Annotated in this window: 44 protein-coding genes and 4 pseudogenes (2 of these 48 only partly in view); 24 read left to right on the top strand and 24 right to left on the bottom strand. The window is 65.9% G+C overall.

The genetic code is table 11. The features are described 5' to 3' along the window. From ACXAD2_RS03865 to ACXAD2_RS03835, 7 genes are all read left to right on the top strand, one after another. Window positions 1-518, top strand: partial view of a sulfotransferase family protein gene (locus tag ACXAD2_RS03865; protein WP_475167090.1) — the final stretch only. Its footprint begins 535 nt before the window's first position; the window shows 518 of its 1053 coding nt (coding positions 536-1053); its start codon lies off the left edge, out of view; the stop codon is at window positions 516-518. Then, entirely contained in the window at window positions 515-1303 is a 789-nt protein-coding gene (locus ACXAD2_RS03860; RefSeq protein WP_475167086.1) for an acyltransferase, read from the top strand. Before ACXAD2_RS03865 ends, ACXAD2_RS03860 begins: the two co-directional genes overlap by 4 nt. Window positions 1304-1340: 37 nt before the next feature. Continuing rightward, window positions 1341-2939: a GMC oxidoreductase gene (locus tag ACXAD2_RS03855; RefSeq protein WP_475167082.1), complete on the top strand. Its 1599-nt coding sequence runs from the start codon at window positions 1341-1343 to the stop codon at window positions 2937-2939. 917 nt (window positions 2940-3856) lie between these two features. Then, a complete protein-coding gene (locus ACXAD2_RS03850) occupies window positions 3857-10207 on the top strand; it encodes a family 16 glycosylhydrolase (protein ID WP_475167078.1) in 6351 nt (2116 codons plus the stop codon). Between the two features lie 25 nt (window positions 10208-10232). Then, on the top strand, window positions 10233-11255 hold the full coding sequence (locus ACXAD2_RS03845) for an NAD-dependent epimerase/dehydratase family protein (protein WP_475167075.1): 1023 nt from the start codon (window positions 10233-10235) through the stop codon (window positions 11253-11255). After that, window positions 11252-12016 (top strand): class I SAM-dependent methyltransferase, encoded by a 765-nt coding sequence (locus tag ACXAD2_RS03840; RefSeq protein ID WP_475167072.1) that lies wholly within the window; start codon window positions 11252-11254, stop codon window positions 12014-12016. Before ACXAD2_RS03845 ends, ACXAD2_RS03840 begins: the two co-directional genes overlap by 4 nt. Continuing rightward, a complete protein-coding gene (locus tag ACXAD2_RS03835; protein WP_475167067.1) occupies window positions 12013-13758 on the top strand; it encodes a hypothetical protein in 1746 nt (581 codons plus the stop codon). Before ACXAD2_RS03840 ends, ACXAD2_RS03835 begins: the two co-directional genes overlap by 4 nt. 165 nt (window positions 13759-13923) lie before the next feature. Here the strand turns inward: ACXAD2_RS03835 and istB are convergent. The 10 genes and pseudogenes from istB to ACXAD2_RS03785 form a co-directional block, all read right to left on the bottom strand. Next, window positions 13924-14802: pseudogene (gene istB, locus ACXAD2_RS03830) on the bottom strand (IS21-like element helper ATPase IstB). After that, window positions 14792-15094: pseudogene (locus ACXAD2_RS03825) on the bottom strand (IS21 family transposase); the annotation flags it as partial. The pseudogenes ACXAD2_RS03825 and istB, both read right to left, overlap by 11 nt. A gap of 481 nt (window positions 15095-15575) precedes the next feature. Continuing rightward, a pseudogene (locus ACXAD2_RS03820) lies at window positions 15576-16642 on the bottom strand (IS110 family RNA-guided transposase). A 323-nt stretch (window positions 16643-16965) separates the two neighbouring features. Beyond that, window positions 16966-17992, bottom strand: a pseudogene (locus tag ACXAD2_RS03815) (IS110 family RNA-guided transposase). After that, window positions 17964-18788 (bottom strand): glycosyltransferase family 2 protein, encoded by an 825-nt coding sequence (locus tag ACXAD2_RS03810; protein ID WP_475167064.1) that lies wholly within the window; start codon window positions 18786-18788, stop codon window positions 17964-17966. The pseudogene ACXAD2_RS03815 and the gene ACXAD2_RS03810 overlap by 29 nt, the downstream one beginning before the upstream one ends. Then, window positions 18722-19471 (bottom strand): SDR family oxidoreductase, encoded by a 750-nt coding sequence (locus ACXAD2_RS03805; RefSeq protein WP_475167060.1) that lies wholly within the window; start codon window positions 19469-19471, stop codon window positions 18722-18724. Before ACXAD2_RS03805 ends, ACXAD2_RS03810 begins: the two co-directional genes overlap by 67 nt. Beyond that, entirely contained in the window at window positions 19468-20799 is a 1332-nt protein-coding gene (locus ACXAD2_RS03800; RefSeq protein ID WP_475167055.1) for an FAD-binding oxidoreductase, read from the bottom strand. The genes ACXAD2_RS03805 and ACXAD2_RS03800 overlap by 4 nt, the downstream gene beginning before the upstream one ends. Further along, complete coding sequence (locus ACXAD2_RS03795) at window positions 20799-21221, bottom strand: GtrA family protein (RefSeq protein ID WP_475167054.1); 423 nt, start codon at window positions 21219-21221, stop codon at window positions 20799-20801. The genes ACXAD2_RS03800 and ACXAD2_RS03795 overlap by 1 nt, the downstream gene beginning before the upstream one ends. Then, a complete protein-coding gene (locus ACXAD2_RS03790; RefSeq protein WP_475167125.1) occupies window positions 21218-22627 on the bottom strand; it encodes a UbiA family prenyltransferase in 1410 nt (469 codons plus the stop codon). Before ACXAD2_RS03790 ends, ACXAD2_RS03795 begins: the two co-directional genes overlap by 4 nt. 265 nt (window positions 22628-22892) lie before the next feature. Beyond that, the gene (locus ACXAD2_RS03785) at window positions 22893-23900 is read right to left on the bottom strand and encodes a LacI family DNA-binding transcriptional regulator (RefSeq protein WP_475167051.1); all 1008 of its coding nucleotides are present in this window, start codon (window positions 23898-23900) and stop codon (window positions 22893-22895) included. A 133-nt stretch (window positions 23901-24033) separates the two neighbouring features. Between ACXAD2_RS03785 and ACXAD2_RS03780 the strand changes: the two genes are divergently transcribed. The 7 genes from ACXAD2_RS03780 to ACXAD2_RS03750 all read left to right on the top strand — a co-directional run bounded on the left by ACXAD2_RS03780 (window position 24034) and on the right by ACXAD2_RS03750 (window position 33435). Continuing rightward, on the top strand, window positions 24034-25116 hold the full coding sequence (locus ACXAD2_RS03780) for an ABC transporter ATP-binding protein (RefSeq protein ID WP_475167050.1): 1083 nt from the start codon (window positions 24034-24036) through the stop codon (window positions 25114-25116). Between the two features lie 3 nt (window positions 25117-25119). Further along, window positions 25120-27204: a hydantoinase/oxoprolinase family protein gene (locus ACXAD2_RS03775; RefSeq protein WP_475167047.1), complete on the top strand. Its 2085-nt coding sequence runs from the start codon at window positions 25120-25122 to the stop codon at window positions 27202-27204. Then, window positions 27201-29192, top strand: a complete 1992-nt coding sequence (locus ACXAD2_RS03770) for a hydantoinase B/oxoprolinase family protein (RefSeq protein ID WP_475167045.1) — start codon at window positions 27201-27203, stop codon at window positions 29190-29192. The genes ACXAD2_RS03775 and ACXAD2_RS03770 overlap by 4 nt, the downstream gene beginning before the upstream one ends. 41 nt (window positions 29193-29233) lie before the next feature. Further along, on the top strand, window positions 29234-30274 hold the full coding sequence (locus ACXAD2_RS03765; RefSeq protein ID WP_226628211.1) for an ABC transporter substrate-binding protein: 1041 nt from the start codon (window positions 29234-29236) through the stop codon (window positions 30272-30274). 61 nt (window positions 30275-30335) lie between these two features. Beyond that, complete coding sequence (locus tag ACXAD2_RS03760) at window positions 30336-31178, top strand: ABC transporter permease (protein WP_224905577.1); 843 nt, start codon at window positions 30336-30338, stop codon at window positions 31176-31178. A gap of 1 nt (window position 31179) precedes the next feature. Next, the gene (locus ACXAD2_RS03755; protein WP_224905575.1) at window positions 31180-31971 is read left to right on the top strand and encodes an ABC transporter permease; all 792 of its coding nucleotides are present in this window, start codon (window positions 31180-31182) and stop codon (window positions 31969-31971) included. 48 nt (window positions 31972-32019) lie between these two features. Then, complete coding sequence (locus ACXAD2_RS03750) at window positions 32020-33435, top strand: NAD(P)-binding domain-containing protein (RefSeq protein WP_475167038.1); 1416 nt, start codon at window positions 32020-32022, stop codon at window positions 33433-33435. A gap of 84 nt (window positions 33436-33519) precedes the next feature. Here the strand turns inward: ACXAD2_RS03750 and ACXAD2_RS03745 are convergent, their stop codons facing one another. Then, a complete protein-coding gene (locus tag ACXAD2_RS03745; RefSeq protein WP_475167035.1) occupies window positions 33520-35625 on the bottom strand; it encodes a TonB-dependent siderophore receptor in 2106 nt (701 codons plus the stop codon). A gap of 132 nt (window positions 35626-35757) precedes the next feature. On the opposite strand from ACXAD2_RS03745, the gene ACXAD2_RS03740 reads away from it, so the two are divergent. Continuing rightward, window positions 35758-36714 (top strand): helix-turn-helix transcriptional regulator, encoded by a 957-nt coding sequence (locus tag ACXAD2_RS03740; protein WP_475167032.1) that lies wholly within the window; start codon window positions 35758-35760, stop codon window positions 36712-36714. 148 nt (window positions 36715-36862) lie between these two features. Beyond that, window positions 36863-37378, top strand: a complete 516-nt coding sequence (locus tag ACXAD2_RS03735; RefSeq protein WP_475167029.1) for a cell wall hydrolase — start codon at window positions 36863-36865, stop codon at window positions 37376-37378. Between the two features lie 254 nt (window positions 37379-37632). On the opposite strand, the gene ACXAD2_RS03730 is transcribed toward ACXAD2_RS03735, so the two are convergent. Next, window positions 37633-38433 carry a class I SAM-dependent methyltransferase gene (locus ACXAD2_RS03730; protein WP_475167028.1) on the bottom strand — a complete coding sequence of 267 codons (801 nt, stop codon included), beginning with the start codon at window positions 38431-38433 and terminating at the stop codon, window positions 37633-37635. Between the two features lie 151 nt (window positions 38434-38584). On the opposite strand from ACXAD2_RS03730, the gene ACXAD2_RS03725 reads away from it, so the two are divergent. Beyond that, window positions 38585-38956, top strand: coding sequence for a hypothetical protein (locus ACXAD2_RS03725; protein WP_475167025.1), 372 nt, complete (start codon window positions 38585-38587; stop codon window positions 38954-38956). A 191-nt stretch (window positions 38957-39147) separates the two neighbouring features. Next, a complete protein-coding gene (locus ACXAD2_RS03720) occupies window positions 39148-41208 on the top strand; it encodes an ATP-dependent helicase (RefSeq protein ID WP_475167023.1) in 2061 nt (686 codons plus the stop codon). Window positions 41209-41215: 7 nt separating this feature from the next. On the opposite strand, the gene ACXAD2_RS03715 is transcribed toward ACXAD2_RS03720, so the two are convergent. Genes ACXAD2_RS03715 through ACXAD2_RS03695 form a run of 5 tightly spaced genes read right to left on the bottom strand, consistent with a single transcriptional unit; the run spans window position 41216 to window position 44682 of the window. After that, window positions 41216-42178 (bottom strand): ThiF family adenylyltransferase, encoded by a 963-nt coding sequence (locus ACXAD2_RS03715; protein ID WP_475167021.1) that lies wholly within the window; start codon window positions 42176-42178, stop codon window positions 41216-41218. Next, window positions 42175-42783, bottom strand: coding sequence for a thiamine phosphate synthase (locus ACXAD2_RS03710; RefSeq protein WP_475167123.1), 609 nt, complete (start codon window positions 42781-42783; stop codon window positions 42175-42177). Before ACXAD2_RS03710 ends, ACXAD2_RS03715 begins: the two co-directional genes overlap by 4 nt. Continuing rightward, window positions 42783-43541, bottom strand: coding sequence for a thiazole synthase (locus ACXAD2_RS03705; RefSeq protein ID WP_475167019.1), 759 nt, complete (start codon window positions 43539-43541; stop codon window positions 42783-42785). The genes ACXAD2_RS03710 and ACXAD2_RS03705 overlap by 1 nt, the downstream gene beginning before the upstream one ends. Window positions 43542-43544: 3 nt before the next feature. Further along, window positions 43545-43742, bottom strand: coding sequence for a sulfur carrier protein ThiS (thiS, locus tag ACXAD2_RS03700; protein ID WP_475167017.1), 198 nt, complete (start codon window positions 43740-43742; stop codon window positions 43545-43547). Continuing rightward, window positions 43732-44682, bottom strand: a complete 951-nt coding sequence (locus tag ACXAD2_RS03695; protein ID WP_475167015.1) for an FAD-dependent oxidoreductase — start codon at window positions 44680-44682, stop codon at window positions 43732-43734. Before ACXAD2_RS03695 ends, thiS begins: the two co-directional genes overlap by 11 nt. A gap of 457 nt (window positions 44683-45139) precedes the next feature. On the opposite strand from ACXAD2_RS03695, the gene nadA reads away from it, so the two are divergent. The 6 genes from nadA (at window position 45140) to ACXAD2_RS03665 (ending at window position 51923) form a co-directional block, all read left to right on the top strand. Then, window positions 45140-46192 (top strand): quinolinate synthase NadA, encoded by a 1053-nt coding sequence (nadA, locus tag ACXAD2_RS03690; RefSeq protein WP_164182901.1) that lies wholly within the window; start codon window positions 45140-45142, stop codon window positions 46190-46192. Window positions 46193-46196: 4 nt separating this feature from the next. Further along, on the top strand, window positions 46197-47759 hold the full coding sequence (locus ACXAD2_RS03685; protein ID WP_475167011.1) for an L-aspartate oxidase: 1563 nt from the start codon (window positions 46197-46199) through the stop codon (window positions 47757-47759). Next, window positions 47759-48607, top strand: coding sequence for a carboxylating nicotinate-nucleotide diphosphorylase (nadC, locus tag ACXAD2_RS03680; protein ID WP_475167008.1), 849 nt, complete (start codon window positions 47759-47761; stop codon window positions 48605-48607). The genes ACXAD2_RS03685 and nadC overlap by 1 nt, the downstream gene beginning before the upstream one ends. A 323-nt stretch (window positions 48608-48930) precedes the next feature. Continuing rightward, entirely contained in the window at window positions 48931-49914 is a 984-nt protein-coding gene (locus ACXAD2_RS03675; protein WP_066111634.1) for a TRAP transporter substrate-binding protein, read from the top strand. Between the two features lie 79 nt (window positions 49915-49993). Further along, a complete protein-coding gene (locus ACXAD2_RS03670) occupies window positions 49994-50575 on the top strand; it encodes a TRAP transporter small permease subunit (protein WP_475167007.1) in 582 nt (193 codons plus the stop codon). Window positions 50576-50624: 49 nt separating this feature from the next. After that, window positions 50625-51923 (top strand): TRAP transporter large permease, encoded by a 1299-nt coding sequence (locus ACXAD2_RS03665; RefSeq protein WP_475167004.1) that lies wholly within the window; start codon window positions 50625-50627, stop codon window positions 51921-51923. 90 nt (window positions 51924-52013) lie between these two features. On the opposite strand, the gene ACXAD2_RS03660 is transcribed toward ACXAD2_RS03665, so the two are convergent. The 7 genes in view from ACXAD2_RS03660 to ACXAD2_RS03630 are tightly spaced (at most 25 nt apart) and all read right to left on the bottom strand, a layout consistent with a single transcriptional unit that may run on beyond the window. Then, window positions 52014-52427, bottom strand: a complete 414-nt coding sequence (locus ACXAD2_RS03660) for a VOC family protein (protein WP_475167001.1) — start codon at window positions 52425-52427, stop codon at window positions 52014-52016. A 25-nt stretch (window positions 52428-52452) separates the two neighbouring features. Next, window positions 52453-53631, bottom strand: coding sequence for a M24 family metallopeptidase (locus ACXAD2_RS03655; RefSeq protein WP_475166997.1), 1179 nt, complete (start codon window positions 53629-53631; stop codon window positions 52453-52455). Window positions 53632-53638: 7 nt separating this feature from the next. Further along, window positions 53639-54274: a GntR family transcriptional regulator gene (locus ACXAD2_RS03650; protein ID WP_164185474.1), complete on the bottom strand. Its 636-nt coding sequence runs from the start codon at window positions 54272-54274 to the stop codon at window positions 53639-53641. Beyond that, window positions 54271-55545 carry a hydantoinase/carbamoylase family amidase gene (locus ACXAD2_RS03645; protein WP_475166994.1) on the bottom strand — a complete coding sequence of 425 codons (1275 nt, stop codon included), beginning with the start codon at window positions 55543-55545 and terminating at the stop codon, window positions 54271-54273. The genes ACXAD2_RS03650 and ACXAD2_RS03645 overlap by 4 nt, the downstream gene beginning before the upstream one ends. Then, the gene (locus tag ACXAD2_RS03640) at window positions 55542-56504 is read right to left on the bottom strand and encodes an NAD(P)-dependent oxidoreductase (protein ID WP_475166993.1); all 963 of its coding nucleotides are present in this window, start codon (window positions 56502-56504) and stop codon (window positions 55542-55544) included. Before ACXAD2_RS03640 ends, ACXAD2_RS03645 begins: the two co-directional genes overlap by 4 nt. Then, on the bottom strand, window positions 56501-57166 hold the full coding sequence (locus ACXAD2_RS03635) for a GntR family transcriptional regulator (RefSeq protein ID WP_475166989.1): 666 nt from the start codon (window positions 57164-57166) through the stop codon (window positions 56501-56503). The genes ACXAD2_RS03640 and ACXAD2_RS03635 overlap by 4 nt, the downstream gene beginning before the upstream one ends. Further along, window positions 57163-57671, bottom strand: partial view of a 5-oxoprolinase subunit C family protein gene (locus ACXAD2_RS03630; protein ID WP_475166987.1) — the 3' portion only. Its footprint extends 556 nt past the window's final position; only the last 509 of its 1065 coding nucleotides appear in the window; the start codon falls outside the window, past its right edge; its stop codon occupies window positions 57163-57165. Before ACXAD2_RS03630 ends, ACXAD2_RS03635 begins: the two co-directional genes overlap by 4 nt.

Genomic DNA, 57671 nt, shown 5'->3' with positions numbered 1-57671 from the left:
CCTTCGCCAAGGCGTGGGTCCGTTATTCGCAGGCGTGCTTCGAAGTAAAGGAAAATTTCAGCTCCGATCGCGTATTCGAGCTGAAATATGAAACTCTGGTCAGTCGCCCCGAAGAGACGCTTTGCACTCTGATGATGTTCCTCGGCGAAGCCTATGACCCTTCACAGCTGCACTTTCACGAAGCCTCATCTCCCTGGAAAACCGACAGTCGCAATCGCGAAAAGCTTCGAACGCCGATCTCCCCGCTGAGTGTTGGTCGTTGGGAACAGGGACTGCACGCGCGAGAGGTCCGACTTATCGAGGCCATAGCAGGCTCGATCATGCAAGAGAAAGGCTACGCGCTTTCGACCCCCGGAGACGGGGCAAGCTCGGGCGCCATGGCTTTCGCAAGATGGATCGCGGTCCCGGCAAAACGGCTCTCGGGCGCGGCACGAAATGCCCGAGGCTTCGTGTACCTTGGCCGGGATATCGCGTGGCGGCTCCGCGCCGTCGGCGGCAGGAAGGTGCTCCGCGCATGAACATGAAACATGACACTGCCGAGCGTCCCACTGGTTTTGAGCAAAGCGCTTCTGTTGAAAAGGACCGGGTGATCGAGGCACTCTCCAAAGAAAGCTCTGCGCTGCGGAAGTATCAAAGGTTCTTTGTCGGCACGTCTGGGATTGGGCCCTTGCTTCGCTATGAGGCCGCAATGTGGCTCGCGATCGGGATGCCCGGAGCTCTCGGATACGCAGCACGCAAATGGTCTCTCCCTCCGCTCTTTGCCGAGGTCGGAAAGGGCGTGATCTTTGGCCGAAACCTGATCCTCAGATGCCCTAACCGGATCGTTCTGCACAACAACGTGGCGATTGACGATAATTGCACCCTCGATGCGCGCGGATCCTCGGGACCCGGTGGCCTGACAATCGGAGAAGGCACGTTGATCGCCCGCGACGTGGTCATGGTCGTCAAGCAGAACCAACTGAGCTTAGGCCGGCACTGCTCGATCGGCAGCCAGACCACGTTCTCAGCGGTGTCTGGTATCGAGATCGGCGACCACGCGATCATCGCAGGGCAATGCTATTTCGGCGGGGGCCGTTACAGGACTAGGCTGGGGTCCGAACCGATGGTCCGTCAGGGCCTCGTGACCAGAGGCCCGGTGCGGTTGGGCTCCGACGTATGGGTTGGCGCAGGCGTACGCGTTCTCGACGGTGTCAGGGTTGGAAGCGGCGCAATTCTTGGTGCTGGAAGCGTTGTCACATCAGACGTTCCGGAAAACGCAATCATGGGCGGAATTCCCGCACGGCAGATCGGGGAAAGATATTGAGCGGCCGCGTACGCAATTGAGATATAGGTAAAATTTAATGATCTTTCAGTCTGGAAATCTCTCAAGCGCTGCTAAATTGGACGCCGATGTGTGCATCGTCGGTGGTGGCGCCGCGGGCATTTCTATCGCTCTCAAGATGTCAGGCAATGGCGCAAAAATCTTGGTGCTTGAAAGTGGCTTCGACGGTTACGATGAACGTGCGCAATCGCTGTACGCAGGTAAAAATATCGGGCACCCTGCCGATCCCCTAAACGAGGCCCGGTTGCGAATGCTCGGCGGCTCGACCAATCATTGGTCGGGAAATTGCATGCCGCTAGACCCAATCGATTTTGAGGCTCGTCCGGGAATTCCGCATTCCGGATGGCCAATCAGCCGCAGCGATCTGGACCTGTACTATCCCGCCGCCCAAGAGTTGGTCGAAACACCCAGCGATAGCCTTTACGATACTTCCGAACATTTCTCGAAGATTGCCGACCACCCGATCGCTTTCGATGAAAGCAAGCTGACCAGTTATCTCTACGCTTTGAGCCCGCCTACACAGTTCGGCTACGTCTATGAAGACAGATTGAAGCAAGCTTCGGACATTTCTTTAGTGCTCAACGCCACCGTGCTCGAAATCCTGACCGATGATACGGCCTCGCAGGTCACCGGCCTTAGGGTAGCTGGCATAGATGGCCCGGCCTTCGAGGTTCAAGCAAAGCTCTTTGTGCTGGCACAGGGCGCCGCCGAAACGGCACGCCTCTTGCTGCTCTCCGACAATGTCGAAACCCGAGGCCTGGGGAATAGCAACGATCTTGTCGGTCGCTATTTCATGGATCACGTATCGTTCCGCCCTGCACTTCAGGCGATGGTGGCAAGGGACAACAGCCAATTCAGAATCTACACAGAAGAGCATCCGGTCGGTGAGCACTACATGCGCTGCGCGATCAGAGCGAGCGAAGACCTTCTCAGGGCTGAGCAACTTCCGAATTTCAGATTTATCTTTTTCCACGAAGAGACCGGTTCGCCAGGTCAGAGGTCGGCTACGACCATCAAGCGCGCTCTCGAGAAGGGAGATGCACCCGATAATCTGCGATGGCACCTCGCAAACGTCTTGTCCGACTTGGACGGATTGACCAACGAAGTCTACCGAACCCTTCTCCGCAGTGAGGAAGACCTCATTCGACGCGACTGGATAGAGCCATGGCTCTCGGTTGAAAGCTTGCCAAACCCTGACAGCAGGGTTCTGCTGACCGCAGACCGGGACGATATTTTCGGCCAAAGACGTATCGCGCTAGACTGGCGGTTGACCAGCGCGGATCTTGAGGCAAATCGGCGGGCGACCGAGGTGCTAGCCGCCGAACTCGCGCGCCTCGGATACGGTCGCGCTTGGTCAGTGCTTTTCCGCGAAGACTACGACTGGCCCAAGCCAACGACCTACGGCAAACACCATACCGGAACGACGCGGATGTCAGAGGACCCAAAGCATGGCGTTGTAGACGAGAACTGCCGGGTCCACGGCATTTCGAACCTTTTCGTTGCGGGAAGCGCAGTATTCCCGACGCAAGGCCACGCGACACCTACGCTGACCATCGTCGCGCTGGCAATCCGACTTGCCGATCACTTGAAGGCGCGACTTGCAGAGGGGCTGCCATAAGTCAATCTGACCGATTTGAAGCCCATGGCGAAGCATCGATCACCACGGACCGAAGAACCATGCTGGTTATGGCTCTTGCGGGATGTGCATTGGGTACATGCCCGTCGACCAGCATTGCCTCGCAGCATGCGGCAGCAGCAAGTTCCCCGGCCCTTGCGCTTTCACAATTGCTGCCGGGTCCGAGCGCAAGGGCCATCGGCCGAAAAGTGCTGGAATCCCTTCAGTCACTCACTTCACTCGACGACTTCCAACAGAGGCTCTCCGCTCGAGCGCAATCTACACCAGCAACTGGGAATGCCGATCTCTTGAAACAGATCTCCAACCTCGTTTTGGAGGACCTCCGGCAAGAGAAGATGCATTATGTGGACGGATGGATGCTGACTGAAACAGAAGCCCTCACGTGTGCGATCATTGCGCTGAGCGAAGCGAGGCGAGACAGAGATACTCTATATTTATAAAGGAGAAGGAATGCCTTCTGCTCTCATCAAGATATTTGTCGCTGCTGTGCTCATTTTGGGCGCCCGCACCTATTTTCCGGCAAGTTTCTATACCATCACTGGATTCACCCTTTTATCCCTACTCTCAATACTTCTATTTGGACGAAAGCGCGCCACCAATACCCCCTCTAAAAACACAACTACCGAAGCAGTGAAGCACGGACGAACAGGTGACTAGATTCACTCACCATATCTCCCTGATCCGTATGGCGACAACATTGCAGACGGCAGACTATCAACCGACGCACAGCCTCACAGAATTTTCTAAACCCGGCCTTAAAATATTCTAGACACTCAAGCTAGACAGCGCACTAGACGCTCTGACTTTTATATTGTTTCACATTTTTAACTCCATAGGCCATACGAAACATCTTGCACATCCCCTCCGTTCTTCTCATGAAATTTCCCAACGGAGCAAACATGCCAAAATACAATGCATTTAATACCGATTTTTCCGATTTGAGCTCAGAAGACTGGCTTATATCAAATTACGCCAACTCTCAGGATTGGATGGATACCGCATTTTCTCCTGACTATATATACCTGTCCGATGGAGTCCTGTTCGCACTTCTTGACGGCACGGACACGAACGGCAAAGATTATACGGGAGGCGAAGTCCGAACGCAGGAGCGATATTTCTACGGCCTCTATGAAGTGACGATGCAGGCCTCGCCGGACGATGGGACCCTCAGCAGTTTCTTCACCTATACCGGCGCGCCGCACGGGACGGCGAGAAGCGAGATCGATTTCGAATTCCTTGGGGCTGACACGACAAGGGTGCTCCTGTCGTACTACACTCCTGATGGCGACGAGAACGTGATCGTCGACCTTGGCTTTGACGCCGCCGAAGGGTTCCACCAATACTCCTTCGATTGGCAACCGGATTCCATAACCTGGTATGCCGACGGCGTCGAACTGTGGTCCGTCACAACATCCGATATCGGCTTCCCTTCCGAGCCCTCCTATATCTATTTGAACATTTGGACTGGAGCCAACAGCTTCACCGGAACGCCATCACATGGTGTCTCCACTACCGCGTCCTATTCGGACCTAAGCTACACGCCTCGCACAGCGCCGGTCGCGGTCGAGGACGAGCTTCGCGTCAGCCGCAACGGCGCAGCTGAGATCGATGTAGTCTCAAATGACGGCATCATGGGCAACGTGCTCCTCGCCGAGACGGTGAGCATTGTCCGCCCCCCGGAGCATGGCATGGTTAGCGTCGACCCCACGAGTGGACGCATCACCTACACTCCGGACAGTGGGTACAGCGGTTTTGACACATTTAGCTACACTGTCTCGAGCGAAACGGAGACATCGAACGAGGGCAATGTTACGGTCGTCGTCGGGATCCCGGTCTATGAAGATTTTGCCGACGGGGCTGGCAGCTTCACCTATGTCGATGATGCGTTCCGCGGCACGGACCAGCCGGATTATGCGAGTGGCGCGGCGGAGAGCGGTCTGCTCCGCATCACCCTCGGCGGGCAATCTCTGCGCGCCGCCGTATCCGATATCTCCGGCGGCTGGAGCCAGGGCTTCGACAGCCTCGCCGGGCAGGCCGGCACGCTCACGCTGCGCTACCGCCTGGCGCTGAGCGCCGATCTCGACGCCGGGGAATACGCGGAGGTCCTGGTGCTGATCGACGACACCGAATACGTCATCGACCTGCTGGAGGCCACCGACGACGACGATGAGACCCTCGACACCGGCTTTGTCGAGGTCGTCCTCGAACTCGGCGAGCTCGGCGCAGGCGGCCACAACATTGCCCTCGGCGGCTACCTCAACCAGCGCTCCCGCCCGAATGAGGTCGCGACCATCGAGTTCGACAGCGTGCAACTCACGCTCTCGGACCCCTCCCCCGCCGATGATGACGGAAATCTCGCGCTCAGCGCCCCCGACCTCATCATCGATGCCAACGAAGCCGGCAACGTCATCTTCGTCATCTCCGGGCTCGACGCGGACGCAACCGCCGAGGTCATCGTGTCCGACGGCGACAACACAGCCTCGGGAACTTCAGGCTCGGACGGCGAGATCGTTCTCGACCTGTCGACGCTCGCGGAGGGCACGCTTACCACCAGCGTCACCGCGACCGATGGCGAGGGCAACACCGCCACCGCCCAGGGGCCCGAGATGCTGCGCGTTCCCGCAACCGGTGACGACGACGGGGATCTCGCAGTCAGCATCGCGCAGACCGGAATCACCGCCGCCACCTACGATGCCGTCGCCTTCACCATCACCGGTATCGATTCCGACGCCACCGCCGAAATCATCGTCTCCGACGGCAGCGATACCGTCGCCGGCACGCTCGCCGCCGATGGTCAGATCACCCTCGACCTGTCAACGCTTGCCGACGGCACTCTCACCGTGACCGTCACCGCAACCGACGAGGCCGGCGCCACAGCAACCGTTCAGGGCCCGGAACTGACACTCGACAGTTCCCCCGCGCCCATAGCCCCGCTGGAGTGGGACTTCACCGACGGGGCTGGCAGCTTCACCTATGTCGATGATGCGTTCCGCGGCACGGACCAGCCGGATTATGCGAGCGGCGCGGCGGAGAGCGGTCTGCTCCGCGTCACCCTCGGCGGGCAATCTCTGCGCGCCGCCGTATCCGATATCTCCGGCGGCTGGAGCCAGGGCTTCGACAGCCTCGCCGGGCAGGCCGGCACGCTCACGCTGCGCTACCGCCTGACGCTGAGCGCCGATCTCGACGCCGGGGAATACGCGGAGGTCCTGGTGCTGATCGACGACACCGAATACGTCATCGACCTGCTGGAGGCCACCGACGACGACGATGAGACCCTCGACACCGGCTTTGTCGAGGTCGTCCTCGAACTCGGCGAGCTCGGCGCAGGCGGCCACAACATTGTCCTCGGCGGCTACCTCAACCAGCGCTCCCGCCCGAATGAGGTCGCGACCATCGAGTTCGACAGCGTGCAACTCACGCTCTCGGACCCCTCCCCCGCCGATGATGACGGAAATCTCGCGCTCAGCGCCCCCGACCTCATCATCGATGCCAACGAAGCCGGCAACGTCATCTTCGTCATCTCCGGGCTCGACGCGGACGCAACCGCCGAGGTCATCGTGTCCGACGGCGACAACACTGCCTCGGGAACTTCAGGCTCGGACGGCGAGATCGTTCTCGACCTGTCGACGCTCGCGGAGGGCACGCTTACCACCAGCGTCACCGCGACCGATGGCGAGGGCAACACCGCCACCGCCCAGGGGCCCGAGATCCTGCGCGTTCCCGCAACCGGTGACGACGACGGGGATCTCGCGGTCAGCATCGCGCAGACCGAAATCACCGCTGCCACCTCCGATGCCGTCGCCTTCACCATCACCGGCATCGATTCCGACGCCACCGCCGAAATCATCGTCTCCGACGGCAGCGATACCGTCGCCGGCACGCTCGCCGCCGATGGTCAGATCACCCTCGACCTGTCACTGCTTGCCGACGGCACTCTCAACGTGACCGTCACCGCAACCGACGAGGCCGGCGCCACAGCAACCGTTCAGGGCCCGGAACTGACACTCGACAGTTCCCCCGCGCCCATAGCCCCGCTGGAGTGGGACTTCACCGACGGGGCTGGCAGCTTCACCTATGTCGATGATGCGTTCCGCGGCACGGACCAGCCGGATTACGCGAGCGGCGTGGCGGAGAGCGGTCTGCTCCGCGTCACCCTCGGCGGGCAATCTCTGCGCGCCGCCGTATCCGATATCTCCGGCGGCTGGAGCCAGGGCTTCGACAGCCTCGCCGGGCAGGCCGCCACGCTCACGCTGCGCTACCGCCTGGCGCTGAGCGCCGATCTCGACGCCGGGGAATACGCGGAGGTCCTGGTGCTGATCGACGGCACCGAATACGTCATCGACCTGCTGGAGGCCACCGACGACGACGATGAGACCCTCGACACCGGCTTTGTCGAGGTCGTCCTCGAACTCGGCGAGCTCGGCGCAGGCGGCCACAACATTGTCCTCGGCGGCTACCTCAACCAGCGCTCCCGCCCGAATGAGGTCGCGACCATCGAGTTCGACAGCGTGCAACTCACGCTCTCGGACCCCTCCCCCGCCGATGATGACGGAAATCTCGCGCTCAGCGCCCCCGACCTCATCATCGATGCCAACGAAGCCGGCAACGTCATCTTCGTCATCTCCGGGCTCGACGCGGACGCAACCGCCGAGGTCATCGTGTCCGACGGCGACAACACAGCCTCGGGAACTTCAGGCTCGGACGGCGAGATCGTTCTCGACCTGTCGACGCTCGCGGAGGGCACGCTTACCACCAGCGTCACCGCGACCGATGGCGAGGGCAACACCGTCACCGCCCAGGGGCCCGAGATGCTGCGCGTTCCCGCAACCGGTGACGACGACGGGGATCTCGCAGTCAGCATCGCGCAGACCGGAATCACCGCCGCCACCTCCGATGCCGTCGCCTTCACCATCACCGGCATCGATTCCGACGCCACCGCCGAAATCATCGTCTCCGACGGCAGCGATACCGTCGCCGGCACGCTCGCCGCCGATGGTCAGATCACCCTCGACCTGTCACTGCTTGCCGACGGCACTCTCACCGTGACCGTCACCGCAACCGACGAGGCCGGCGCCACAGCAACCGTTCAGGGCCCGGAGCTGACACTCGACAGTTCCCCCGCGCCCATAGCCCCGCTGGAGTGGGACTTCACCGACGGGGCTGGCAGCTTCACCTATGTCGATGATGCGTTCCGCGGCACGGACCAGCCGGATTATGCGAGCGGCGCGGCGGAGAGCGGTCTGCTCCGCGTCACCCTCGGCGGGCAATCTCTGCGCGCCGCCGTATCCGATATCTCCGGCGGCTGGAGCCAGGGCTTCGACAGCCTCGCCGGGCAGGCCGGCACGCTCACGCTGCGCTACCGCCTGACGCTGAGCGCCGATCTCGACGCCGGGGAATACGCGGAGGTCCTGGTGCTGATCGACGACACCGAATACGTCATCGACCTGCTGGAGGCCACCGACGACGACGATGAGACCCTCGACACCGGCTTTGTCGAGGTCGTCCTCGAACTCGGCGAGCTCGGCGCAGGCGGCCACAACATTGTCCTCGGCGGCTACCTCAACCAGCGCTCCCGCCCGAATGAGGTCGCGACCATCGAGTTCGACAGCGTGCAACTCACGCTCTCGGACCCCTCCCCCGCCGATGATGACGGAAATCTCGCGCTCAGCGCCCCCGACCTCATCATCGATGCCAACGAAGCCGGCAACGTCATCTTCGTCATCTCCGGGCTCGACGCGGACGCAACCGCCGAGGTCATCGTGTCCGACGGCGACAACACTGCCTCGGGAACTTCAGGCTCGGACGGCGAGATCGTTCTCGACCTGTCGACGCTCGCGGAGGGCACGCTTACCACCAGCGTCACCGCGACCGATGGCGAGGGCAACACCGCCACCGCCCAGGGGCCCGAGATCCTGCGCGTTCCCACAACCAGTTTCGCCGGCGAGAGCCGCGCGCTGTCAATCGACCTTGTGGCCGGCACCTATACCTATGCGGCGCGGGTGCTGCCCTACGGCAACTCGCTGACCTACGGATACCTTGGCGACACCAACTCCGAGACCGTTAACAACCGCGCGGACAGCGCAGGATATCGCGAAGTGCTCTTCGAGAACCTGTTGCAGGACGGTGCCTTCGTCGACTACGTCGGCGTCTACTCGAGCGGCCCGGAGGGGATGCTCAACTCTGATCACACCGGGGTGCCAGGCAAAGAACTGCGGCAGGCGATCAACAATGGCGCCGACGCGGCCTCCTTCCAGGCCAACCTGGCCGATCTCGATCCGGATGTCGTGCTATTCATGATGGGTACGAACGACTTCAATTATGGTGGCGACGCCTTCTACGCGGACGTCTTCGATACGCTTATCGCGCGCATCGAGACGGTGGTCGAACTGTTCTACCAATCCGACGTGGCCAGCACGGCGCATCTGGTCATCTCGACCATCCCGCCGAAACTCTACCGAAACCTGCTGACGGTCTCGGAGGCCATCAACGAGGGCTACAGCATCGTCAACGGCACGCAGGTCGTCGGCGACGCCGGCAACGGCACCTATCACGCCGGGATCAAGGCCACGGTGAGCGCGCTTCAGGCCACATACTCGACGCTGCACCTCTACGATGCGCCGTTCGACACGTCGCTGATCGGCGACGACCTCATGCACCTGATTGCCGAGGGCTATGAAGCCTATGCGGACGGGCTGCAAACGTTGCTGGAGAGCGAGATCGGCATCTCCGGTGGCACGCTCGGTGGCAGCGCGCAGAGCCTTGCGGCAAACGATGTCGTGGGCGGCGAGGCTGGGGACAGGATCGTCGGCAACAGCGCCGCGAACACTCTCTCCGGCGGCGCTGGAAACGATATTCTGCTCGGCGCCGCCGGAAACGACACGCTGAATGGCGGGGCCGGCAGCGATCGGCTCGAAGGCGGGCCGGGTGTCGACGAACTGACCGGGGGGCTGGACGCCGACAGCTTCGTGTTCGACAGCGGCTTCGCGAGCTCCGGCGGTGCACCCGACCTGATCACCGACTTCGGCCAGGGGGCCGACAAGCTCTATCTCTGGGACGGGTTCGCAGGGGATGCCACCCTCACCCAAAGCACGCAGGGCGTGCTCATGACGCTTGCGGGCTCCCTGCAGGTCGACGTGCGCGGCAGCGCCGCCACCGAGCTGATCGGCCTGTCGCGCGGCGATGGCAGTTTTGCGCTGACCACGGACGAAACTCTGGTGAGTTTTTTCAGCACGGGATCCCTGCTGGCCTAGGCGAGCACTCAATTGAGGTAGCGAGATGATGGAAGACAGGTTTGCATTGGTCACCGGCGCCACGGGCTTCACCGGGGGGCACCTTGCGCGCAGGCTGCGGGCCGACGGCTATCGGGTGCGCGCGATGGTCCGTGACCCCGGCGCGGCACCGGCACTGGCGCTGGCGGCTGACGGCATGGAGATTGTGAAGGGCGATGCCGCCGACGGGCAAGCGATCGAGAATGCCGTGCAGGGGACCAGCCACGTGTTTCACATAGCGGCGGTTTACCGCAGCGCCAACCATCCCGACAGCCACTACTTCGCGGTGAACCGCGATTCGGTCGGCCACCTGCTGGCCGCCGCTCAGAAGCACGGCGTGCGCCGGATCGTGCATTGTTCGACCTGCGGCGTTCACGGCGACGTCGCCGAGATTCCGGCGAACGAGGAAACTGCCTTCAACCCCGGCGACATCTACCAGCGCTCGAAACTCGCCGGCGAGATGCTGGCGCGCGAGGGCATCTCCGCCGGCGCGCCGGTGTCGATCATCCGACCGACCGGCATCTACGGTCCCGGCGACACAAGGTTTCTCAAACTGTTCAAGACGATCGAGAGCCGCAGCTTTCGCATGTTCGGCTCCGGCGACGTCGCCTACCATATGAGCTACATCGACGACCTGGTGCAGGGCTTCGTGCTCTGCGGCGAGCATCCGAAGGCGATCGGCGAGACCTTCCTCATCGGCTCGGACAGCTACACGACGCTCAATGGGCTGGTGCAGGAGATCGCACAGGTGCTCGACGTACCGCCGCCGCGACTGCACATTCCCGTCGCGCCGCTCATGGCCGCGGCCACGCTGTGCGAATATGTTTGCAAACCGCTCGGCATCGATCCACCGCTGCACCGGCGGCGCGTGTCCTTCTTCCTGAAGGCCCGCGCCTTTTCGGTGGAGAAGGCACGCCGGCTGATCGGCTTTGAACCCGCGGTGGACCTGCGGCAGGGCCTGGAGCGCACCGCAGAGTGGTACCGGGAGATGGGCTATCTGCGGTCCGAAGCCCGCAAGGCGGCCGCATGAGCGTCGCGTCGACAGAAGGGGTCCCGGATATCGGGTCCGAGTTCGCCGACCTCGATCCGTCGACCGATCGCTACGCCCGGCGGTTCCGGGGACCGGCGGGGGAATGGCTGCTGTCGTGTCAGACAAAAGCCCTGCGGCGTCTCTGTGCCCCCTACCCCGGCGCGAGGGTGCTCGATGTCGGCGGCGGTCACGCGCAGGTGGCAACGCCGCTGCTGGACGACGGCCACGAGGTCTGCGTCTACGCCAGCTCGCAAGAGGCGCTCGGACAGATGCGCGGGCTGCACCGACCGGGCTTGACCACGGAGGTCGGCCCGCTGCGCGCCCTGCCCTATGCCGACCGGAGCTTCGACGTGGTGACCTCCTTCCGCATTCTCGCGCACGTCGGTGACTGGCAGGCATTCCTCGGCGAACTCTGCCGGGTCGCGCGCCGCGCGGTGATCGTCGATTTCCCGATTGCCAGCGGCGCCAACACGCTGGAACCCCTACTCTTCGGTCTGAAAAAGCGTCTCGAAGGTGACACCCGACGGTTCCAGACCATGTCCCGGCCGCAAGTCCTGAAGACCCTCGCGGCGGCCGGCTTCGCGCCGCAGGGCGAAATCGGCCAGTTCGTGCTGCCCATGGTGGTGCACCGCAAGCTCGCGCGCCCGGCGCTTTCGGCGGGGCTGGAGGCGAAGCTCCGGGCGCTCCGTCTCGATCGACGTTTCGGCACGCCGATCGTGCTCTGTGCTGCGCGGGACAGCGCCGGGATGCGGGCCGGATGACCATCTCGACCCCGAACGAGAGAAAGCTCCCGCCCCGGCGCATCGGCCTGTCGAGCGCCTGGCTCGTCACTGCGCTTTCGGCCGCGCTGGTGTTTGCCGCCGCGCTGCTGACCCGGACGGGGGTGCTCGACCTGCCGCCCATCTACGACGAACTCTACCACCTTGTCCCAGCCATGAGCTGGCAGACCTTCGGCACGCTGGAGGTGCTGGACGGAAGCTACGAGCGCGGCGCGATCTTCACCCGGTTCGTCGCGCTCGGCTTCGCGCTGGCCGGAGAACAGAGCACCGCAGCGGCGCGGCTGTTGCCCGCGGCCATTCCGGGAGCGCTGCTGGTGGCGGTCATGTTCCTCTGGGTGCGCTATGTGGCCGACCGCCCGGCAGCCTGGATCACACTGTTCTTCCTGCTGTTTTGGCCGAATGGCATCGAGGTCTCGCAGTACATCCGGTTCTATGCGCTGCACGGGCTGGTGTTCCTCGTCGCCGCGCTGACGCTCTATGGCGCCGCGACCGCCGCGATCAGCACCAGTGCGCGCATCGGGCTCTGCGCCCTGGCCGTGCCGCTTCTGCTGCTGGCGCTGAAGCTGCAGCTGACCACGGTGATCGGCATCGGCGCCATCGGCCTTTGGAGCGCGCTGGTCTACGGTCCGGGCGGGCTCCGGCGGCATCGTTGGCTGCGTTGGGCGCTGCTGGCCGCGGCGGCGGGTGTCGTGCTGATCGCGGCCAGCGGAGCGGCCGACGAGCTGCTGGCGACATACTGGCGGATCTACCGCTGGGAGCCCTGGCCGGTGCAGCGCGACACCACCTTCTATCACCGCGACTTCAGGGACAACTACCCGACCTTCTGGCCGCTCTTTCCCATCGCCGCCATCGCCGCCCTGCGGGCGCGCTTCCTGCCCGCCTCCTTCGCGGTGACGCTGTTCTCGGTCTGCTTCGTGCTGCAGTCCTTCGGCGGGCTGAAGAACATCCGCTACCTCTACCCGGTGATGCCCTTCTTCTTTGCCATCTGGGGCATTGTACTGTCCTTCTACGGCGCCCGCGCGCTGCGGCGCCTGCGCGGCGCGTTGCAAGAGCTGTTCCCCCATCGCTGGCCGGTGCCGCTGCGCACCGGTGCCGTGGTGCTGGCACTCGCCGCTAGCGGCCTGTTCGTCGCCGGGGCAAACACCGGCTTCTCGCGCGGCCTGAAGCTGGCGCTCGGCGGCGAGAAGCAGTTACTCCTGGGCAAGCGCCGGTGGGAATGGCCCGATGCCCACGCGCAGTTGCAGCCCTGGCTCGAAAAGCGCGCCGTGGTGGTCACCACCGAAGAGCTGCTGGCCGTGCAATGGGTGGGCGACTACGACTTCGCCCTGAATCGCCCCCGGTTCTCGGAAATGCTGTTCTCGCTCGGGCCCGACACGCAGCCGTTCGTCAGGGACTTCCGCAATGGCCGGCCGCTGGCCGGGCTAGTGTCGGATTTCGAGCCGGTGCTGCATTGCGCGCCGGTCGGCGTGCTGATCTCCAATGCCAGCTTCCTCTCCACCGGCCTCGCCCGCGAGTTTGCCGCCATGGCCCGGGCGCAGGGCGCCACGATAAGCACCGAGCAATCCGGATCCAGCGCGTTGCTTGCTTGGGAGCGCGCGGGCGACCCGACACGGACGGTCGGGTGCCTTGAAGACGCGGGAATCTTCTACCCCGACGCCGCGGCGGCCCTCCTGTCCGAGACGCGTCAGCCCCAGAGCGTCTCGTCCGCTAGCGCTGAGAGGTAGAGCCTGCAAATCGGTTTCCATGAGTTGAGCTCGCCAATTGGAAGCGCGTTTCAGCGCAAATCAGCTGGCGACAGCAGTGCTGTATCGACCAGCTGTTGATTTCCGCCCAGAACTGACCCGGGTTTTCCATCGAGAAGTGACCCACCTTGGATTATGCTGAGCGAGTCATGATTGGATCAAGACATGGCTTCCCTCCCTCTTTTTCCGCGTTGCTGCAGCTGCGCTGTCCTTGAAGCGGAAGCTGGAGTTTCCGGTCTCGAGGATATGGCAGCAATGGGTCAGCCGATCGAGGAGCGCGGTGGTCATCTTGGCGTCACCGAACACTGTGGCCCACTCGCTGAAGCTGAGGTTCGTGGTGATGATCACGCTGGTGCGCTCGTAGAGCTTGCTCAGCAGATGGAAGAGCAAGGCGCCCCCTGAAGCGCTGAACGGCAGGTATCCGAGCTTGTCGATTACCCGGCAGGCGATTGCGCAGCAATCTGCCGGGAGGGCAGGATCACCAGGTCGAGGTGGGTGAGGGTCTCCGCGATGTGTCCGGCTTTTCCCTTGGCCTTCTCCTGCTCGAGAGCGTTGACGAGTTCGATGGTCGAGAAGAAGCGCACTCTCCGGCGATGATGCTCGATGGCATGGATGCCAAACGCGGTTGCGATATGAGTTTTCCCAGTGCCGGGGCCGCCCCTCTCGGGACATTGCTGCGCAATGCCCTGCCGGGCAGTGGATGAGAACGACGTTCTGCGCTCCTTCCATGAACTCGCCGCGATGCAACTGGCGCACCGTTGCCTCGTTCATCTCGCTGGGCGAGAAGTCGAAGTTGGGCAGATCCTTGTAGGCCGGGAAGCGCGCCACCTTCATGTGGTAGGCGATCGAGCGCACCTCGCGCTCCGCGAACTCAGCCTTCAGAAGCTGCGTCAGGATCGGCGTCGTGGCGGCTTCGAACGCCGGCGCCCCCTGCTCGATCAGGTCGATCACGGCTTGGGCCATCCCGTGCATCTTGAGACTGCGCAGCATGATCACGATGGCACCGCTGGCCGGATCATGACGCATGGCGGCTTCCAGCATCGTGAGGCCGCAGCTCGTCATAGCGCTCCACATTGGCCTGGGGCTCTCGCTTGAGGGCCAAGGCGCCCGGCGGGTCGATGGAGGGAGCGTCGGTCGACTTCCCGTCGATCAGGCGGTGCAGAAGGTTTAGGACGTGGGTCTTGGTCGCGACACCCTCGGAGAGCGCAAGCTCGACCGCGGTCAGCACCACTTGCTCGTCGTGATGCAAGACCAGAGTAAGGATATCGACCATCTCCCGGTCTCCCCCGGGCCGTCGCAGCAATTCGCTCCGCAATCGCGGGTCGTTGCTCATCTGGCTGGATAGACGGATGGCATGGCACGCGCCGCATGAAAGCTGTGAGGTGGTCCGTGAAAATCGGACACTTTCCTAAGCTTGCCGCCAACGATGACGAGGAAGAACAGCGTGGCTTGCAAACGAAAGAATTACGGCGCCGAGATCGTCCGCGTGGCATGACGTCAGTGGGGTAAGGGGCAGCCACGCCTCACGCGTGAGTTCTGCAACATGTATAACCGCCCCTTGCGCAAGAGGGTTTTCGAAGCATTTTGGCGCGGTGTCGGGTGCTGACATGTATCCGGCCTCATGGTGCGGCCTTCTCTATGCCGCAGGTCTGCATGGTGTTCGCGGATCGGCTCCAAATCAATGCCGCGTGCTCGAAGGCACTTTGTTGCAGACTGGCGTTGCCGACCCTGTCTCACGACCGTTGCGCCAAGCTGCTCCCAGCCCTCCTCCGCTCTGACGTCTCGCGGCCGCTTACGGCTCATGCCGCCACGGCCGGAGCCCGGTAGGTCTCTCCGCTCTTCATCAGCGCCCAGACAATGCGCGCCATCCACTGCCCGGCAGCACATGCGCAGCATGTGTGAGAGGGATGTTCGCGAGCGCCACGCGGACCAGCATGGGAGGCTTGCGCTCCAGCATCCGCGCGAGCCAGGTGCCCGGACGGGCTGCAGCGTGGCAGTGCCGCTTGATGATGACGCTGTTGGCGCCGATGATCAGCAGCCGCCGCAAAGAGCGCTCGCCCATCTTCGTCGTGGCACCCAGCCGCTGTTTTCCGCCCGTCGAGTGCTGCCTGGGCGTGAGGCCAAGCCAGGCCGCGAAGTCCCGGCCCTTGCGAAACATTTCCGATGGCGGCGCAAGCGTGGCAATGGCCGTGGCAATCAGCGGACCGATGCCGGGGATCGTCATCAGGCGGCGGGCGACCTCGCTTTCCCTGGCGCGCCCGTCGATCTCGGCATCCAGGGTCTCGATCTGCCCGTCGAGCTGCGCGAGCGTTGCGGCAAGGACCGTCAGGGAGGCCCGCGCCGTTGCCGGAAGGTCCAACTCCTTGTCCTGCAGTATCGCGACTAGGCGCCGGACATTCGTCGCGCCCTAGGGCACGACCCAGGCGTATTCGCCCAAATGTCCGCGGAGGGCATTGATCGCCTGGGTGCGCTGCCAGATCAGCAGTTCCCTCACGCGGAAGACGCTCGCTGCCCCCTGCGTTTCCTCGCTCTTCACCGGAACAAAGCGCATGCCAGGCCGCTGGGCCGCCTCGCAGATCGCCTCCGCGTCGGCCGCATCATTTTTCTGCCGCTTCACGAAGGGCTTCACATAGGCGGGCGGGATGAGCCTGATATCGTGACCGAACTTCGACAATTCCCGCCCCCAGAAATGCGCGCCGCCGCAGGCTTCCATCGCCACTAGGCAGGGCGGCAACTTGGCGAAGAACTCGATCACCTGAGCCCTTCTGAGCTTCCTGCGCAGGACAGCATTGCCTTTGCTGTCAGCGCCGTGGACCTGGAACACATTCTTCGCCAGATCCAGTCCGACCGTGATAATCTCCGACATGACCGCCTCCCAATTTGGATTGTCGCAATCCCACCATGGCACATCGATGCCACCGGGGAGCGGTTACAGCATGTGTGGGTAGCCCCGGTTTTAGCGGGCCGTCGCCTCAACCAGAATGACACGATCGAATGCGTCCATGTGTCAGACCTTTTCTCGGAGCGCAGCGCCCCTTGGCCGGTATGGCATCCGCGGGTTGTGGTCAAAACATCAGACCGAGCTCGAAACTCTCTCTGTAACCCTGATTTCCTCAACCCCGATCTGTCCGATCAATATCATACAGCGTCAGCTTCTCCCGCACTTTCGAAGCGGCGATTCTGGTTTCTTCAATGTGCCAGAAGCGGCCCTCCCCGAAACTCTTCATTCTTTACGATCATGGCCCACAACATACGCGCCATTTTGTTCGCCAGTGCGATCGCAGCCAGCATTCTCGGCTTTCGGGCCAGCATGCGCCCGAGCCATGAACTTTCTGCAGGTGGTCGAACCTTGGTCCCGGAAATCACAGCCATTGCTCCGATGATTAACAAACGCCGGATATCGCGCTGACCGGACTTGCTCGTTCGCCCAAGCCTCTGCTTGCCGCCGCTCGAGTGCTGCTGTGGCACCAAGCCCAGCCAGGCTGAGAAGTCTCGGCCTCGCCGGAAGTTTTCCATCGGTGGCGCGAAAGCCGCCAGAGCCATAGAAGTTATGGGGCCAATGCCTGGCATTTTTTGCAGGCGCGAAGAAAAAGATGACTGCTTACTGGCCGCCAATATTTGAGCGTCAAGTCCAGAGATCCGCCGCGACAAGTCATCGATCTGATCGAAGCAGAGCTGTGCCATGTGACGAACGGCAGGCGGGAGGTCCTCCAACCCCTCGCAGCCCGGTTCCAGAGCGGCCCGTAGCTTGTCGACGTTCTCGCGCCCCTTGGCGGCGACAAGGCCAAACTCGGCGAGGTGTCCGCGCAAGGCATTGATTGTTTGCGTCCGTTGTCCGACCCGTAGATCACGCAGCCGGAAGATCATGCCGAGCCCCTGCTGCTCCGGGGTCTTCACCTCGACAAAACGCATGGTCGGTCGGCTCGCTGCCTCCGCAATGGCCTCGGCATCCGCCATGTCGTTTCAAGTACGGCTTGACGAACTTTGGGGCGATCAGGCGCACCTCATGGCCGATCGCTGCCAATGTCCGCGCCCAATGATGGGCCGTCGCACAGGCCTCCATGGCAACAAGGCATCCGGGATGCATCTGCATGAACGCCAGGAACTGCTTGCGCGACAGTTTCTTGCGAAACACGACCTCGCCACCTGCTGTCGCTCCGTGCAATTGAAAGACCTGCTTCGCCAGGTCAACGCCGATGATAGAGACTTCCTTCATAGCCTTTTCCTCCTGATCCTTCATCGATCAATCTGGCACAAGTGCCGTCAGGAGGGGCTATCCAACCCATCATCAATGCCTGTGCATAGAGGAAGTAATCCTCGCCAAGGCGCATCGTCTCTGCGTAGCGGAGCCCATGGTCCTGAAGAAACTGGCGCCGCATCAACGGCTTGATGAACCCCATCTCGCCGCGCTGCCCACGGGCCCCATGCAGGTTGGCGGTGACGAACTGCGCCAGAGACACATCGATATGACCGAAATCCTGCCGCGACCACAGACGATCCTCCGTGGCCTGCAGCCGATCCTCGCGCACCCGGTAGAGATCGTCGGCGAGCAGATCGATTTCGCCGCGCTCGGCCTCGTCGAGCAGCCGGGCGATCCGATCCGGGGCCATATGATCATCCGCATCCAGAACCGCGATCCACGGCGCGGTGCTGGCATCGATTGCCCGGTTGCGCGCGGCGGCAGGCCCAGCATTCTGCGTTTGCCGAAGGACGCGCGCGCCCGGCACGCCCCGGCAGAGCCTGTCGGCGAGCGTGGCCGTGCCGTCCCGCGAGGCATCATCGACCACGATGGTCTCCACCGGAACGCTCTGCTCGATGGCCGAGATGAAGGCGCGCTCGAGCGTGTCTTCGGCGTTGAAGGCCGCGATGACGATGGTCGCCCTGGCGTCCGCCTCGCCGTCAGACCTGCTGTCCGATATCGCCACCACGTCGCCCGCTCCAAGGTTCAGAGTTTGGTTCGCTTGAAGATACCTTCGGGCAACGCGCAGATGATGCCCATGACCAGCCACCATACTCGGCGAACATAGATCACATTGCGCCTTTTCTCGACCGCCCGCAGCACGGCGGCGCCGACCTCCTCGGGGGCTGCGGTCAAGGCTTTTGGCAGGTCCATACCGCGGGTCATCTGCGTATCCACAAAGCCCGGCTTCACGGTCACCACATGCACCCCCTGCCCGGCAAGCCGGTTTCGCAGGCCCGAAAGGAACGCGGTGAAGCCAGCCTTTGCAGAGCCGTAGACATAGTTCGAGCCGCGGCCCCGATCGCCCGCCACGGAGCTCACCCCCACCAAGGTGCCGCCCGCGCCCTCGGAGATCATCCGCTCGGCATAAAGGCCAAGCACCTGCGCCGGACCCTCGAAATTCGTGCGGAACACCTGCGCGGCGGCGGCAACGTCGGTCTCGCTGTCGCGCTGATCCCCCATTGCGCCGATCACCGAGACGACGACGCTTGGCAGGCCGGGCGCGTCCTGCACGAACGGCCCAAGCGCCCCGGTCTCCAGCACATCGAACTCCAGCAGTTCGACATCCACATTGTGGCGCAGGGCGATATCGGCGCGCTCCGCTTCAAGCTCTGCCGCTCGGCGCGCCGCAAGGCTGATGGGATGGCCCTGCGCTGCGAAAGCCCTCGCGATGGCCAGCCCGATCTCTGATCGCGCGCCCAGCACCATGACCCGCCCCTTCACCGCCTCGTTCATAGCAAGAGCCTTTCCGACTGCGCCGAGGCGAAGGCCCGGTCGATCCCCGTATCCCGCCGCATCTCGCGCAGACGCGCGGCGCGCGGATCGGCGTGGTGCAGTGTCTGTGCCGCCATCCGCGCATCCTTTGCCAAGTAGAACCGCCCGCCGTGGGCAAGCGCGATCTCGTCGAGCCGGTCGAGCAGCGCAAGCGTGCGCCGGGTCACCGGAAAATCGAGCGCCAGCGTGTAGCCCGGCATCGGGAAAGACATGCCGCCGCGCCCCGCGCCGAGCCGTTTCAGAACCGCCAGAAAGGACCCCTGCCCCGCCCGCGCCGTCTCCGTCAGCAGCGCCGTCAGCCCGGCGCGAGAGCTTTCCAGCGGCAGCACGCATTGGAATTGCATGAATCCCTTGCGTCCGTAGATGCGGTTCCAACCGAGCACCGCGTCCAGCGGGTAGAAATAGCTGTCCCAATCCACCAATTGCGCCCCAGCGCCGCGCACGCCCTTGCGCCAGTAAAGCGCGTTGAACAGCTTGACCGAATACCGGTTGAGCGCAGCGGAAGGCGCATCGAAGGGCACTCGCCGTTTCTTGCGCGATGGCACCTTCAAGGGGGCGTGCCCTAACGGCTCCGGCAGTTCATCCAGCCCCGCATGTTCACCCAGCATCAAAAGCGAGCGGCCAAGCGATGACCCTTTGGCGAGACAATCGATCCACGCCACGGAATAGGTCGCGTCCTGCTCGGCTTCAAAGCTGCTCAGCGCCGCATCCAAATTCGGCGCCACAAGGGTGCGCTGGCGGATCCAGCCGGTCTCGACCGGGCGCAGCCGGATCGCCGCCCGCAGGATCACGCCCGTCAGCCCCATCCCGCCAAGCGTCCAGTCGAAAAGCTCGGTATTGTCGTCGCGGCTGAGCCTGACCACGCGCCCATCCTCGCGCAAGAGGTCGATCCAATCGACAAAGGCCCCGAAGCTGCCGTCGCGGTGATGGTTCTTGCCGTGCGCGTCCGCCGCGATGATCCCGCCCAGAGTGACGAACTTCGTGCCGGGCGTCACATAGGGGAACCAGCCGCGCGGCAGAAAGGCGTCGATCACGTCGCCGAGCAGCACGCCCGCCTCGGCCACCAACTGCCCGCTTTCGGTATCAAAAGCGAGCATCCGGTTCATCCGGCGCATGGACAGGGAGAGCGCGCCGCCCACCGAACTGTCACCATAGGACCGCCCATTGCCGCGGGCGATCCTGCCGCCCCCGGCGACTGAGGCCCGCAGTTCCGCCTCGTCTCGCGGAGTGGCGAGACGGGCAAAGCGCGGCGGGAACCTGCCCCAGCCCGTCAGCGGTTCGGGATGCATCAGACCGCCCGCGCCGGCGCCGCGTCGGTGAAGACGAAACGGCGATCCAGCCAGTATTTGACCGCGTAGCCCAGCATTAGCCCAAGCACCGCTCCAAGCTCGCGCATGCCGTCTGTCTGCCAGACCAGCCAGAAGGCGGTCTCGGTGGTCCAGAAGATGCCCGTCGTGACCAGACCCATGATGGTATAGCGCGAAAACTTGCGTCCATTTTCGCGCGCGCCCTTGGTCGGGTCGCGGAAGATCCAGCGCTTGTCGAGAAGATACTTCAGCACCAGCCCCGCGCCGGTCCCCGCGACGATCGCCAGCGCAAACCCTATGTTGCTTTGCTCAATCGCCAAAACCAGCCGCTGTATCCCGAGGTTGAGCAGCGTCGCCAGTACCGCGAAAAGCGCGTAGAGGCCTATCAGCGACAGCCGGCTCACAACACGATCCCGCCCACGGCAAAGGCGAAGATCAGCGCAAAACAGACCAGCGAAATGCGATCCCGCGCGGCAAACACCACCGGATCGTCGTGCATCCAGCCGCGGTGGGTGATCATCACCATCCGGCTGATCCAGAACAGCAGCACGAGGCAGATGCCCCAAAGCGCCCCGGGATAGGAGTAAAGCTCGCGCACCGCCGGGCTGTTGAGATAGAGCGCCATCACCATGACCGAGACATAGCCCGAGGACACCGCCATATTGGCCACCAACGGCATGTCGGTCGTGCGGTAGTCGCGGCCTGCGATAATTGTGGAGTTGCCGCCGCTCTTGGACACCAGCTCTGCCTGCCGTTTCATCGCCGCGAGCGAGAAGAAGAAGAACATCGAGAACGCCAGCAACCAGACCGACAGGTCGATCTGCGTCGCCACGCCTCCGGCAATGATGCGCAGCGTGTAAAGCCCTGCAAGCGCACAGATATCCACGACAAGTCGGCGCTTGAGCCAGAAGGAATAGAGCGTGGTGACCGCGAAATAGCACATCATCACGCCGGTGAATTCCCAACTGATGCTCAAAGCGATGACCGCTCCGGCCAGCAGCAGCCCCGGCATCACCACCGTGCCCCATGCCAAGGGCAGCGCGCCGCTGGCGAACGGCCGCTTGCGCTTGCGCGGGTGCGCGCGATCGGCGGAGAGATCCAGCAGATCATTCAGCAGGTAGACCGACGAGGCGATCAGGCAGAAGGAGACAAAGGCAAGCAAGGCCGGGAAAATGGTGCCGGGCGACAGGTTGTGCGACGCCATAAGCGGCAGGAACACCAAAACGTTCTTCAGCCATTGATGCGGGCGCATGGCTTTGAGGAGGGGCGCAAAGTAAGAGGGCCGGTCGCTCAGATGCAGAACATCGTCATTTTCAAGCTCCACCTCGGTCCGCAGTGCATCCGGCAGGCCAACGGTGACGGCACGCGCCGCGCCGCGCCAGACCGCGAGATCGGCTTTTGAATCGCCGACATAGACATAGCCGCCCTTGCCATAGAGCGCATCGAGCCGTGCCGCTTTGGTCGCGCCCTTCAGGTTCTCATCACCCTTCGTCCCATGGGCCTCGTCGAAAACCCCCAGATGATCCGCCACCCGCTTTACCAGCGCCTCATCCGAGGCCGAGACCAATGCCGTGCGCCCGCCGCATTTTCGCCAGTTCTGGATGTATTCGATAACGTCCTGATTATAAGGCAGCGCGTTGATATCCACCTCTCCGCTTTCGGCAAGCAATCGTTTCAGAGCTGGCTTTCCTTCTCGCAATGCAAGAGCGGCTGCGACAACCATTCTTGCGTTGCCAGAGAGCGAAGACCAAAGCGTTTCGTATAGCATATCGGTATGGATCAGCGTGCCATCGAGATCGACAACAAGCATGAGATCCGAGCGCGCGAGGTCGGAAATAGCCTCGAAAATTCTCGAGTTGTCCATAGCAATTCCAAGCAATAATGGATGTGCGTTCTAAAAACCGGCTAAATACTGGCACCAACAGTATTGTAATCTATGGAAATTCTGGAAACGTAATGATCTTTTGGAACTGTGGCGCGCTCCAGAAGCCGTGTCAACTTTAGGTGGATCAACTCAGGGACGCCGCGTCCAAGTGCTCGATCCTTGGGCACTCAATGCGGGCGCACGCTGGCCCTCAGGCGCTTTCGCGCACCTCCAGCGCATAGGGCGTCATCACCGGCGCTGCGTCCTGCGATTGGTCTTCGAGCAGGACCGAGATCGCGGATCTGCCGATCTCGTCCGAATAGGGCGCGATGGTGGTCAGCGAGGGCGAAAGCTGGCGACCGATGTCATAATCCCCCCAGCCCGCCACGGCGATGTCGCCGGGCACCGACAGGCCGCGCCGCTGGCATTCGAAGACCGCGCCGGCGGCGACCACATCACTCGGGCAGAGCAAGGCGTCGAGCCTTGCGTCGCGGGCGAGGAACTCATCGAGGATCCGCGCCCCAGATCCAAAACCGTCGGCGGCGCGAATGGTCAGAACCAGCGAGTTGGGCAGCCCTGCGGCAAACATCTCTCGCCGGAAGGCGGGCAGCCGCATGGCGTAGCGCTGGCCGCCACTGCCCGACACTTGCACAAAGCCGATGCGGCGCCGTCCCTGCGCAATCAGATGCCGGGTGAGATCACGGCTGGCGGCGCCCACGTCATAGCTGACGCCGCGGCCAATGGCGCCCTCGCCGCCCCAGCTTTCGACCACCGGCGTGCCCGAGCGCGCCAAGAGCTGACGCAGGTCCGGCGCATGCGGGCCTGCCACCAGCGCAATCCCTGCCACGCGCAGCCCCAGCAGGGTCTGCACCGCCGAGAGCTCCTCTTCCTCGGTTTCGGCGATCATCGTGATCAGCTTCAGCCCATGGTCTTCCGCCGCCCGCCGCAGGCCGCTGGTATACATGTAGAACGAGGAGTTGCGCATCGAGGGCAGCACCGCGCCGATCACCCGGCTGCTGCCCGCAGCCAGCAGACCGGCGGACATATTGGGCACATAGCCAAGCTCTGCCGCGACTTTCATCACCGCAACACGGGTCTTCTCACGCACGCGGTCAGGGTAGCGAAAGCAGTTCGACACGGTCATCGGCGACACCCCGGCGGCATCGGCGATGTCCTGCATCGTCAGCTTTTTATGGGCGAGCGGTGGCCTGTCCGACATGGTGCCTCTCTGGTTCGCTGAAAAACTGCTCTGCTTTCGCCGGATTGGCAAGCCGCAGGCGATTGTCACGAATTAGCCCTTTACAATTTTTTGTAGCGCTACAATCGTGCTCTCAAATCCGACTGGAGTCCGCATGACCGACGCCCCCTCCGCCCTCACGCTCTCTGCGATCCGCAAGAAATTCGGCTCGTTGATGGCCGTGGATAATCTCGACCTCGCCGTGCAGCCCGGCGCGCTGGTCTCGCTGCTCGGCCCGTCGGGCTGCGGCAAGACGACGACCTTGCGCATGGTGGCGGGCTTCGAAAGCCCCGACAGCGGGCAGATCACCATCGGCGGCGAGGATGTCACCCGGCAGGCACCGAACAAGCGTGGGCTGGGCATGGTGTTCCAGAGCTATTCGCTGTTTCCGCATCGAACCGTGGCCGAGAATGTCGCCTTCGGCCTGCGCATGGCGGGCGCGTCGAAACAGACACAGGCGGACGAGGTTCGGCGTATGCTGGACATGGTTCACCTGACCGGCCGCGAGGAGATGTATCCCTCCCAACTCTCCGGCGGCCAGCAGCAACGCGTGGCGTTGGCCCGTGCCCTCGTGGTCAACCCACGCGTGCTGCTTCTGGATGAACCGCTCGGCGCACTCGACAAGGCCCTGCGCGAGTTGATGCAGTTCGAGATCCGTGAAATGCAGCAGCGGCTCGAGATCACCGCGCTTTTGGTGACCCACGATCAGGAAGAGGCGATGTCGATGTCCGATCAGATCGCCGTGATGCACGGCGGGCGCATCCTGCAGCTTGGCGCGCCGAACGACATCTACGACCGCCCCGAGACCGCCTTTGTCGCCACCTTCCTCGGCACATCAAACCTGTTCGAAGGTCAGGTGCAGGGCGACCGGCTGCAGACGCGCGCAGGCGCCCTGCCGCTTCCGGCGCGGCCGGCTCGCGACAGCGCCACGTTGTCGGTGCGGCCCGAGCGCGTTGTGCTCGGCGAGGCCGCAAGCGGACTGCCGCAGGGGCTGCGCGGGCGCATCACCGCCGCCAGCTTTCGCGGGGCCTATGCCGCCTATCACGTCACGCTCGAAGGTTCGGGGGTCGAGGTCACGGCCTACCGGCAGGCCGACACGGCCCTTGGGCAGACCAGTCTCGCCGTCGGCACCGAGGTGCCCGTGGGCTGGCCGGTCGAACACGGCGTCCTCGTCACCGGCAACGCGCCGAAGGAGTAAGACATGAAAGACCTTGCAATCGGGGCAACCGGGGCAAACGGCACGACCGGACGGCTGCGTATCGGCATCGACGTCGGCGGCACCTTCACCGATTTCGTCATGGCCGACGCCGAGACAGGCCGCGTCGCGCTCTACAAGGAGCCCTCGACCCCCGATGATCCCTCGCGCGCGCTGATCGAAGGGCTGGACAAGTTCCTCGCCCGCGAAGGCATGGCGGCCTCGGATGTGGGCGGGCTGATGCATGGCACCACTATCGGGCTCAACGCGATCATCATGCGCCGCGGCGCCAAGATCGGTCTGATCGTCACCAAGGGCTATCGCGACATTCTCGAGATCGCCCGCTGCCGGATGCCCTCGTCCTTTGACCTGCACGCGCAAAAAGAGGTGCCGCTGGTGCCCCGCGCGCGCGTCGTCGAGATCGACGCCCGTTTTGACCGCGACGGCAAGCTGACCCGCGCCCCCTCGGAGGCCGAGCTTGACCGCGTGGCGCGCGAGCTTTCGGCGCTGGGGCTCGATGCCGCCGCGCTGATGCTGATCAACGGCTATGCCGATCCCGAGACCGAGGCGAGCATCGCCAAGGCGCTCTCGGACCGTATCGAGGCGCTGTCGATCTCTTCGGCGGCGGCGATCTGGCCCGAGATTCGCGAATACGAGCGCACGCTGGTGGCCTGCCTCAACGCCTATATCCAGCCGCTGATGGATGCCTATTTCGCCCGCCTGACCGAAGGGCTCGCGCGGATCGGCGTCACCGCACCGCTGCTGGTCACTGCCTCCAACGGCGGCTCGCTGTCGGTCGGCTCGGCGGTGGCGCGCCCGGTGGAGACGATCCTGTCGGGCCCCGCTTCGGGCGTCATGGCGGCCGTGCGTCAGGCGGGACAGTCGGGCATGGACAATATCATCACCTTCGACATGGGCGGCACCTCGTCGGATATGGCCGTGGCCACCGAGGGCACCGCGGGCATCGCTACGCGCACCGATATTGGTGGGCTGCCTCTGGTGCTGCCGGTGGTCGACGTCAACGCCATCGGCGCGGGCGGCGGCTCGATCATCTGGGCCGATGCCCAAGGCGTGCTGAAGGTCGGCCCGCAGAGCGCCGGGGCCCATCCCGGCCCGGTTTCCTATGGCCGCGGCGGCACCGAACCTGCGGTCACCGATTGCTTCATCGCCAGCGGCTTCATCGACCCGGCCAATTTCGGCGGTGGCTCCATGCCGCTCGACGGGGAGGCCGCGCGCGCCGCGCTCGAGGCGGTGGCAGAGCGCATCGGCATGACCGGCGAGGATCGCGCGGCGCGGCTGGCCGAGGGCGCGCTGGCCGTGGCCTCGGCGGGCATGGCCGGCTCGCTCTTCCGCACCATGGCCGAGCGCGGGCTTGATCCGCGCGACTTCGTGCTGCTGCCCTTTGGCGGTGCCGGTCCGACCCATGCCAACCTGCTGGCCGAAGAGATCGGCATTGCCCGCATCCTCGTACCGCAGGCCGCGGGCGCCTATTGCGCCATGGGCGCTGCCGGGGCCGATCTGCGCCGCGACTTCGTGCGCTCGCTGCGCGTCGGGCTGACCGAGGCGACCGCCGCCGATGCCGAAGCCACCTTTGCCGCGCTGCAGGCCGAGGGCGAGGCATGGCTCGATGACGAACTGCCCGAGATCGCCGAGCGCCGCGCCGAACGTTCCGCCGACATGCGCTACGCCGGTCAGGCGTATGAGCTGCGCGTGGACCTGCGTCCGGGCGACGATGCGGCGGCCTATGCCGAGGCCTTCCACCGCGAGCACGAGCGCATCTACGGCTTCCGCGACGCGGGCGCACCGGTCGAGATCGGCACCATCCGTCTGGCGATGATCGGCGCGGGCCAGCCGCTCGCCCCCTCTGCGGCCACCGGGACGGGCGCGCCGGTCCGCACCCGCCGCCCGCTCTACTACAAAGGCGCATGGGTCGAGGCTTCCGTCTACGACCGCGCGGGCCTTGGCGAGGGCGCGAAGATCACCGGCCCCGCCGTGGTCGAGCAGCCCGAAACCACCACCGTCATCCTGCCCGGCTGGGCCGCCCGCGTCGACGAGCAGGGCAATCTGATCATCGAAAGGACCCCGGCATGAGCAGCCTCGATCCCGTTCTGCTGGAAATCCTCGGCAATAAGTTCGCCTCCGTCACCGAAGAGATGTGCCTGACCCTGCAGCGCACCGGCCGCACGCTCTACGTGAAAGAGACCGCCGATTTCGCCTGCGCGCTCGCGGGTCTCGATGGCCGCTTCTTCGCCTACCCGCGCTCGATCGGCGTGTCGGGCTTCGTCGGGCTGGAATGCCTGCCCGCCATCGAGGCGGTGATCGCCACGCAGGGCGCGCTGGAGCCGGGCGATGTGATCCTCACCAATGATCCCTACCGCTCCACCGGGCTTGCGACCCACCTGCCCGACCTGCACATGATCGAGCCCTATTTCCACGATGGCGAGATCGTCGCCTACGGCTGGTGCTTCGTGCACTGCTCGGACGTGGGCGGGCGCGTCGCCTCGTCGATCTCGCCGGTCAACACCGAGATCTTTCAGGAAGGGCTGCGCATCCCGCCGGTGAAGCTGATGCGCCGGGGCGAGATGTCGCCCGAGGTGAAGCTCTTCCTCGACGCCAACTCGCGCACCCCCGAGGCCAATATGGGCGACATCCGCGCCATGCTCGCCTCGCTGGCCACCGGCCGCCGCCGCGTCGCGCAGATGCTCGGCCAGCACGGGGCGTCCGAGCTGACCGCCGCGCAGGACGCGCTGATGAGCTACGCCGCTGGCAAGGCCGAGGCGGTGCTGCGGCAGATGCCCGAAGGGCGCTACAGCTTTGCCGACTACCTTGACGACGATGCGGCCAGCCGTCTGCCAGTGCGGGTGGCGGTCACCATCGAGATCAAAGACGGCAAGGTGCACCTCGATTTCACCGGCACCGACCCGCAGGTCGCGACGGCGATGAACATCCCCTCCTGCGGTCGCCCCCATGCGTGGCTGACGCTGCGCATGCTGGCGCTGGTGCAGACGCTGGACCGCTCGGCGCCGCTCAACGCCGGTCTGCTGCGGCCGCTGTCGATCACCACGCCGCTCGGCTCGCTGGTCAACCCTGAAGAGCCCGCCGCCACCGGCGTGCGCCATGCCGCGGCGATCCGGGTCAACGACATCCTCAACGGCGCCTTCGGCATTGCACTGCCCGACGTGCTGCCCGCCGCCGCCTCCGGCACGGTGATCCCCATCGTGATGAGCGAGCCCAAACCCACCGGCGGGCGCATGGTGCAGGTGATCGAGCCGCTGATCGGCGGCACTGGCGCGCGCCGCGGGCATGACGGCGTGGATGGGCGCGACAGCGGTATTTCCAACCTCGCCAACAACCCGGTCGAGACGGTCGAGGCCGAACTGGGCGTCGAGGTGCTCCACTATGCGCTGCGCAGCGACAGCGGCGGCGCCGGGCAGTGGCGTGGCGGCTGCGGCATGGAGCTTTCGTTCCGCGTGCTGACCGACGGCAGCCACGTGCTGGGCCGGGGCATGGAACGGCTGCTGTTCCGGCCTTGGGGTCAGGCGGGCGGCCAGCCCGGCCAGCCCGGCTCGCTGGTGATCAACGAGGGCCATCCGCGCGAGCGCCGGTTGGGCAAGATCGACGTTCTGGAGGTGCAGGCCGGCGACATCGTCACCTTCCGCACGCCCGGCGCTGGCGGATGGGGCGATCCCATGCAGCGCGCGCCCGAGGCCGTGCTCGCCGATGTCGAGGCCGGTTTCGTCACCGCAGAGCGGGCGCGCCGCGACTATGGCGTTGCGCTGACCGGGGGGCGGATCGACACCGAAGCCACCGCCGCACTGCGCAGCGCGGCAGGCACGAACGCGGGCACCGTCTTTGGACCCGAGCGCGACACATGGGATGGCGTCTTTGCCCCCGCGCTGATGGACCGGCTCAACGCCGCGCTGCTGACTCTGCCGCTGTCGCGCCGCCAGAGCCGCCGCCGCGAGATCTTTGAAACCGTGCTGGCCGACCTGCCCACCAATTTCCCGCGCAGCCCGGTCAGCGATACCCAGCGCGAGGCCGCCGCGCGGCGCCTCGAGACCTGTTTGAACACCATCTGAACCAGAACCGGAAACCGGCCCCACCCCAACGGAGAGAACTCATGAGACTGAACAGACGTACCTTCCTCGGCACCGGCGCTGCGGCGACGGGCCTCGTGGGCCTCAGCGGCCTGCCGCTGCGCGCGCAGGGCAGCACGATCAACGTGACCGCCTATGGCGGCGTCTGGGAACAGGCCATCCGCGACTGTTTCGTCGCCCCCTTTGAGGCCAAGACCGGTGCCACCGCCACCGTCTCGCTCGGCGGTCCGGCACAATGGCTGGCGCAGGTCGAGGCGAGCCCCGAGAACCCGCCGCTCGACGTGCTGATCATGTCGCCCGACCTCGCGGTGCTGGCCGCCGAGGGTGATCTGATGGACGAGTTCACCGTCGAGAAGCTACCCAACCTCGCCAATATCCCGCAGGAGTTCACCGACGCCTGCCTCGGCAAGGGCACCTATTTCGACTATGGCGTCGGCGGCATCACCTACAACAAGCAGATCGTCTCCGAACCGCCGCGCAGCTTTGCCGATTTCGTCGAGCGCGTGGCGTCGGGCGAGTTCATCGCCTCGGTGCCCTCGATCAGCTACGGGCCGACCACGGTGTTCTTCCTCTGGGCGCTGAACAACGCGCTTGGCGGCGACGTCGACAACACCGACCCGTTCTTCGAGGCGATGGCCAAGATGAAGGACAACCTCGTGTTCTGGGCGGGCCCGAATGATTTCTTCAACCACCTTGCCTCGGGCGAGGCGGATCTGGGCATCTACTTCGACGGTCGCACCTGGAACCACGTCGACGAGGGCGTGGACTGGATCGACTTCATCAACCCCGAGGAAGGTGGCGCGATGACCGCCGTGGCGATCCAGAAACCCAAGAACGCCTCGGATCTGGCATGGGACTACCTCAACGAGGTGCTCGACGCCGGCAACCAAGCCAAGTTCGCCGAAATCCTCAACTACGGCGTCACCAACACGCAGGTCGAATACAGCGAAAAGCTGGCCTCGCGGGTGACCCCGCTGTCCGAAGCGAACCTGCCGCCCTACGCCGAGATCGCCCGCGTCCGCAACGACTGGGTGGACCGCTGGAACCGCGAAATCGGTATGTAAGCCCTCTGCTCCCGCCGGTCCACCGGCGGGAGACCCCACTGCCCAAGACCGAAGAGGCGTCATGCCCAACCTTGTTCACCTCTCCGCCGGAGCCCGGCGCGCATTGCTGCTTGCCCCGGCGTTGATCTTCCTTGCGGTGTTCTTCGTGATGCCGCTGGCGGACAATTCGGCGCGCTCCTTCCTTGCGGAAGACGGCGGCTTCACCCTGTCGCGCTATGCCGATTTCCTGACCGACCGCTTCTACCTTGGCGTGATCGCGGAGACGGTGATCCTGTCGGCGGCGGTGACGCTGATCTCGGTGGTGATTGCCTATCCCGTCGCCTATGTGCTGGTGCGCAAGGCCGGACGGTTCTCGGGGCTGATCGTCTTTCTGCTGATCGCGCCGCTGCTGACCTCGATCATCATGCGGACCTTCGGCTGGCAGGTGCTCTTCGCCCGGCGCGGGCTGATCAACCAATGGCTGGTGACCGACCTCGGCCTTTTGGATGCGCCGCTGCGCTGGCTCAACACACCGGGGCTCGCCATCGCCGCGCTGGTGCATGTGCTGGTGCCCTTCGCGGTGCTGTCCATCGCCTCGGTGCTGCAGGGCGTCGACCGGCGGCTTGAAGAGGGCGCGCAGATGCTCGGCGCCTCCAAGCTGCGCACCTTCTTCGAGGTGACGCTGCCGCTGACCACCGATGGCATCGGCACCGGCGCGATCCTCGTCTTCATGATCGCCAATGGCTCGTTCGTCACGCTGGTGCTGCTTGGCGGAGGCTTCCAGACGCTGCCGCTGCTGATCTACCAGCAGTTCAACACCACCCGCGATTTCGCGCTGGCCTCGACCATGAGCACCATCCTTCTGGTGATCGCGCTGGCCTGCCTGTGGCTGCAACTGCGCCTGCTGCGCAGACAGGGGGTATAAGATGCGCTTCTCGGACATCGCCCTTTGGGCGTTCACCATTGCCTTTTTCGTCTTCATGATCCTGCCGATCGCGGTGGTGGTGGTGATCTCCTTCACCTCCGCAGGCTATGCCGCTTTCCCGATCCCCGGCTGGTCGCTGAAGTGGTTCGCGCGGATTTTCGAATACCGCCCGTTCATCGACAGCCTCTGGGTCAGCCTTCAGCTCGGCGTGGTGGCCACCGTGGCGTCCTGCGTGCTCGGCGTTCCGGCGGCGCTGTACCTGAGCCGGGCGCGCTCGGGCTGGGCGACGGCGATCACCACGTTCCTGCTGTCGCCGCTCAGCATGCCGATGATCGTCATCGGCTTTGCCTCGCTGTTCTTCCTCTCGGCGCTCGGCTTCGGCGTTTCGTTCCTCAGCCTTGCCATCGTGCACACGGTGATCTGCCTGCCTTACGTGATCCGCACCGTCACCGCCGTCTACCGCGCCGTGCCGCCAGCCTATGAGGAGGCGGCGCAGATCCTTGGCGCATCGCGGCTCACCACCTTCCGCGAGGTGACGCTGCCGCTCATCCGTCCGGGCATCGCGGCGGGCTCGCTGTTCTCGTTCCTGACCTCCTTCGACAACCTGCCGGTGAGCTATTTCTTCGGCTCGGCGCAGACCAACACGCTGCCGGTGGTGATGCTGGCCTATATGGAGCACCAGTTCGATCCCTCGATCGCCGCACTCTCGACGCTTCAGCTGCTGCTGGCCATCGTCGCGCTTGTGGTGGCCGACCGGCTCTATGGCATCGAGAAGATGACCGTCGCCACCTGATCCCACCCTTTCGCCCCTCCCCTGCCCGCCGCGCCGGAGCCCTGCCGCATGAGCCTTGCCGATCTCGAAGCCCGCCTCGCCGAGGACCTGAGCCTGCTCAACCTGCCCGCAGCGCCTTGGGTGCCCGCGCGAGAGGGTGTGCTCGATGTTCTGGTCGTGGGCGCGGGCATGTGCGGCCTGGCGGCGCTGGCGGAGCTGCGCCTGCTGGGGATCGACAACAGCCTTGCCATCGACAGCGCGCCCGAGGGCTATGAGGGACCGTGGGAAACCTTCGCGCGGATGCGCACCCTGCGCTCGCCGAAAACCCTGACCGGCCCGGCGCTCGGCCTGCCTGCCCTGACCTTCCGCGCGTGGTATACCGCGCAATGGGGCGCGGCGGCGTGGGAGGCGCTTGGCAAAATCCCCAAAGGGCAGTGGATGGACTACCTGCGCTGGTACCGGCGGGTGCTGGCGCTGCCGATCCGCAATGAGACCCGGCTCACCGACCTGCGCGGCGACGGAGACCTGCTGGCCGTCACTCTGGTCACGCCCGAAGGCGAAGAGCGCCTGCTGACGCGCCGCGTGGTGCTGGCCACCGGGCGCTCGGGGCTCGGCGGCGGCGCGGTGCCGGAGGCGCTCGAGGGGCTGGATCGCAGGTATTGGGCGCATAGCGCCGACGAGATCGATTTTGCCGCGCTGCGCGGGCGCGACGTGGCGGTCGTGGGGGCGGGCGCCTCGGCGGTGGACAATGCCGCCACCGCGCTCGAGGCCGGGGCGGCGCGGGTCGATCTGCTGATCCGCCGCGAGACCATTCCGGCGGTGAACAAGCTCACCGGCATCGGCAGCCCCGGCACGGAATTGGGCCTCGGCAGTCTGCCGGATGAGTGGAAGCTGAAGATCCACGGCTATGCCGCGCAGCAACAGGTGCCGCCGCCCAGCCATTCGGTGCGCCGCGTGTCGGATCACCCCAACGCGCATTTCCACCTCGGCTGCACGCTCACCGGCGCTGCGGTGCAGGACGGGCGGCTGCGCATCGACACCTCGCGCGGGAGCTTCAGCACCGATTTCCTGATCGCGGGCACGGGCTTTCGCAACGATTTCGCCGATCGCGCCGAACTGAGCGCCATCGCGCCGCATGTGCTGTCATGGGGGGATCGCGACGATTTTCCCGACCATCTGCCCAGCGATGGACCGATGGGGCAGTCGCCCTATCTCGCCGAGGATTTCACCTTCCTCGAACGCAGCCCCGGCACCTGCCCTGCGCTGCAGCGGATCCATTGCTTCAACGATGCGGCGATGCTCAGCCACGGCAAGGTCTCGGGCGATATCCCGGCGGTCAGCGTGGGGGCCAAACGGCTCGGGCGCGCCATCGCGGCGGCGTTCTTTCGCGAGGATATCGAGGCGCAGTTCGACAAGCTGCAGGCCTATGACACGGCCGAACTCATGGGCGATGAATATGACGCGGCACCGGAACTGCCGCAATAAAATGGGCCCCGCCGCGGGAAACATGCGGCGAGACCCGTGCTGAACCCCCGGCGCGTTTAGTGCGCCGGGAGCGGTGCCAAAAGGTCAGAACGACTTTGTCAGCGAGACGTTGAAGGTGCGCGGCTCGCCGCGGAAGTTGAACACCGAGGTGCTGCCGACGCGGGTGTAATACTCTTCATCGAAGACGTTATCGACGCCCATGCGCAGCACCAGATCGTTGTCCCAAGTCTTGGAGGCCATCAGATCGACGGTGCCGTAGCTCGGCGCTTCGATGCCGCGCGACGAGAACTCGGACATCCAAGTCACCCGGCCGCCAAAGCTCCAGCCCTGCAGCGCGCCCTCGGTGACGTCATAGGCGCCCGACAGCTTGAACATATGCTCGGGCGTGTAGGTCGAGAATGTCTCGCCCTCGTCGTCGCCGTTGAGATATTCGGTCCAGGTGTAGGTGTAGCCTGCCGAAAGGTGGATGTTTTCGGCCAGTTCCCCGGCCACGCCCAGTTCGAGGCCCTGCGACGAGACTTCTTCTTCGGCCTCGTAATAGTCCTCATCGACCACCTGCACAGGGCGGTTGACCTCGCGCAGATCGAAGAGCGCCGCCGACACGTCGAGCCCGTAAGCCAGCCGCGCCTTGACGCCCAGTTCGAACTGACGGCCCTCGATCGGGTCGAGCAGATCGCCGCTCTTGTCCACTTCGGACTGCGGGATGAAGATCTCGGAGTAGCTGGCATAAAGCGTGGTGTTCGGGGTCACGTCGTAGGTCAGCCCGGCGAAGGGAGTCACCTGCGCATCGACGTCATACTCTTCGGTCGCGACCGCGCCGGTCGAGAGCGTCTCGGTGTCCACGGTGCCATCGTACCAGCTCAGACGCGCGCCGCCGATCAGGGTCAGCGCCTCCATCGGCTTCACCCGCAGCTGCGTGTAAAGGCCGGTGGATTCCGTCTCGGTCTCGGTCTTGGTGCTGTAATCGACGTCGGGCTTGGCAACCGACGAGCTGTCCCAATCGTCCAGATCCCAGCTGCCGGAGATGGCACCACGGGCCTGGTACATGGTGCTGTCGGTCTTCTGCCAATCGGCGCCGACGATGGCCACGCCGGTCCAGCCGCCCAGCTCGAACGGCAGTTCGGTGTGCAGGTCGAGCGCGAGGCTGTCCTGCTCGAAATCGCGCGCCAGCCACGAAAGGCGCGAGATGGTGTTGTCCTCCGCCGCCGCCGAACCGGCATAGGCGTAGAGGAAATCGGCTTCCTGATGCGAGTTGCGCAGCGAGAATTTCACCCGCCCGCCATTGTCGAAGAAATGCTCGGCAGCGACCACCGCATCGGTGGTGGCGTTGTCGAAGTCGTTCCAATCCATCGCCGTGGTGGTCGAGGCATCGGTCCAGATCAGATCGTTGTCTTCGTAGGTCGGCAGACCGTTGAACGGCGAGATGTCGCGCTCCATATGGCTGAGCGAGAAGGTCAGCTTGGTGTCGGGCGACAGATCCCATGCCAGCGTGCCGTAGAGCGAGGTCACGCCGTTCTCGGTCTCATCCACAAAGCCTTCGCCGTCGCCATAGGCCGCCACGAAGCGGCCGCGCAGCGTGCCTTCCTTGTTGAGCGCGCCCGAGACATCGACCTCGGCCCGCGCCTGCCCGTTGGAATCCGCCGAGATGGTGCCATAGCCGGTAAACTCGGTGGCCGTGGCTTGCTTGAGGCGCATGTTGATCGAGCCCGCGGGCTCACCGGTGCCGATGAACAGACCCGCCGGGCCTTTCAGCACCTCGACGTGGTCGACGATCGAAAGGTCGGGCTGGGTGCCGTAGATCGAGCTGACCGGCGCGGGAAGACCGTCGAAATAGAGGTAGTCGAACTCATAGCCGCGTGAGTAGATCGACGAACGGCCCACGTCATTGTTGAGGATCATGATGCCCGGCGTGTCGGCCAGCGCCTCTTCGAGCGCGGTATAGCCCGCGTCTTCGATCACCTTGCGCGTCACCACCCAGCTCGACTGCGGCACGTCACGCGGCGCCATGCTGGCCTTTTCCCCCACCGAGATGCGGTCGGTGGTGTAGCTGTTGGTGCCTTCGGTCTCATAGCTCGCGCTGTCGATGGTGAGCTCACCAAGATAGACATCGTCCTGCGCCAGCGCAGGTGTCGAAAGCGATGTTGAAAGCAGCAAAACCAGTTTGATCGGCCTGCGTGTGATTGCGGACATTTGGACCCTCGCAAATTCTTACTATTTTACTAGATCATTAGGTCCGAAGCTGCGACACTGCCACTGCCGGACCTTTTCAGAACGTTCAGAGTCCTGTCCGGAAACATCAAATTCGCTGGGGTAATTGCCGCAATGGCGCAGATCGGACGTGCCGAAATCGAACAAGTGCTGCTCGGGCGAAGCGCCGACTTCGGCACAACTCTCGCCGCCGGGCAGGTCGCTCTGCGCGGGCGCTGCCTTGGCGCGTCCACCCCGCTGGGCCTGTCGGTGAACCTGCATGACGCCTTTGCCGAGACCAGTTTCGAAACCCGCATGACCCGCCCCGCCAACCTCATGCTGCATCTCGTTCTGGAAGGGTCGGTGTCGGCGCATGTGGATGGCACCGCCTTCTGCTTTGGCCGCAGCAAGGGCGGCCCGGTGCAGCTGGTGCTGAGCGCGACGGCGCGGCCAACCGACTTTCGGCGCCGCTTTACCGGCGGCCAGCGACTGCGGAAGGCCACGATCGCCCTGTCTTGGGATTGGCTCGCCCGGCACGATCTTGGCATGGACGACGTGCTCGAAGGCCGCGCGCATCGGTATGAGACATGGCCGGTGCCGCAACGGGAGATCGCGCAGGCGGAGGCATTGCTGGCCCCGATGGAGGAAGGCACGCGCCGCGCCGCCCGCGTTCTGGAGCAAGAGGCCTTTGCCCTGTCACTCGTGCGCTTTGCGATGGCCTCGCTGCTGCATGTGGGGCCCGACCTGACGCGCGCCGAACGCGACCGGCTCGCCCGCATGGAGGCCTTTGCCAGTGCGCCGGGTCCAATGCCCGAGCTTGATCTCGTGGCGCGCTCCGGCGGGATCAGCGTGTCGACCATGCGCCGGATGTTCGAAAAGGCCTATGGGCAGACCGTCAAGGCGCGGCTGCGCGAGGTGCGGATGGAAAAGGCCGCCGCGGCGCTGCGCGCGGGGGCCTCGGTGCTGGAGGCCGCGCATGTGGCGGGCTACGAGACCCCCGCCGCCTTTGCCACGGCGTTTCGCAAGGCCAAGGGCATGCCGCCGTCGCATCTGGCGCGCACGCCGCGCGCCTTGCGGATGGATCGCAGCTAAGGGCGTATCAAGAGGCCGATATGTGGCGCGCCCGCGCCTGTCGCGCCGCGCGATGATGCCGGCCACAGCAGAAGCATTGATCCCTCCTGCCAAGGCCCGTTAGGCTTTCCTATGAACAAGCCGCGTCAAAGGCTGGAGGCAGAGCAGAATGACAGCGACACGAACCATTGGACCTGCCCTTCTGATGGGGGCGGCGCTGCTCATGCTTGCGGCCTGCGGCGGAGGGCGGCGGTCGCACGCGCCGGGGGAGCTGGAATGCATGGAACGCGCCATGTACTTCGAGTCGATCCGCTCCAGCCGCGACGGCATGATCGCCGTCGGCAGCGTGGTGATGAACCGCGTGGCCTCGAGCGATTTTCCCGGCTCGGTCTGCGGCGTGGTCGGGCAGAAGAACCAATTCGCCCCCGGCGTCATGACCCGCGAGATGAGCGGCTCTTCGATGCTGGCGGTGCGCGAAGCGGCGCTGTCGGTGCTGCAGGGGGAACGCCACCCGCTGATCGGCAACGCGCAGTTCTTTCACGCAGCGACTTACCGGGCCTCTTACAACAACATGCATTACGTGCTCACCACCGGGGGCAATGCCTTTTACGAAAAGCGCCGCCCCGAGTTCGTGACGCGCCCGAACCCGCCGGGGGCGCTGGAAGGCATCACCGCGCGCCTTTGAGTGTGCCCGCAACTTTTGCGGATACAATTGAAACACCGACCGGCATCGGGCCGGCATCGGGGTGAAACGCAATCGGCGCAGGGTTTGCGTGTCGAAACACTTCCCTGAAAGGCCGATCCGATGAGCCCCCAAAAGACCCCCACGCGACGCCCGCAACCGCACCCCGGCCCGCGCATGCCGCAGTCATGGCGTTTCACTGATTGGGCGTCGATCTGACGGCACTCAGCCCTACTTAGCCCGCGCTCAGTCCACCCTCAGACCGTGGCCACGGCAAAGAACGCAGGCGCGTCGAAGGACACCGTGCCATCGCTGTTGCGGTATTTGCCCAGCCTCTCCTCCGCCGCCTCTTCCAAAGATCGCATGACCTCCGGCGTCGCCATATCGGCAAGCGTCCAGCCACCGATCTCGGTGTCGAGCCATGTCTTCAGTGACGTATGGCGCACCTGCCCGGTCTTGTGGATGATCTCGGCACCGCCCAGCCCCGCCTGCTCAAGCAGCGCCGCAAGCGCCGTCTCATCTCCAAGGCAGAACGGCACCTTGAGCGCCTCGCCCGCCTCGGGGCCCATCACCTCCTCAAGCAGCGGGATAAGGTCGTTGTATCCCGGCGATTTCTCCCACGCCTCAAAGACCGCCACGGCGACGCGCCCCCCCGGGCGGCAGACCCGTGCCATCTCGCGCAGCGCAGCCACGCGGTCCTGCAGAAACATCAGCGCGAACTGGCAGGTCACCGCGTCGAAACTGTCGTCAGCGAAGGGCAGCGCCTCTGCCGCTGCGTGCTGAAAGTCTATATGCGGCTCGATCTCGCGCGCCACGGTGAGCATGCCCTCGTTGATGTCCACCGCCGAGACGCTGGCCCCGCGCTTAAGCGCCGCGCGCGCGACCACGCCGGTGCCCGTGGCCACGTCCAGCAGCCTGCCCCCGCCGTGCAGCCCGGCGGCCTCCACCAGCCACGGCCCGAATTGTCCAAAGAGCGCGGGAACGAAAAACGCCTCATACACGCGGGCCGCCTCAGCCGAGATCTGCCCCGTTTCTGCGTCTACCTCCGACTTGCCCATGACCTCCTCCTGTCGTTCGAGCATCGGTGCGCGCAGTATAGCACGGACCGCCCCAGAGCCGCGCCCGCGCAGCTCTCCGCAAAGGCAGCAAGACTGACCCTCGTCGACATTCCTTTGACCTTCGGCGCGTGGCGGGCTGACGGGGGCGCGCGTGGACCTGCAAGTCGGGGGCAAGCATTGGGCGCGGATGGAGGCGAAAGACGGGTCGTTTGGCTTTGACTTCACCGCCGCATGTGCTGGCGCGGCGCATGCGAAGAACAATGGCGGCGGCAACAAGGGCGGCAACAGCGACGGACGGCAGACCAGCGCGAAACTCGGCAAGCTCAACGGCACGCTCACCTCCAGCCCGCAGGCCAAGGCGGCGCATACTGCCAATGGCACCGATGCCACCGGCAGCGGTCCGGTGAGCTTTGCCGCCGCGCCGGCGGTCGCCGACGCGGAAACCGCCGTGCTCGCCGCCTATAAGGACATCCTGCCTGCCGAATATGAAGGAGATGTGCCGTCCGACCGATACGCCGACTGATCCCCAAAGCCAGATGACGCGCCGGGCTCTGTCCCGGCGCGCCCGGCGCTTCTGCTTTGCTCCCCGCCTCCTCCAAGATGTCCCAAGACTTCAAAGTTCCCTTTATGTTCTGAATTCGTTAATCTGCCCTGACAGAACGTTGCCGCAAGGCAGGATCGGGCAGGATCGGGCAAGGCAGAACCGGGCAGGACATGGCACAGGCAGACACTCTTCAGGACCCTCTCGCGGCGCTGAACGACGCGCAGCGCGCCGCCGCCACCTTCGGCATCGCCCCCGGCGACACGCGCGCCGGGCCGCCGCTGCTGGTGATTGCTGGCGCGGGCTCGGGCAAGACCAGCACGCTGGCGCATCGCGTGGCGCATCTTCTGATGAATGGCGCCGATCCGCAGCGCATCCTGCTGATGACCTTCTCGCGCCGCGCCGCCACCGAGCTGACCCGCCGGGTCGAGGCGATCACCACCCGCGCCATGGGCACCGGCATCGTCGCCGAGGCGCTGACATGGGCGGGCACCTTCCATGCCATCGGTGCGCGGCTGCTGCGCGAGCATGCGCCCGCCATCGGCCTGAACCCCGAGTTCTCGATCCACGACCGCGAGGACAGCGCCGACCTGATCAACCTCTGCCGCAACGCCCTTGGCTTTTCACAGGCCGAAAAGCGCTTTCCGGCCAAAGGCACCTGCCTTGCGATCTATTCGCGTGCGGTGAATGCGGGCGCGCCGCTGGAGGAGGTGCTGCGCGATCACTTCCCGTGGTGCGCCATGTGGGAGGACGAGCTGAAACGGCTCTTCGGCGCCTATGTCCGCGCCAAGCAAGAGCAGAACGTGCTCGACTATGACGACCTCTTGCTGGCCTGGGCGCAGGTGATGTCGGACGCCGAGTTTGCCGCGCATATCGGCAGCGCGTGGGACCATGTGCTGATCGACGAGTATCAGGACACCAACCGCCTGCAGGCGCGCATCCTTATGGCGCTGAAACCCGATGGGCGCGGGCTGACCGTGGTGGGCGACGACGCGCAGTCGATCTATGCCTTCCGCGCCGCCACGGTGCGCAACATCCTCGACTTTCCCGCCGCCTTCACGCCGCCCGCTGATGTCATCACGCTCGATCGCAACTACCGCTCGACCGTGCCCATCCTAGAGGCCGCCAACGCGGTGATCGGTGCGGCCCGCGAGCGCTTTACCAAGAACCTCTGGACCACCCGCGCCTCTGCCGAGAAACCGCGGCTCGTCACAGTGAACACCGAGGCCGATCAGGCGCGCTATATGGTGGACCGCATCCTTGCGGACCGCGAGACCGGCACCACGCTGAAGCAGCAGGCGGTGCTCTTCCGCACCTCCAGCCATTCGGTGCAGCTCGAGGCCGAGCTGACCCGCCGCAACGTGCCTTACGTCAAATTCGGCGGGCTGAAGTTCCTCGACAGCGCCCATGTGAAGGACCTGCTGTCGGTGCTACGCCTCGCGCGCAATCCGCGTGACCGCGTGGCGGGCTTTCGTGTGCTGCAACTGATCCCCGGCATCGGGCCAAAGTCGGCGGCAAACATTCTGGACGCGCTCGATCTTGCGCCCGATCCCGCCGCCGCGCTGAACGATGTCGCCCCGCCCGCCAAAGCCGAGGCCGACTGGCCCGGTTTCGTCACCGCGATGACCACCCGCGCGCCATGGCCCGCCGCCATCGGCCTCGCCCGCGCATGGTACGAGCCGCATCTGGAGCGCATCCACGAGGATGCCGACACCCGCCGCAACGACCTGCTGCAGCTTGAGCAGATCGCCGCGGGCTATCCTTCGGCCGAAGCCTTCCTGACCGAACTGACCCTCGATCCGCCCGACGCCACCTCGGACCGCTCGGGCGTGCCGCTGAAGGACGAGGATTATCTCATCCTCTCGACCATCCATTCGGCCAAGGGGCAGGAGTGGAAATCGGTCTATCTGCTCAACGCGGTCGACGGCTGCATCCCCTCGGACCTCGGCACCGGCACTTCGCAGGATCTCGAGGAAGAGCGCCGCCTGCTCTATGTCGCGATGACCCGCGCCAAGGACCGGCTGACGCTGGGCCTGCCGCTGCGGTTCTACGTCACGCAGCAGCGGCGCGGCGGTGACCGGCACGTCTATGCCACGCGCACCCGCTTCATCACCCGCGAGATGCTGGAGCATTTCGACAGCGCCCATTGGTCGCCCGCGCCGCAGCCCGGCGCGGCGGCTCCGGCACCGGGCCGGATCGACGTCGCCGCGAAGATGCGCGATATGTGGGGCTGAGCGCGGCTCAGCCCGCCGCGGCGATCACCACGTCACGCGCCCCCTCGCGCAGCAGTGCCTGCGCCGCGCGCCACGCCCGCAGGCCGCTTGCACAGACCAGCACGGTGCGACCCTTGGCGGCGAGGGCGGTACGGCCAACCTCCTCCGGCGCCATTCTCTCGGCCCAAGGCACCGGCAGGTCGGGCGCCTCGGCGAGGCCGCGAAGGTCGATCACCCGGTCGCCCTCGGTCAGATCGCAAAGCGCGACAACCTTCGGACCGGCCACCTCCGGCTCGGGCGCGCCATCGAAGCGAAACCCAGCGGGCCGCCACGCTCCGGCATCCAGCGTCAGCAGCTGCCCCAAAGGCGAAGGCACATGCCTAAGGAGCACCGCCAGCGCCATTTGCGCCTGCAACGCGCCGAGCGCCGCCACCACCGGCCCCATCACCCCCGCCGAGGCGCAGCTCTGCACCTGGCCGGGCAGGTCGGAAAACACCGCGCGATAGCTTGGCGCTCCGCCGCAAAAGCCCCCCACATAGCCCGAGGTTCCGACCACCGAGGCGCTGATCAGCGGCAGACCCGCCGCGAGGCACAGATCCGACAGCGCATAGGTCACCGCCACACTGTCGGCGGCATCCACCACCAGATCGGCCGTTCTGATCTCATCGCCCGCCAGCGCCGGGTCGAGCCGCGCCACCCGTGGCCGTGCCGTGCAGCCGGGGTTCAGCGCCGCGAGCCGCTCCGCCGCCACCTCGGCCTTGGGCCGCCCGAGGTCCGCCATGGCATAGAGCGTCTGGCGGTGCAGGTTGCTCTCTTCCACCACGTCGGGATCGACGATGCGGATCGCGCCAACGCCCGCCCCGGCGAGCAGCGGCAGCAGCGCCGAGCCAAGCCCCCCTGCGCCGACAACCAGCACCCGCGCCGCCGTCAGCCGCGCCTGCCCCGCCGCGCCGACACCGGGCAGGCAGATTTGCCGCGCGTAACGGCTCATGCGGGCACCCCGCGCGTCGCGGCGATCCACTCGCGGCAGCGCGCCTCGGGGTCCGCGGCCTGCTGAATGTCGGTGACCACCGCCGCGCTGTCCGCCCCGGCGGCAAAGAGGTCCGGCAGGCGCTGAGGCGTCAGCCCGCCGATGCCCACCAGCGGCACATCGCCCGCGCGGCGCTTCCAAGCACGCACCCGGTCCAGCCCCTGCGGCCCCCATTTCATCTTCTTGAGCAGCGTCGGATAGACCGGCCCAAGCGCCACATAGGCCGGATCCAGCGCCAACGCGCGCTCAAGCTCGGCCTCGTCATGGGTCGACAGGCCAAAGCGCATATTCGCGCGGCGCAGCGCGGCGAAATCGGCGCCGTCCATATCCTCTTGCCCCAGATGAACGAAACGGCAGCGCAGGTCGAGCGCGAGGCGCCAGTGATCGTTGACCACAAGCTGCGCGCCATGCACGGCGCAAAGGTCGCGGGCACGGGCGATCTGCCGACGCAGCTCTTTCTCGGGCAGATCCTTGAGCCGCAGTTGCACCAGCTTGACCCCCTGCGGGACCAGCAGTTCGAGCCGGTTCACATGGCCGGTGATCAGGTAAAAGCGATCGAGACCCATCATGCCAGATCCGCCATGCCGAAGATCGGCGTCGAGGCCTCGGCCATGTCGCGGCGCGGCATCAGCCCCGCCTCATACGCCAGCCGCCCCGCGTGGACCGCCTGACCAAAAGCCCGCGCCATGCCCACCGGGTCCAGCGCCTTGGCCACGGCGGTGTTCAGCAGCACCGCGTCGAAGCCCATTTCCATCGCCTCCATCGCTTGGCTCGGCGCGCCGATCCCGGCGTCGATGACCAGCGGCACGCCCCTGAAATGCGCCCGCATGCTCCGCAGCGCCTCGCGGTGCCGCAGGCCCTGCCCCGAGCCGATCGGTGCCCCCCAAGGCATCAGCACCTCGCAGCCCGCCTCCAGCAGCTTCTCGCCCACGATCAGATCCTCGGTGGTGTAGGGGAACACCTCGAACCCCTCAGCACAGAGGATGCGCGCCGCCTCGACCAGCGCGAAAGGATCGGGCTGCAGCGTGTCGGCATGGCCGATCACCTCGAGCTTGATCCAATTGGTCCCGAAGATCTCGCGCGCCATCTGCGCCGTGGTCACCGCCTCGCGCGCGGTATGACAGCCCGCGGTGTTGGGCAGCAGGCGGCAGCCGGTCCCTGTGAGCAGATCGCGGAACGCGGCACCGCCCGCCCCCTCGCGCCGCAACGAGACGGTGATCACCCCGGCGCCCGAGGCCGACACCGCCTCTGCCAGCACCGCCGGTGAGGGGTATTGCGCCGTGCCCAGCATCAGCCGCGACGGCAGGTCAACGCCATAGACCATCGCTCAGCCCCCCTGCATCGGCGACAGAACTTCGACCTTCGCGCCCTCGCTCAGCGGCGTTGTGGCGCGCAGCCCGCGCGGCACGAAGGCCCCGTCGAGCGCGGTCGCGACACTGCCAGCGTCCACGCCCTGTTCGGCCAGAAGCGCCTCCAGCGTCTTGGCAGTCGTGGCCAGCTTCTGGCCGTTGAGATCAATTTGCATGGGTCTCCTCCCTTAGCGCCACGATCTCATCCGCCAGTTCCTCGGCAAGGACCGGCGCCATGAGAAACCCGTGGCGATACATACCGTTGAGATGAATGCGTCCCGGCGTGCGGCGCAGCGCCGGAAGATTGTCGGGGAACGCCGGGCGCAGCCCCGCCCCCGCCGTGATCAGCGCCGCATCGGCAAAGCCGGGGTGCACCGTGTAGGCCGCCGACAGCAGTTCCATCACCGCGCGGGCGGTGACCGGGCCGGGATCCGCGCTTTCGATCATCGTCGCGCCGATCATGTAGCGCCCCGCAGCGCGCGGGACGATGTAACAGGCAAAGCGCGGGTGCAGCAGCCGAATGGTGCGGGTCAGCCGCACGCCGGGTGCATGAAGCTCCAGCATCTCGCCCCGCACCGCGCGCAGAGCGGGCAGATGGTCCCGCGCCGCCATGCCCCGGCAATCGACGATGCGCCCCGACGGCGCGCCGCCATGCATCCGCACCCCGCGGGCGGCAAGCGCCGCGCGCAAATCGGCCATGGCAGCGCCCGGATCGAGATGCGCCTCCTCAGCAAAGAACAGCCCCGAGGCGAAGCGGCCCGAAAGCTCGGGCTCCAGCGTGCCGGGATCGACGAGAGTATGGCCGGTGGTGGCGCGGGCAAAGCGGGTCAGCTCCGCCCGGTCGCGCGGCGGGGCGAGGACCAGCGTGCCGCTCTGGCGAAAGCTCGCCGTGCGTGCCCGCCACCAGCCAAGCGCCGCCTGCCCACGCCGGGTGATCTCGGGCGGGGCACTCTCCCCCTCGCAGAAGGGCGCCAGCATGCCGCCCGCCAGCTTTGAGGCGGGCGGCGGCGCGCCCTCGGGCACGATCAGCTCCACCTCAAGGCCGCGCTCGGCCAGCGCCAGCGCGGCGCAAAGCCCCGCCACACCGCCGCCGAGCACAGAAATCCTTGCGTCCATCGCGCGCTCCTCCTCCAGAGGTCCCAAACCAAGGGACCCAAGCCAAAGACCCAAAGCCAAAGATGGACGGAGAAAGGGGCCACAGGCCCCGCGCATATGGATGCACAACAGGGGCCGATGGCCCGAAAGGACGACCCCGCGCGTGCTGCTTCGGAGAAGATTGCCCTTCGGTCTTCCTACGCCAGCGTCAACTGGGTCAGGTTCAAAGGGTCGCGTCACCGGAACGCCGCGGCGTCCCTGTCAGCCTCTCAGTCCCCATGGCGGGACTCCCCTGACGTTGGCCCGAGCATAGGCGCTGAATGCCGCCGGTCAATCACCGAAATACGCCGCCTGTGCCCGGTCATCCGCGTGGCTGCCTGCGACACAATGGTTCACTTTATCGCCCCGCCGCCTTGTCCTTAGGTCAGCTTGGGTCTAATGCCGGACGTCGGCACAAGACCTTCAGGAGGAGCAGGTCATGCTCGACCAGACCACCATCGCCGACACGCTCGGCCGCCATTACGACCTCGCCCCCTCGCTCGAGGCGGCGGAACGGCTTGGCGATCTTTACGCCAGCATGAGCCGCGTCGTGACCCCCGCCGACTGGGCGATCCATGCCCCCTATGTCGAGGCGATCAACCGCCTGAAGAGAGAGCGCAACGCCGTCGTTCTGGCGCATAACTACATGACGCCGCAGATTTATCACGGCATCGCCGATGTCGTGGGCGACAGCCTGCAACTGGCGATCGAGGCCACCAAGGTGAAGGCCGATGTGATCGTGCAATGCGGTGTGCATTTCATGGCCGAGACCTCAAAGATCCTCAGCCCCGAGAAGACCGTGCTGATCCCCGATATGGACGCGGGCTGTTCGCTGGCCGAAAGCATCACCCCCGAGGGAATCGCCGAGATGCGCCGCCGCTATCCGGGCGCGCCGGTGGTCACCTATGTGAACACCTCCGCCGAGGTGAAGGCCGCGTCGGACATCTGCTGCACCTCGTCAAATGCCGCGCAGATCGTCGCCGCGCTCGATGCTGAGACGGTCATCATGACCCCCGACAAATACCTCGCTCAGAACGTCGCCAAGCAGGTGCCGCAGAAGAACATCGTCTGGTACGACGGCTCGTGCATCGTGCACGAACGCTTCACCGCCGCCGAGTTGCGCGACTTCCGCAGCTGGCAGCCCGACACCCGCATCATCGCCCACCCCGAATGCCCGCCCGACGTGGTGGCCGAGGCGGATTTCTCGGGCTCCACCGCCGGGATCATCGACTATGTGAACCGCGAGCAGCCGGGCAAGGCGATGCTGGTCACCGAATGCTCGATGGCCTCGAACATCTCGGACGCGCTGCCGGGCGTGGAGTTCGTCGGCCCGTGCAACATGTGCCCCTACATGAAGATGATCACCCTCGAGAAGGTGCTGTGGTCGCTGCACAGCATGGAGGGCGCGGTCGAGGTCGATCCCACCATCGCCGAAGGCGCGCGGCTGGCGGTGCAGCGGATGATCGATCTGTCGCAGCGCAGCGCTGCCTGAGCCCATGCAAGAGATATCCACCGGCCGGGTGGTGATCGTCGGCGCCGGTCTTGCGGCGCTCTATGCGGCGCTGGCGTTGGCGCCGCGCCCGGTGCTGCTGGTCTCGCCCGATCCGCTGGGCAGTGGCGCAAGCTCGGCGTGGGCACAGGGCGGGGTCGCCGCCGCCATGGCGCAGCCCGACAGCCCCGAAGCCCATGCCGCCGACACGCTGCGCGCCGGGGCGGGCATCGTCGACGCGGAGGTGGCGCGCTCGGTCACCCGCGAGGCGCGGGACCATATTCTCACCCTCACCGATCTTGGCGCGCCCTTCGACCGCGACGCGGCGGGCGGCTACCTGCTGTCGCGCGAGGCCGCCCATGCCTTTGCCCGCGTGGTGCGGGTGCGCGGCGATCAGGCCGGGGCCGAGATCATGCGCGCGCTGGCCGCGCAGCTCCGGCAGACGCCTTCGGTGCGTCTGCTCGAGGGCTGGCTCGCCACCGGGCTGCGCAGCGCGGCGGGACGGGTCAGCGGGGTCGAACTGGCGCCCTCGGGCGGCGGCGCGCCCGTGGCCCTGACCGCGCCGGCGGTGCTCTTGGCGGGGGGCGGCTCTGGCGGGCTATATGCGCTGACCACCAACCCCGCGCGCATCCGCGGGCAGGTGGCCGGGCTTGCCGCCCGCGCGGGCGCGGTGATGGCCGACATGGAGTTCGTGCAGTTCCACCCCACCGCAATGGACATCGGCCTCGACCCCGCGCCGCTGGCCACCGAGGCACTGCGCGGCGAGGGGGCGGTGCTGATCAACCGGCTGGGCGAGCGCTTCATGGACGGGCAGCACCCCGATCGCGAGCTGGCACCGCGCGATGTGGTTGCCCGCGCGGTCTATGCCCAAAGCCGCGCCGGGCTGCGCCCCATGCTCGACACGCGCGCCGCGCTCGGCGATCGCATCCATCAGGAGTTTCCGGGCGTCGCCGCCGCCTGCGCCCGCGCCGGGATCGACCCGGCGCAGCAGCCCATCCCGGTCGCCGCCGCCGCGCATTACCATATGGGCGGCATCGAGACCGACGCCGCCGGACGCAGTTCCCTGCGCGGGCTTTGGGCCTGCGGTGAGGTCGCCTCGACCGGTCTGCACGGCGCCAACCGTCTGGCCTCGAACGGGCTGCTGGAGGCGCTGGTCTACGCCCGCCGCTGCGCCACCGATATGGCCGCCGCGCTTGGCGAGGCGAGCGGGGCGCCGGAGCTTACCCTGCCGCAGACCGGCCCCGCCGAGGTTCCCGACCCCGCTCTCGTCGCCCGGCTGCGCGCGGCGATGACGGCGGGTGCGGGGGTGATCCGCGACGCCTCGGGCCTGTCCGCCTGCCTGCGCGAGATCGCCGCCGTGGAGGCCGCGCAGCCGCATTGCACGGCGCTGCGCAATATGACCGCCACGGCAACGCTGATCGCCGCCGCCGCGCTGGCGCGGACCGAGAGCCGCGGCGCGCATTTCCGCTCGGATGCCACGCAAGAAACAGCCGAGACCGGCTCCCGCAGCCGCATGACCCTGACGGAGGCCCTGCGCCTTCGCGATACGCTCCAGAAGGAACCCGCCTGATGTCCCTGCCCCCGCTGCCCGACATGATCCTCGACCCGTTGGTGCGCAGCGCGCTGATGGAGGATCTGGGCACTTATGGCGATCTGACCACCCGCACGGTGATCCCCGAGGGCACGCGCTATACCGCGCGGCTCTGCGCCCGCGACCCGGGTGTGGTGTCGGGGATGCAGATCGCCCGCATGGCGTTTCACATGGTCGATCCCTCGCTGGTGCTGACTCAGCACAAGGTCGATGGCGATCCCATCACCCCCGGCGATGTGTTGATGGAGATCTCTGGCCCCGCCGCCTCGATCCTCTCTGCCGAGCGCGTCGCGCTGAATTTCGCGGGCCGTCTGTCGGGGGTCGCCACGATGACCGCCGCCTTCGTCGCCGAGACCCGCGGCACCAACACGCGCATCACCTGCACCCGCAAGACCACCCCCGGCCTGCGCCTCGTCGAGAAACAGGCGGTGCTGCACGGCGGCGGCCTCAACCATCGTTTCTCGCTCTCTGATGCCATTCTGGTGAAGGACAACCACATCGCGGCGGCGGGGGGCATCCGCCCGGTGCTGCAGGCGATCAAAGGGCAGGCCTCGCATATGGTGCGGGTGGAGATCGAGGTGGATACGCTCGATCAGCTGGCCGAAGTGCTGGACGAGGGCGGCGCCGACGTGGTGCTGCTCGACAATATGGACACGCCCAGCCTGCGCGAGGCGGTGGCGATGACCGCGGGTCGGCTGGTCCTCGAGGCCTCCGGCAACATGAAGCTGGAGCGCATCGCCGAGGTTGCGGCCACCGGCGTCAACTACATCTCCTCGGGCGCGCTGACCCATTCGGTGTCGACCCTCGATCTCGGGCTCGATTTCTGACGGCGGCGGGGCGCGCCAGCCCCGCCTGCGCAGATCTGCACGCTCTGCCCGAGAGCCTAACTCCGCATGAGAATCCACATTCCGGCTCGCCGGCTCGTACCCTGAGGCGCAGCAGCTTCTGCCGCAGCTGCCGCTGCGGCATTTGATTCAGAGCGACCATTTTTCGGACTATACTGCACCAATACCGCCTAAATATTACTCACCTTATGTCTCAGAGCAGGTTTAGGCGTTCACAGCCTTCCTTACGGATACAGGTGGTATACTGAAACTCCGCAGATCGCGGTGAGCGGTCACCGTGAAAAACGCCAACAGGGGTTCTCTCAATGAAACATGGAATTGGCATCGCCATCGCCAGCTTGGGCATCACGCTGGGCTCGGCTGTCGCGGCACAGACAGCATGGGACATGTCCGTCGTCTGGCCGGAAGGCAACTTCCACACCAAGAACGCGATGACCTTCGCAGAGCAGGTCGCCGACGCCACCGATGGCGACGTGCAGATCACCGTGCACTCGGGCGGCGCGCTTGGCATCAAGGGCCCCGAAGGCATGGCCGCCGTGCGTGACGGTCTGGTGCCGATCGCCGACATCCTGATGAGCCAGCAGGTCGGCGAGAACCCGGCGCTGGGTGTCGAAACCCTGCCCTACCTCGCCCCGACGCTTCCCGACCTCGCGCTGCTGCACAAGTTCTACCGCCCGATGGTCGAGGATATCGCCGAAGGCATGAACCAAAAGCTGCTCTACATGACCCCGTGGCCGGGTCAGGCGGTCTATTCGCCGAACAAGATCGAGACCATCGAGGACCTCAAGGGTCTGACCATCCGCGTCGTCGACGCCAATGGCGACGCCTTCTTCAACGCGCTCGGCGCCGCGCCGCTGCAGATGCCTTGGGGCGAAGTGGTTCCCTCGCTCGCCGCTGGCACCATCAAGGGCGTGACCACCTCGTCGTCGTCCGGCGTCGATGGCGCGTTCTGGGAGTTCATGGACAACATGAGCACCTTCAACTGGCAGGCCTCCTCGAACATCGTCACCGTGAACCTCGACGCGTGGAACGCGCTGGACGTCGAAGATCAGGAAGCCATCGAAGCCGTGGCCGCCTCGCTCGAGGGTGACTTCTGGCTGAACTCGGCCAATGAGGACGCCGCCAAGATCGCCACGCTCGAAGAGAACGGCATGACCGTCTCGGCCCCGTCCAAAGAGCTTCAGGCCGCGCTGATCGAGGCCGCCCGCCCGCTCTGGGACGAGTTCAAAGAGCGTGTGCCCGAAGCCGCGCCGGTGATCGACAACTACCTCGCCGTGCGCGGAGAGTGATCCAGCGGACCGGGCCCCGGCACAGGGGCCCGGTCCTGCATTCTGCCCCCAAAAGAAGGCCGCAAGGATGGTGAACGCCATGGACAACAGGTCGGACAACAGCCTGGATCAAAGCCCGGACCAGAGCCCCGCCTCGACACCCTCGGGGCGGTTCGGCGCGCTCATCGCGCCGATTGATGCGGTGACGCGGGCGGGCAACCTCATCGCCGGGCTCGCCCTTCTGGCGATCCTCGTGATGATTACCGCCGAGATCGTCTCGCGAAATCTCTTTGGACGCTCGCTGCCCTTCTCCTGGGACTATTCGGCCTATGCCATGGGCACCGCCTTCATGATGGGGGCCGCCGACGCGCTGCGCCGGGGCGCGCATGTGCGCGTCACCGCCGTGCTGGAGAGTGTGCCGCGCCCGCTGTCGCGGGTGATCGAGTTCGGCGCCTGCCTCGCAGGTCTCGCCGCCTGTGCCGCGCTCGCATGGGCGCTGAGCGAAATGGCATGGCTGTCGTTCCAGCGCGGCTCCACCTCGTCCACCGTCATGCGCACACCGCTGGTCTGGCCGCAGAGCCTCGTCGCGCTTGGCGCCATCATCCTGACGCTGCAATGCGCGGCACAACTTCTGCGCCTGAGCCGCGGAGAACGGCTCGCCGAGGGCGCGGCGATCGAATGACCCGACACACCGACGTCCCCCACACAGACACTTCCCGAAAGGCGCCGCGATGACGCAAATTGCAACCTCCCTGGTGGGGATCATGGTCCTGCTGCTGGGCTCGGGCCTGTGGATCGGCCTTGGCCTCATTGCCACCGGCGTGGCGATGATCGCGCTGTTCCGCCCGCAGATGCCCTTCCTGAAACTGCTCTCGCAGCAATCGTGGAACGTGCTCTCCTCGCCGGAACTGCTGGCGCTGCCGCTGTTCATCCTGATGGCCGAAGTGCTGTTCCGCACCAATATCTCGGCCTCGCTCTTCACCGGCCTCACCCCGTGGCTGCGCCGCGTGCCGGGACGGCTGACCCATATCAACGTGCTGGGCTGCACGCTCTTCGCCTCGGTCTGCGGCTCGTCCGCTGCGACCACGGTGACGGTGGGACGGATCACCGCGGGCGAGCTGCTGAAGCGCGGCTACGACCGCAATCTGGTGATCGGCTCGCTGGCCGGCGCCGGCACGCTGGGGTTCCTGATCCCGCCCTCGACCATCATGATCATCTACGGCGTCATGGCCGAGGAATTGATCCTGCGCCTCTTCATGGCGGGCATCCTGCCCGGCGCGCTGCTGGCGGTGGCTTATATGGGCTACATCGGCATCCGCGCGAAACTCTCGCCCGAGACCATCGGCGAGGCCCCGCCCCCGTCGAGCCTGATGGACAAGCTGCGCGCGCTCACCGACCTTGGCCCGCTGCTGCTGCTGATCGTCTTTGTCATCGGCTCGATGTATGGCGGCATCGCCTCGCCCACCGAGGCCGCAGCCGCAGGTGTCATCGGCGCCATGGTGATCGGTTTCGCGCAGCGCAAACTCGACCTCAAGGGGCTGCTCGCCGCCGCCCGTCAGGCCGCCGAGAACAGCGCGATGATCGGCCTCATCATGGTCGGCGCCATGTTCCTGTCGACCGCCATCGGCTATCTCGGCCTGCCGCGCTACATCGCCGGGGTGATCAACGGCTGGGGCCTGTCGCCGCTGGCGCTGATCGCCGTGCTGCTGGTGTTCTACATCCTGCTCGGCATGGTGATGGAAGGGCTGGCGATCATCGTCATGACGCTGCCGATCACCCTGCCGCTGGTCGAGGCCGCGGGCTATGACAAGGTCTGGTTCGGTGTGTTCATCGTGATCGTCGTCGAGATGGCGCAGATCTCGCCTCCGGTGGGCTTCAACCTGACGGTTCTGCAGCGCCTCACCGGCGACAGCATCGGCAAGATCACCCGCGCGACCATGCCGTTCTTCCTGATCATGGCGGCCTTCGTCTTCCTGATCGCGCTCTTTCCGCAGATCGTCAGCATCGTGCCGGACCTGATGCGGGGCTAAGGCCCCGCAGCCACCACTCACGGAGGCTCCGCGCATGAAAAAGCCCCCGGCCATCTGGCCGGGGGCTTTTTCGTTTCAGGGACTTACGGATCAGGAGGCGAAGAGGCCGTCGAAATCGGCAAAGCCCTTGATCTCGATCGGGTTGCCCGACGGATCGAAGAAGAACATCGTCCGCTGCTCGCCCGGCTCGCCCTCAAAACGGATCACCGGCGGGATGTCGAACGTGATGCCCTTCTCCTGCAGCCGCGCCGCCAGCGCCTTCCAATCGTCGAGGCGCAGCACCGCACCCATGTGCGGCATCATCACCATATGCTCGCCGACCTTGCCGGTGCGCGTCACAGGAAAGGGCTCGCCGAGGTGCAGCGACAGCTGGTGGCCGAAGAAGTCGAAATCGACCCAAGTGTCGGTCGAGCGGCCTTCCTCGCAGCCGAGCACATCGCCGTAGAAGGCGCGGGTCTCGTCGAGGTCTTTGACGTGAATCGCGAGGTGGAAGAGGGATTTCATAGTGCGTTCCAATGCCTTGAGTGTGTCAGCGAAGGGTGATCTGGCGCGGCAGTGACGACAGAGGTTCGGCGCCGGTCTCGGTGACGATCACCGTTTCCGAAACGCCCACCGTAAAGCGCCCGTAGTCGCGCAGGGTGATGGGCAGGTGGAACACCATGCCCGGTTCAAGCGGCGTCTCGACGCCGGTGAAGAGCGACAGGATCGCGCCCTCGCCCCAGTCCGGTGCAAAGGCCGCGCCCATGGAATAGCCCGCGCGCTTGCGGAAGGCGGCGGTGAAGCCCGCGGCATCGATGACCTGCTGCGCCGCCTCATGCGGGACCGAGCAGGCCACGCCGGGGCGCATTGCCGCCAGCGCCGCATCAAGGCCGCGCAGCGCCGTGTCCATCATCCGCTGCGCGGTCTCGGGCGGTGTGCCGATCCAGACCGAGCGCATCAGCGCGGCGTGGTAGCGGTCATGGCTGGCGGCCAGTTCGAGGAAGACGCCGTCGCCTTCTTCGAGCAGACGCCGCCGCCATGTGGCGTGCGGGATGCCCGAGCGCGGGCCGGAACTGACCAGCGGCTCCATCGCCATCGCCTCGGATCCGGCCTCGATCGCAGCGGCGGTCATCGCGGCGGCAATGGTGTTCTCGCTGGCTCCGGCGCGGCAGGCCTCGATCGCGGCGGCCATGCCCGCTTCGGCATAGCCCGCCGCCAGCCGCAGCGCGGCAAGCTCGCGCGGCGATTTTACCGCGCGCAGCGCTTCGGTCCAGCCCGAGCCGTCAAGCAGCGACACGCCCGAGAGCGCGGTCTCGATCCGGCCCATCATGTCGGGGCTGACGAACCAGCCCGAGCGCTCGACCGCCAGACGCTTGATGCCCTGCGCGCGCACCAGCGCGGCCAGCGCCGCCGCCGGGTCCTGCCCGTCCTGCCATGTGTGGACCCTATCGAACCACGCATCGGCGCGGGCGCCGGTCTCTTCGAGCTGCCGTACCAGCAGCACCGGCGCGCCCTCGGCAGGCATGATCAGCGCCTGAAAGGCGAAATAACCCGCGGTCTGGCGCCCGGCGGTCCAAAAGATGTTTTCCGGCCCGGTCAGCAGCAGGGCGTCGGCCCCCTCGGCGCGGAGGCGTGCCTGCAGCGCGGCGGCGCGCGCGCGGAACTCCTCGGCGGGAAAAACGGCGGCGCTGCCCGCGAGCGCGGCAGGGGTCTGGAGTATCTGGTTCATGGGGTCCTCAGGAAGCGTTGAACGTGCCGAGGAACCGCGCCCGGACGTGATCGAAATGCCCGGCCATGCGGGCCGCGGCGAGCTCTGCGTCATGCGCGGCGATGGCGTCGATGATCTCGACATGCTCGCGCGCCTGATCGACGAAAGTGTCATAGGTGCGGGTCAGCGAGCAGCGCCGCGCGATGCCGCGCTGCTCATCGAGGATGGCGGGCAGAAGATCGAGCCGAGCAGCCTCGGCCACCGCGTGGTGAAAAGCGCCGTCGGCCTGCCAGAAGGCATCGAAACTGACCGGGTCACCGTCGACGATGGCCTGCATCTGCGCACGAATTTCCAGCAGCCGCTCGGTGGCGCCGAAACGCGCGGCACGGCCCGCGGCGGCGCTTTCCAGCGTCTGGCGCAGATGCACGATCTGCAAAAGCTGCTCGACCGTCACCGACCGCACCAGCACCACGCCATTGCTCAGCCGATCGACCATGCCCTCGCTCTCGAGGCGCGAGATCGCTGCGCGCAGCGGCGTGCGCGACACACCCAGCGTTTCGGTCAGCGCGCGCTCCGACAGCACGGTTTCCGCCGGGATCGTGCCCGAGACGATGTCGTCGCGCAGCCGCGCGTAGGCGGTTTCGGCCAGCGTCGCTCCGCTCATCCGGCGCTCTCCTGCACGATGGCGAGATAGACGGCGGCGACAGCGCGGGCGAGATCGGCCTCATCCATCGCTTCTTCGGGGCAATGGCTGCCGTTCCAGTTGCGGATGAAGACCATCACGCTGTCCCAGCCCGCCGCGCCGAAGGCCGCCGCGTCATGGCCACCGCCCGAGAGCATCCGGCGCGGGCTGTCCCCTTGCGCCGCCGCACCCGACGCGACGAAATCGGCCATCGACGGCGACAACCGGGCCGGGGCCGAGCGGCTCTGCTCGCCGAGTTCGAAACGGATGCCGGGACGGGCGGCCTCGATACGGGCGATCTCTGCCTGCAGCGCCGCGTCGGCCTCTTCCAGCACCGCCACCTCATCCGAGCGCAGATCGAGGCAGAACCCCGCGTGGCCCGGCACTTTCGCCATGGCGTGCTGCGGCGAGGCGGCGTCGAGCTTGCCGAAGGTTACGGTCAGATCGTGACCCGCGTCCAGCAGCCGCGCCCAGACCGCATCCATCGCGAGGATGAGATCGGCCATGGCGACCACCGCATCGGCACGGCTGCCGCGCGGCGCGCCGCCCGAATGCGCCCAAGTGCCATGCACCTGCGCGTTGCGATAGCGCAGACCGCCACGCACCGCATCGACCACCGCATAGGCTTCGCCCGCATCATCCAGCACCGGGCCCTGCTCGATGTGGAACTCCAGAAAGCGCGCCGGGGCGGGCGGCACGATGTTCCGCACCGCGTCGGGATCGAAGCCTTCCATCTTCAGGTGCTCGGCCAGCGAGAGCCCGGTGTCGGAGCGTTTAGCGTCGAAATCCTCGGGGTTCAGGCGGCCGAGCCCGGCGCGCGAGCCGGCGTAAGAGACTGGGAACCAAACGCTTTCCTCGGCGCGGGTGACGATCAGCACGATGTCCGAGGCCGGGGTGATGCCCTGATCGCGCAGCGCAGCGATCACCGCCAGCGCGCCGATCACCCCCGCCTGCCCGTCATAGGCCCCGCCTTGGCTGACCGTATCGAGATGCGAGCCGATATAGAGCGGCGTTGCCGAAGGGTCGCGGCCCGGCAGCGTGGCAAAGAGATTGCCCGCCGCATCGCGCCGGACCTCGCAGCCGAGCGCGCGGGCCTCCTCCTCGATCACCGCATGCGCCGCGCTTTCCAGCGCGCTGTAGGAGGGACGGGTCCAGCCCGGTCCGTCTTCGGTGATCGCGTTCACCCGGGTCAGCACGCGCGAGATGGTGCCTGCGATAAGCGCGCGCGGCGGGGCGGTGAGTGTCTCGCTCATGCGCTTGCCTCCGCGGTTTGTGCCTGCGGGACCGGGGTCAGCACCGTCTCGGGCACGCCGCCGGTCAGCGCGGTGACCACATGGCCCGCCGCACCCATGGCGACGCGGCGCAGCGCCTCTTCGGTGGTGCCGCCAAGGTGCGGCGTGAAGATCACGTTGGAGAATGCCGCCAGCGGGCCGGTGGGTGCGCCATGGCTGTAGACGTCCAGCGCCGCGCCGCCGAGATGGCCGCTGGCCAAAGCACCCGCCAGTGCCGCCTCATCGACCAGTTCGGCCCGCGCGACGTTGACCAGCTGCGCACCCGGCTTCATCGCGGCGAAGCGCACGGCGTTGAACATGTGGTGCGTCTCGGGGCGCAGCGGCGTGTGCAGCGTCACCAGATCGGCCTGCGCCAGCCCCTCTTCGAGGCTGCCGACGCGGGTGAAGCCGCCGATGTCGCGGGCGCGCGGCGAATGCACCAGAACCTTCATGCCAAAGGCGCTTGCGGCCATCTGCCCGAAGCGGCTGCCGATGCTGCCCCAGCCGACCACCAGCACAGTCTTGCCCGACAGTTCGCGGAAACTCACCGACTCGCGAAAGCCCGGCGTGCCCGCGCGCTCCCAGCGGTCTGCGCCCGGCACGCCGCGCGCCAGCGCCAGCGCAAGGCCAAGGGTCAGTTCGGCCACCGATTGCGCATTGGCGCCGGGGGTGTTGGCGACCAGCACGCCGCGCTCGATGGCGGCCTCCTTGTCGACAGCGTTGTGGCCGGTGCCATGCACCACCACGGCGCGCAGACGGTCGGCGGCCTCGAACGCCTCGCGCGGGAAGCCCGCGTCGCGGGTGATCGCGGCGTCGCAGCCCTGCACCGAGCGGGCGATGCTGGCGGCGTCGGTGCCGCTGCAGGGCACCGGCTCGATGCCATTGCTGCGCAGGAGGGCGAGCCCGGCGTCATGCACGGGCTGAACGATGAGACATTTCATGTCCGGAGGGCCTTTTCGGTAGGGTCGGTGTGCACCTTGCCGAGGTGCTCGAAGATGGCGTCGCGGGCGTGGTCGAGATGCGCGCCCATCAGGGCCGCCGCCTCGTCGCGAAGGCCGCCGCGCATGGCGGCGAGCAGGGCGAGGTGCTCTTCGCAGCCCCGGATGAAGCGCGCGGGCACGACGCGGTGGTCGAAGATGCAGGTGCGCATGTGCAGGTCCTGAATGACCTTGGCGGCGGCGGCATTGCCAGCCGCAATCGCAATGGAGGCGTGGAACTTGCGGTCGACGTGCCATTGCAGATCGTCCTGCCCCGGCCCCTGCTGCATGAGGCCGCGCACATCGGCCTCCAGCGCGCCGATCTGTTCGGGCGTGAGCCGCCCGGTGGCGGCGCGCACCGCCGAGGGTTCGAGCGCGCGGCGCAGAAAGAAGATCTCGTCAATCTCTTCGGGGCTGATGCGTCGCACCCGCAGGAAGCGGCCCGTTTGCTCGGCCAGCCCCTCGCTGCGGATCCGCGCGATGGCCTCGCGCACCGGCGTGCGCGACATATCAAGCTCGGTGCACAGATGGGATTCCTGCAGCGTGTCGCCGGGCTTCAGCTCGCCCTCGAGAATGCGCCTGATCAGCTCCCGATAGGCGGTCGCCGCAAGGTTTTTGCCGCTCATGCCGCTGTGTCCTCCGATAGCTCCAGATCCCGGCCCATGACGGCCTCGGGCTCGACAATACCGCCCGCAAGATTGCACGACAGCAGAAAGCCCGAACTGAGCATCATCCCGGTCGCGGGCACCAGAGACGCCAGCACCTCATGCAGTCGTGCCCGTTCGGCGAGCAGAATATCCTCGGCCTCGTCGCGACTTACAATCTCGAAGCGCAGATCGGCGCCGGTGGGCAGCTGCGCGAGGCGCGGCAGGTCGGCAGAGATCACGGTGGCGATCTTGGGATAGCCGCCGGTGGTCTGCGAGTTGGCCATCAGCACCATCGGCTGGCCCGACGAGGGCACCTGAATGGCGCCCGAAACGATGCCGTCCGAGACGATGTCATGGCCGCGCGCGGCGGGCAGCGGCGGGCCGTCCAGCACCATCGCCATGCGGTCGCGCTGCGGCGTGATGCGAAAGCGCGCGGTTTTCAGCTGCGCGATGACCTCGGGCGCGAAATAATCGTCCTGCGGGC

It is taken from the genome of Salipiger sp. ABN3_019 (assembly GCF_056158605.1).
Note: the sequence above shows the minus strand (reverse complement) of the source record. Positions and strands in the feature narration are given on the sequence as shown.

Bases quoted from the DNA above. Each gene is read 5' to 3' on its own strand.
- ACXAD2_RS03860 (WP_475167086.1), top strand. From the start codon at position 515: ATGAACATGAAACATGACACTGCCGAGCGTCCCACTGGTTTTGAGCAA.
- ACXAD2_RS03855 (WP_475167082.1), top strand. From the start codon at position 1,341: ATGATCTTTCAGTCTGGAAATCTCTCAAGCGCTGCTAAATTGGACGCC.
- ACXAD2_RS03850 (WP_475167078.1), top strand. From the start codon at position 3,857: ATGCCAAAATACAATGCATTTAATACCGATTTTTCCGATTTGAGCTCA.
- ACXAD2_RS03845 (WP_475167075.1), top strand. From the start codon at position 10,233: ATGATGGAAGACAGGTTTGCATTGGTCACCGGCGCCACGGGCTTCACC.
- ACXAD2_RS03840 (WP_475167072.1), top strand. From the start codon at position 11,252: ATGAGCGTCGCGTCGACAGAAGGGGTCCCGGATATCGGGTCCGAGTTC.
- ACXAD2_RS03835 (WP_475167067.1), top strand. From the start codon at position 12,013: ATGACCATCTCGACCCCGAACGAGAGAAAGCTCCCGCCCCGGCGCATC.
- ACXAD2_RS03810 (WP_475167064.1), bottom strand. From the start codon at position 18,788: ATGGTGGCTGGTCATGGGCATCATCTGCGCGTTGCCCGAAGGTATCTT.
- ACXAD2_RS03805 (WP_475167060.1), bottom strand. From the start codon at position 19,471: ATGAACGAGGCGGTGAAGGGGCGGGTCATGGTGCTGGGCGCGCGATCA.
- ACXAD2_RS03800 (WP_475167055.1), bottom strand. From the start codon at position 20,799: ATGCATCCCGAACCGCTGACGGGCTGGGGCAGGTTCCCGCCGCGCTTT.
- ACXAD2_RS03790 (WP_475167125.1), bottom strand. From the start codon at position 22,627: ATGCTTGTTGTCGATCTCGATGGCACGCTGATCCATACCGATATGCTA.
- ACXAD2_RS03785 (WP_475167051.1), bottom strand. From the start codon at position 23,900: ATGTCGGACAGGCCACCGCTCGCCCATAAAAAGCTGACGATGCAGGAC.
- ACXAD2_RS03780 (WP_475167050.1), top strand. From the start codon at position 24,034: ATGACCGACGCCCCCTCCGCCCTCACGCTCTCTGCGATCCGCAAGAAA.
- ACXAD2_RS03775 (WP_475167047.1), top strand. From the start codon at position 25,120: ATGAAAGACCTTGCAATCGGGGCAACCGGGGCAAACGGCACGACCGGA.
- ACXAD2_RS03770 (WP_475167045.1), top strand. From the start codon at position 27,201: ATGAGCAGCCTCGATCCCGTTCTGCTGGAAATCCTCGGCAATAAGTTC.
- ACXAD2_RS03765 (WP_226628211.1), top strand. From the start codon at position 29,234: ATGAGACTGAACAGACGTACCTTCCTCGGCACCGGCGCTGCGGCGACG.
- ACXAD2_RS03760 (WP_224905577.1), top strand. From the start codon at position 30,336: ATGCCCAACCTTGTTCACCTCTCCGCCGGAGCCCGGCGCGCATTGCTG.
- ACXAD2_RS03755 (WP_224905575.1), top strand. From the start codon at position 31,180: ATGCGCTTCTCGGACATCGCCCTTTGGGCGTTCACCATTGCCTTTTTC.
- ACXAD2_RS03750 (WP_475167038.1), top strand. From the start codon at position 32,020: ATGAGCCTTGCCGATCTCGAAGCCCGCCTCGCCGAGGACCTGAGCCTG.
- ACXAD2_RS03745 (WP_475167035.1), bottom strand. From the start codon at position 35,625: ATGTCCGCAATCACACGCAGGCCGATCAAACTGGTTTTGCTGCTTTCA.
- ACXAD2_RS03740 (WP_475167032.1), top strand. From the start codon at position 35,758: ATGGCGCAGATCGGACGTGCCGAAATCGAACAAGTGCTGCTCGGGCGA.
- ACXAD2_RS03735 (WP_475167029.1), top strand. From the start codon at position 36,863: ATGACAGCGACACGAACCATTGGACCTGCCCTTCTGATGGGGGCGGCG.
- ACXAD2_RS03730 (WP_475167028.1), bottom strand. From the start codon at position 38,433: ATGGGCAAGTCGGAGGTAGACGCAGAAACGGGGCAGATCTCGGCTGAG.
- ACXAD2_RS03720 (WP_475167023.1), top strand. From the start codon at position 39,148: ATGGCACAGGCAGACACTCTTCAGGACCCTCTCGCGGCGCTGAACGAC.
- ACXAD2_RS03715 (WP_475167021.1), bottom strand. From the start codon at position 42,178: ATGAGCCGTTACGCGCGGCAAATCTGCCTGCCCGGTGTCGGCGCGGCG.
- ACXAD2_RS03710 (WP_475167123.1), bottom strand. From the start codon at position 42,783: ATGGGTCTCGATCGCTTTTACCTGATCACCGGCCATGTGAACCGGCTC.
- ACXAD2_RS03705 (WP_475167019.1), bottom strand. From the start codon at position 43,541: ATGGTCTATGGCGTTGACCTGCCGTCGCGGCTGATGCTGGGCACGGCG.
- thiS (WP_475167017.1), bottom strand. From the start codon at position 43,742: ATGCAAATTGATCTCAACGGCCAGAAGCTGGCCACGACTGCCAAGACG.
- ACXAD2_RS03695 (WP_475167015.1), bottom strand. From the start codon at position 44,682: ATGGACGCAAGGATTTCTGTGCTCGGCGGCGGTGTGGCGGGGCTTTGC.
- nadA (WP_164182901.1), top strand. From the start codon at position 45,140: ATGCTCGACCAGACCACCATCGCCGACACGCTCGGCCGCCATTACGAC.
- ACXAD2_RS03685 (WP_475167011.1), top strand. From the start codon at position 46,197: ATGCAAGAGATATCCACCGGCCGGGTGGTGATCGTCGGCGCCGGTCTT.
- nadC (WP_475167008.1), top strand. From the start codon at position 47,759: ATGTCCCTGCCCCCGCTGCCCGACATGATCCTCGACCCGTTGGTGCGC.
- ACXAD2_RS03675 (WP_066111634.1), top strand. From the start codon at position 48,931: ATGAAACATGGAATTGGCATCGCCATCGCCAGCTTGGGCATCACGCTG.
- ACXAD2_RS03670 (WP_475167007.1), top strand. From the start codon at position 49,994: ATGGACAACAGGTCGGACAACAGCCTGGATCAAAGCCCGGACCAGAGC.
- ACXAD2_RS03665 (WP_475167004.1), top strand. From the start codon at position 50,625: ATGACGCAAATTGCAACCTCCCTGGTGGGGATCATGGTCCTGCTGCTG.
- ACXAD2_RS03660 (WP_475167001.1), bottom strand. From the start codon at position 52,427: ATGAAATCCCTCTTCCACCTCGCGATTCACGTCAAAGACCTCGACGAG.
- ACXAD2_RS03655 (WP_475166997.1), bottom strand. From the start codon at position 53,631: ATGAACCAGATACTCCAGACCCCTGCCGCGCTCGCGGGCAGCGCCGCC.
- ACXAD2_RS03650 (WP_164185474.1), bottom strand. From the start codon at position 54,274: ATGAGCGGAGCGACGCTGGCCGAAACCGCCTACGCGCGGCTGCGCGAC.
- ACXAD2_RS03645 (WP_475166994.1), bottom strand. From the start codon at position 55,545: ATGAGCGAGACACTCACCGCCCCGCCGCGCGCGCTTATCGCAGGCACC.
- ACXAD2_RS03640 (WP_475166993.1), bottom strand. From the start codon at position 56,504: ATGAAATGTCTCATCGTTCAGCCCGTGCATGACGCCGGGCTCGCCCTC.
- ACXAD2_RS03635 (WP_475166989.1), bottom strand. From the start codon at position 57,166: ATGAGCGGCAAAAACCTTGCGGCGACCGCCTATCGGGAGCTGATCAGG.